Origin of the sequence: Pseudomonas sp. S04, assembly GCF_009834545.1 — a bacterium.
Taxonomy (GTDB): Bacteria; Pseudomonadota; Gammaproteobacteria; order Pseudomonadales; family Pseudomonadaceae; genus Aquipseudomonas.
Genome location: NZ_CP019427.1, coordinates 3,076,609 through 3,134,083 on the forward strand (window position 1 = coordinate 3,076,609; position 57,475 = coordinate 3,134,083).

The window sequence follows — 57,475 nt, forward strand, 5'->3', positions numbered from 1 at the left end:
TTGTTCATCTGTTGCCCACCTGGGTGATCGAGCGCTTCCGTTAGCTCATGGCAGGAGAGAGCGCCCTCTGTGGCGCCACCGGTTGAGTGAATAAAAATAGCACTCGTTCAGCCTGCAGTTACTGGGTTTTTCAGGCCATTTGGCGATTGAACGCGGTTTTTATGCGCTGGATCACGTTCCGGCGTTGCCCATTGCCATTGAAGCCCGCGGGCAAGTTCGGCAAGCTCGGTGCTTTATGTCGTCGAGTGCCCTATGCCTGCCCCAGAAGATGGCCCGTTGTTGACCCAGGCTACCGGCGAAACCGTGCTGCGTTATCACCTGTGCTGGAAGCACCGCGACCTCGACGGCGTGATGGCGCTGTATCACCCGGACATCCAGTACCACGACTTTTTCCAGAACCGGGTCCTGGGCTTGAGTGAGCTGCGTGAATACGTGCGCAGTAGCATGCCCCGTGATCCCGAGGAGGCGCTGGAGCATTCGGACCGCATCCGCCTGGATGGCGATACCGCGTTCATCCAATACCGCATGACCCTGCGCGGTGGCGAAGGGCTGGTGTCGTTTCGCTCAAGCGAGGCCATCACCGTGCGTGACGGGCTGATCTGGCGCGTCAATGAGTACGCGTCCCTGGTCCACGAACCGCGTGACAGCCAGACACCAGGTGCGCCGCGTCCGGCAGCCAGCCGGCTGGGGCTGTCACCCCGGCAGCTGAGTTTCATGGCCCAGGACCTGCAGCAGTACTTCGAGCGCCAGCAAGCCTATCTCGATCCGCAACTGGATCTGCAACGGGTCGCCGAGGAGTGCGGTTACAGCCGTAACCAGATTTCCTACCTGCTCAACCAGGTCCTGGGGCAAAGCTTCTACCGCTACGTCAACCAGGCGCGCTTGCAGCATCTGCTGGCGGCACTGGACCGCGCCACGCCCCCGGTGCGCATCGACGAACTGGCCTTCGCCGCCGGGTTCAATTCGTTGTCGGCGTTCTATAGCTGTTTTCGCCAGCACACCGGGCTGTCGCCCAAGGCCTACGTCAAACAGATTTCTTTGCGTGCACGCGCGCAAGACAAGCCCTGAGCCAACCCACTAGGATCGACGCCATCGAAACTTGAATGGCGGAGACTTGCATGCCGGCGTGGCGCACGATCAGTTTGTGGATGGACCAGCTCGAGGAGCCGCTGTTGCCGAGGCCTGCCCTTGAGCACGACCTGGATGTCGATGTGGTGATCATCGGCGCCGGGTACACCGGTCTCTGGACCGCGTACTACCTCAAGCGCCAGGCCCCGGAGCTGAACATTGCCATTGTCGAGGCGCAAACTGCCGGTTTTGGCGCGTCGGGCCGCAATGGCGGCTGGCTGATGGGTAACCTGCTGGGCGAAGACCGCCTGCTGGCCGGCTTGTCCGTCGAACAACGGCGGGCCTCCTTCGACTTGCTGCACAGCATTCCCGATGAAGTGGCGATCGTCATCGAACGGGAAGGCATCGACTGCGATTACCGCAAAGGCGGGGTGCTGTATTGCGCCGCTCGTTACCCCGAACAGGAGCACAGCCTGCGCCAGTACCTGGACGGGCTGTATGCCCAGGGCCTGAATCAGTCCGACTATCGTTGGCTGACCCCCGAGCAGCTCAACCAGCAGATCCGGGTTGCCAAGCCCTATGGCGGCATCTATGCGCCGCACTGCGCGACGATCCAGCCGGCCAAGCTGGTGCGGGGCCTGGCACGAACCGTGGAGCGCATGGGGGTGAAGATCTTCGAAAACAGCCCAGTGACTGCCTGGCAATCGGGCAGCGTGCGCACCGCCAAGGCCAGCGTGCGTGCGCGTTGGGTGGTGCCGGCGGTGGAGGGTTATGCCGTGACGCTGGCCCCGCTGGGTCGTTATCAATTGCCGGTGCAGAGCCTGCTGGTCGCCACCGAGCCGTTGTCCGCAGCGACCTGGGACGAAATCGGCCTGAGCCGCGGCCAAGCCTTCAGCGAAAGCAGCCGCCAAGTCACCTATGGCCAGCGTACAGCCGACAATCGCCTGGTGTTCGGCGCCCGTGGCGGTTACCAGTTCGCCGGTCAACTGCGGCACAACTTCGACCTGACCAGCGGCGAGGTGGAGCTGCGGCGCTACCTGTTCGGTGAATTGTTCCCGCAGCTCAAGAACGTACCGATCACCCATTCCTGGGGCGGCAACCTCGGCATGTCGCGCAACTTCAAGCCGCACATGCTGTGCGACGTGCGCAGCGGCATTGCCCTGGCGGGTGGTTATGGCGGTGAAGGCGTCGGCGCCAGCAACCTCGGCGGCCGGACCCTGGCCGACCTGATCCTGCAACGCGACAGCCAGTTGGTGCGCCAGCCCTGGGTCGTCCCCCAAGGCGGCCTCGACGCGTTGCGCACCTGGGAGCCGGAGCCGCTGCGCTGGCTGGGCTACAACGCGATCATCCGCAGCTTCATCCACGAAGACCGCACCCTGGCTGACCTGCACAGCGCGCCCTGGCGCCGCAAGCTTGCCACGCAGGTGGCGGGGTTCATGGAAGGCTTGATGCACTAAACGCGCTTCACTCACCCACAGGTATCGACATGAGCATTACCCAGTTCAAGAACACCCATCATGTGCCGCTGCAGGAATCCGCCCCGGTCGCCGTTCCGCTCGGTACGCCGGTAGCGGTCACCTCGACCACCAGCGTGGAGCGTAGCGACGGCGTCGAAACCGGGATCTGGGAGTGCACCCCAGGTCGCTGGCGGCGGCAGATCGTCGCGCAAGAGTTCTGTCACTTCGTCCAGGGCCGCTGCACCTTCACCCCGGATAACGGCGAGCCCCTGCAGATAGAAGCCGGCGATGCCCTGATGCTGCCCGCCAACAGCACCGGGATCTGGGACATCGAGGAAACGGTGCGCAAGACCTACGTATTGATTTTTTGATCCTCTGATCAACCGAAGACCTGCCAATAAAAACGCCAAACAGGAATCGAATCATGATCCGCTTACCCCGTGCACCCCTGATGCTGGCCCCGCTGATGTTGGCTGCGTCCCTCAGCCAGGCCGGCGAGACCGTGAAGGTCTACAACTGGTCGGACTACATCGCGCCGGACACGATGAAAAACTTCCAGAAAGAAACCGCTATCGGTTTCAGCTATGACGTCTACGACAGCAACGAAACCCTCGACGGCAAGTTGATGACCGGCCAATCGGGGTATGACGTGGTGTTCCCCTCCAACCACTTCATGGCGCGGCAGATCGCTGGCGGGGCGCTGAAGAAGCTCGACAAGAGCCAACTGCCGAACTGGCAGAACCTCAACCCGGTGTTGCTCAAGGCCCTGCAAGACAACGACCCGGGCAACGAGCACGGCTTTCCCTACCTGTGGGGCAGTACCGGGATCGGCTATAACATCGCCAAGGTCAAGGCGGTGCTGGGGGACAACGCCCCCGTGGATTCCTGGGACCTGATCTTCAAACCCGAATACATGGAGAAGCTGCAGAAGTGCGGCGTGGCAATCCTCGATAACGGCCCGGAACTGCTGCCCGCGGCCTTGAACTACCTGGGTTTGCCCCACCACAGCAAGGACCCGGCGGACTACAAGAAGGCCGAAGCCCTGCTGATGAAAGTACGGCCCTACGTCAGCTATTTCCATTCCTCCAAGTACACCAGTGACCTGGCCAACGGTGATATCTGCGTTGCGGTGGGTTTCTCCGGTGACATCCTGCAGGCCGAAAGCCGGGCCAGGGAAGCCAACAACGGCGTCGACATCGGCTACGCGATTCCCAAGGAAGGCGCGGCGATCTGGTTCGACATGGTGGCCATGCCCGTCGACGCTCCCGACGAAAAACCGGGCTACGCGTTCATGAACTACCTGCTGCGCCCCGACGTCATGGCCAGCATCAGTAACCATGTGCACTACGCCAACGGTAACCAGCAGGCCGATAGCCTGATCGACCCGGCTATCAGGAACGACACCAAGGTCTACCCGAGCCCGGAAATGATGGGCAAATTGTTCGCCCTGCAAGCCATGCCCCTGAACATCGACCGGATTCGGACCCGGCTGTGGAACAAGATTCGTACCGGGAGTTGATCGGCAATATCCGGTAGGGGATTGCGTCCCTGTGCTTGGGGGGGGGCATACCCCAACGGGGTAATGGGCGCGACAGTCGGGGTTCTCTAGAGTAGCGGTCCTTCGCCGGCGTGATCCGGTGCTTGAATATTGCTGAGGAGAGGACATGCGTGCACGTGAATTGGGCATCACCCTGGGCTTGGGCGTACCGGGACCGTTGAATGCCATTACCGATGTCCCGGGAGTTCGGGTCGGACACAGTACGCTGCGCGAGCAAGTCAACGGCAAGCAGGTCAGGACCGGCGTCACGCTGATCCAGCCGCGGGCCGGTCATGCGCGGCAGCAGCCGTGTTTCGCCGGTTGCCATGTGCTCAACGGCAATGGTGATGCCACGGGACTGGAATGGATTCGTGAAGCCGGCTTGCTGGCAACCCCGATTGCCATCACCAACACCCACAGCGTCGGCGTGGTGCGTGATGCCCTGGTGGCGCTGGAGCGCGACAGCCTGGCGGACCCCGCGACCTACTGGTGCATGCCCGTGGTGATGGAGACCTACGACGGCGTGCTCAACGACATCTGGGGCCAACACGTAGCCCCGCAACACGTGGCAGAAGCGGCCGCCAATGCCAGTGCCGGCCCCGTGGCGGAGGGCGCGGTCGGCGGTGGCACCGGGATGATCTGCCATGAGTTCAAAGGTGGAATCGGCACCGCGTCGCGCCAGGTAGCAGCCGGGCAGGGTGGCTATACCGTCGGCGCGCTGGTCCAGGCCAACCATGGCAAACGCCGCGAACTGCGGATCGACGGCTACCCAGTCGGCCGCCAACTGGTGCCAAGCCCATCGCCCTTCGAACACCAGGGCACGCCTGGCATGGGCTCGATCGTGGTGATCCTCGCTACCGACGCGCCCCTGCTGCCGCACCAGTGCCAACGCCTGGCCCAGCGCGCCTCGATCGGCATCGCCCGCACCGGCGGCGGCACCGAAGACTCCAGCGGGGACATCTTCCTGGCGTTCGCTACCGGCAACCAGGACCTGCCGCCTGCGGACTACGGGCGCAAGGACCTGCCATTGAGCACGCCACTGGCGATGCTCAACAACGATTACCTCTCGGCCCTGTTCAGCGCAGCGGCCGAAGCGGTGGAGGAGGCGATCATTAATGCGTTGCTCGCAGGCGAGGATATGTGCAGCGACGATGGCCGCCGCGTGGATGGGCTCAAGCCCGAGTTGCTGTTGCCGGCGTTGCGTGCCTCAGGCTGGTCCAGCCCCGACCTCTAGGCGGCTACTTTTCCTTGCGGATGGTGGCGACATCATCCGCCTTGACCTTGACCGTCGCGCCAGAAATGTCCTTGAACTCGACAAAACCGTCTTCAGCGGTGGTGTCCGGCATATCTTCGGTCAGGTATTGGGTGCCGTTCTGCAGGGTCACCACCGTTGGGGTCGAGCAACCTGCCAGCGCCAGCAAGGTGACCACGGCCAGGGGCATGCACAGAGTACGGATGTTCATACTAAAACCTCTCAATCCAGAATCACTCGATCGGCCTGATGCAAGGAGCAGCGGCGCGATATCACTAGGCCCTTGGTCCCGCTTATCCCGGGAAAGTTCGCTTAGGCCCTGAAAAAGCTGGAAAAATACCACATCAGGGTAGATGGAATGGACAAAACCCGGCCATTTATCTTTTTCCATTTGCCAGCGGCGCGGCTGAACTGCTATCTGTATGCATAACCAGTATCCGCTCGCCATGGCCCTTTCTATCTGTGACCGTCAATCCGCTCGAAGATCCGTTCTACTACCTGAATAACTTTCAGCAGGTACTCGCCTGGCTGCAGCAGCGTTATGCCGATGTGCTCAGCCCGCAGGAGCAGGCGTTCATTGAGTCTTTCGGCCAATTGCCGCGAGCTTCCCAGGCGCTACTGGTGCGCATGGTGATGCGCAAGGGCGAACACTTTCGCCCGGGCAAGTTGCAGTACCCGGAAATTGGCGCGACGGCGCTGGCGGTGCAGCCGTTACTGGCGCTGGGCTGGGTCGACGATCAGGCGCCATTGCCTCTGGATGCGTTGTTCGAGGTGCTGCTCAAGGCCGAGATCCTGGCCTGTTTCGGCACGGCCATCGACCAGCCCAAAGCGAAAAAAACCGCCTGGCTCGATGCCTTGCGTGAGGCATTCCCCCACCCGCAAACCCTGCGACAGTGGTACCCGGCCCTGGATGATCGGGTCCTGAGCCTGACCATCATGGGCCTGTGCGATCGCCTGCGCTTGATGTTCTTCGGCAACCTTTACCAGGACTGGTCGGAGTTCGTGCTGGCGGACCTGGGCATCTACACCTACGAGAAGGTCGAGTTCTGCGCAGAGTCCCGGGGCTTGCGCAGCCGTGAGGACGTCGAGGCGTTTCTTTACCTGCATGGCTGCCAGCAAGCCTTCGAAGGCGCTGAGGACGTGAGCCAGGTGGTGGCTCGGATTCACGCCCTGGACAGCGCCAACCCCTGGCTGCAGAGACGCCGCGACAAACTGCTGTTCCTGCTCGGGCAACACTGCGAACGCCTGGCCGACTGGCCGGCAGCGCTGGACATCTATCGCCAGTGCCACTATCCGGGTGCCAGGGCGCGCCTGATCCGTGTGCTGGAGCGCTGCGCCGAGTATGCCCTGGCGCTGGAGTTGGCGACCCAGGCCGAGCTCGCGCCGCAAAGTGCCGCCGAGCAGCAGCAAGTGCTGCGGATGCTGCCGCGCTTGCGGCGCAAACTTGGCGGGCCGCCGGCGCCACGCCTGAAGCCGCGGGAAGTCGAGCGCCTGGACCTCAACCTGCTGCGTGTCGACCCGGCGTTGTCGGTGGAGTTTCATGTCCAGGCCCACCTGGATGACCCGGCGGCACCGGTGCATTACGTTGAAAACAGCCTGATCAACTCATTGTTCGGCTTGCTCTGCTGGCCGGCGATCTTTGCGCCACTGCCCGGGGCGTTCTTCCACCCGTTCCAGCGCGGGCCGGTGGACCTGCTGAGCGAGGATTTCCATACCCGCCGCGCCGAGTTGTTCCAGGCTTGCCTGGGCGAACTGGACGATGGCCGTTATGCCGCGACCATTCGCCAGCGTTTTCACGCCAAGGCGGGTGTGCAATCGCCCTTCGTGTTCTGGGGAGTGTTGACCGAGGAACTGCTGGAACTGGCATTGCTCTGCCTGCCGCCGGAACACCTCAAGCACTGGTTCGATCGCCTGTTGCAGGACATCAAGGCCAACCGCTCCGGCATGCCCGACCTGATCCAGTTCTGGCCGCAGCAAAAGACCTACCGGATGATCGAGGTCAAGGGCCCCGGCGATCGCTTGCAGGATAACCAGGTGCGCTGGCTGGAGTTCTGCCATGCCCATCAGATGCCCATCGCCGTGTGCTACGTGCAGTGGGCGTTACCTTGCGAGTGAGCTACAGCATCGCGGTGCGTGCCCTGTGTGAGTTCACCGCCAAGTGCGGCGACCTCGACCTGCGCTTCACCCCATCGCCCACGGCGCTGGAGGGCATCGTCGGGCATCGCACCGTGGCATCGCGGCGCAGTCCGGGCTACCAGAACGAAGTGGCGGTGCAAGGCCAATACCGGCAGTTGACCGTGCGGGGGCGGGCAGACGGTTATGACCCGGCGCAGAACCGCCTGGAAGAAATCAAGACCTACCGCGGCGACCTCGAGCGTATGCCGGCCAACCACCGGCAACTGCATTGGGCCCAGGCGAAAATCTACGGCTGGTTACTGTGCCAGCAACTGCACCTGGCCGAGATCAACCTGGCGCTGGTGTATTTCGACATCGTCAGTGAGCAGGAGACCAGCCTGGTGTCAGCCTGCAGCGCGCTTGAGCTGGAGACCTTTTTCAACCAGCAGTGCGGGTTGTTCCTGGCCTGGGCCGAGCAGGAACTGGCTCATCGCGAGGCGCGCAATCAGGCCGCACAGGCCCTGCGGTTTCCCCACCCGGACTTTCGTCCCGGCCAGCGTCACCTGGCGGAATCGGTGTTCAAGGCGGTCAGCACCGGCCGCTGCCTGATGGCCCAGGCTACCACCGGCATCGGCAAGACCCTCGGCACGCTGTTCCCGATGCTCAAGGCCCTGGCGCCGCAGAAGCTCGACAAGGTGCTGTTTCTCACCGCCAAGACTCCAGGCCGCAAACTGGCGCTGGATGCCGCACAGGTACTGGTCGACAGCGCACCGGGGTTGCCCTTGCGAGTGCTGGAAATGGTCGCCCGGGACAAGGCCTGCGAGCACCTGGACAAGGCCTGCCACGGCGAGTCCTGCCCGTTGGCCAAGGGTTTTTATGATCGCTTGCCGGCAGCGCGCCAGGCAGCCAGCCAATTGACCCTGCTTGATCAGGCGGCGCTGCGCCAGATCGCCCGGGAGCACCAGGTGTGTCCCTACTACCTGAGCCAGGAAATGGCGCGCTGGGCCGACCTGGTGGTCGCCGACTACAACTACTACTTTGATTTCAGCGCGCTGCTGTTCGGTCTGGCCCAGGCCAACCAGTGGCAACTGGCGGTATTGGTGGACGAGGCCCACAATCTGGTGGAGCGCGGGCGCCAGATGTACAGCGCCAGCCTGGACCAGTTCAGCTTCAACAGCATGCGCAAGATCGCCCCCCAGGTCCTGAAGAAAAGCCTGCAGCGGGTCAACCGTGAATGGAACGCGCTGCACAAGGAGCAGGCCAGCCCTTACCAGGCCTATGCCAACGCGCCGGACAAACTGTTGCAGGCGCTGGCGCTGTGCACCGCGGCCATCGGCGACTACCTCAACGACCACCCGCAAGGGCTGGACGCCGAGGTGCAGCGTTTCTATTTCGATGCGTTGCAGTTCTGCCGGGTCGCGGAGCTGTTCGACCAGCACTTCGTGTTCGACATCAGCAAGCGCCAGTCCAGCGGCCAGCGCAGCCTGGCGCTGCTGTGCCTGCGCAACGTGGTGCCGGCCGGCTTTATTCGCCCCAGGCTGACCGCGGCGCGCAGTGTGGTGATGTTCTCCGCGACCCTCAGCCCGCAGCGCTATTACCGCGACCTGCTGGGGCTGCCGCCGGCGACGGTGTGGATCGACGTCGAGTCGCCATTTCATGCCGACCAGCTCCAGGTGCAGATCGTCAGCCAGATCTCCACTCGTTTTGTCCATCGCCAGGCCTCCCTGGCCCCCATCGTCGAGTTGATGGCGCGCCAGTTCAGCGCACGCCCCGGCAACTACCTGGCGTTTTTCAGCAGCTTCGATTACCTGCAACAGGTGGCCCAACTGTTTGCCCACAGTCACCCGCACATCCAGCAATGGTCGCAGTCCCGGGGCATGGACGAAAGCAGCCGCCAGGCGTTTCTCGAACAGTTCACTGCGCAGAGCCAGGGCGTTGGTTTTGCGGTACTCGGCGGGGCATTTGGCGAGGGCATCGACTTGCCCGGGGCACGGCTGATTGGCGCCTTCATCGCCACCCTCGGGCTGGCGCAACTGAACCCGGTCAACGAGCAGTTGAAGCAGCGGATGGCGGCGATTTTCGGCGATGGTTATGACTACACCTACCTGTTTCCCGGCGTGCAAAAAGTCGTACAGGCCGCCGGCCGGGTGATTCGCACCCAGCAGGATCAAGGGTTGGTGATGTTGATCGACGATCGATTCGCCGAGCCCAAGGTCCAGCAGTTGCTGCCACGCTGGTGGTCCGTCAGCAGCCGTGCGTAAGCTCGATGCCGTCAGGGGATGCGGAACTTGAACAAGGTGCAGGGGTAACCGTCCACCGGCAACCGGTGTTGGCTCAGTTCGCTTGCACCCAGCGCTGGGATGACCTTGGCCCAGAACGCCTTGGCCGCGAGGTTGGCGTCCAGGTGGAAAACCTGCCAGCAGCCGGGAAACTGCTGCAGCAGGGCGTCTACCACATGGCGGCCAACGCCCTGGCCACGGTATCGACGGCTGACGAATAGATAGCTGATATTGAACGTCACCCCGGCCAGGTGTGCCGTATCGTCCACCGTGACAAAACCGGCCAATGCGCCATCCACCCGGATCAGGAAGGGCTGGGTGGCGGGCTTGCGCCAATAGTCGGGCGGCAGTTGCACAGTGAACAGGCCGCGCTCGGCGAGGCTCAGCGGCAGCCATTCACTGAAGTCATAGAGGTAGAACTGCATCAGGTTCTCGATGCAGTCCAGCTCATCGCGCTGAGCGCGCAGCAGTTCGATGCCGGGCATGGGGTAGGGTCCTCAAACAAACCACACTGTAGGAGCGAGCTTGCTCGCGATGGACGTCAACGATGACGCGTTTCTCCTGATTAAACACGGCGCTCTCGGGTTTTTCGCGAGCAAGCCGCAAGCGGGCGCTCGCTCCTACAAATTTTGCTGGCAGGACAAAAGGTTCATTGCCCAGCCCATCACCCGACCATCTCTTTCAACCGATACCACGCCATGCCCAATGCCAGCAGCGGGGTGCGCAATGCGCGGCCACCGGGGAAGGTCAGGTGCGGCACTGCGCTGAACACGTCGAAGCCCTGGCTGTGTCCGGCGTGGATCGCTTCGCCCAGCAGGCGTGCGCACCAGTGGGTGACGTTCAAGCCGTGGCCGGAATAACCCTGGGCGTAATACACGTTCGGGTGCGCCGATAGACGGCCGATCTGCGGAAAACGGTTGGCGGAAATCCCGATGCGCCCACCCCATTGATAGTCGATGCGCACATCGGCCAATTGCGGGAACACCTTGAGCATCTGTGGGCGCATGTAGGCGCTGATGTCCGCCGGGTCCCGCCCGGAATAATGGCAGGCACCGCCAAACAACAAGCGCCGGTCGGCCGATAGCCGGTAATAGTCCAGGCCAACTTTCTGGTCACACAGCGCCAGGTTCTGCGGGATCAACTGATCCGCCGCCTGCTGCGACAGCGGTTCGGTGGCGATGATGTAGCTGCCGGCGGGCAGGACCTTGCCGCTGAGCTTGGGCTCCAGCTCCTCTAGGTGAGCGTTGCAGGCCAGCACCAGTGTGCCGGCGCGTACCGAGCCGCTGGCACAGCGGACTTTGACCGTACTGCCGTGAACGATCTCCAGCACCGGGCTGTGTTCGAAGATCCGCACCCCCAGGGACTCAGCCACCTGTGCCTCACCGAGGACCAGGTTCAGCGGGTGCAGATGCCCGGACCCCATGTCCACCAGCCCCCCGGCGTAGACCTTGGAATTGACCACCTGGTCGATGTCCTGCGCCGCCACGAGCCGGGTCTCGTGGGCATAACCCTGGGCCTGGAGGCTCTGTTGCTCAGCCTTGAACGCGGCAAACTGCGCCGCGGTGTTGGCCAGTTCGCAAAAGCCCCAGCGCAGATCACAGTCGATGCCGTGCTGGCGGATACGCTCGGCCACCACCTGCACCGACTCGATCCCCGCGCGCTCCAGGTAACGCACGCCGTCCTCGCCGACGTAGCGGGCAAATCCCGAGACGTCATGACCGACGCCGCGGATCAGTTGTCCGCCGTTGCGCCCGCTGGCGCCCCAGCCGATCCGCCGAGCCTCCAGCAGGATCACCGAGAGCCCGCGCTGGGACAGTTCGATGGCGGTATTGACCCCGGTAAAACCGCCGCCGATCACACAGACGTCGGCCTCCAGGTCCGCGCTCAGCGCCGGGCGTTGGCGCATGCCCTTGGCGCTGGCCGCGTAGTAGGAGCGGGCGTGCTCGGTGTCTGGGTTGAATTGAGTGGCCTGGTTCATTTGTTGGACTTCACTTTGCTCCAGGAGCGAGTCATCAGGCGCATGATTTCTGGCGTCGGGGTGGTGGAAATGTAGAGTTTGTCGAGCACCGCCTGGGGCGGGTAGACCTCAGGGTTGTTTACCAGCTCGGCATCCATGAACGGCTTGGCGGCCGGGTTCGGGTTAGCGTAGCCGACGGTGGCGCTGACCTTGGCAATGACCTCGGGGTCCAGCAGGTAGTTGATGAACTCGTAGGCTTGCTTGGGGTTGCCGGCATCGGCGGGTACCGCGAGCAGGTCGAACCACAGGTTGCTGCCTTCCTTGGGGATGGCGTAGGCGATGTTCACCCCGTTCTTCGCTTCCTTGGCCCGGTTGGCGGCCTGGAACACGTCGCCGGAGTAGCCGAAAGCGATGCAGATATCACCGTTGGCCAGGTCCGAGACGTACTTGGAGGAGTGGAAGTAGGTGATGTAGGGCCGAATGGTCAGCAGCTTGGCTTCGGCCTTTTTGTAGTCTTCGACTTTTTCGCTGCGCGGGTCCATGCCCATGTAGTTGAGGATGGCCGGGTACACTTCATCGGCCGAATCCATCATCGACACGCCGCACTGGCTGAGCTTTTTCAGGTTCTCGGGTTCGAACATCACTGCCCACGAGTCGATATGGTCAACTCCCAGTACCTGCTTGATCTTGTCGACGTTGTAACCGATGCCGTTGGTGCCCCACAGGTAGGGCACCGAGTGCGCGTTGCCGGGGTCGTTCTTTTCCAGCAGGGTCAAGAGTTTCGGGTCGAGATTCTTCCAGTTCGGCAATTGCTCGCGATCGAGCTTGAGGAAGGCCCCGGCCTTCACCTGGCGAGCCAGGAAGTGGTTGGACGGCACCACTACGTCGTAGCCGGTACGCCCGGCGAGCAGCTTGCCTTCCAGGGTTTCATTGGAGTCGAACACGTCATAGATGACCTTGACCGAGGTCTTGGCGGTGAAGTCGGCGAGGGTGGTTTCGCCGATGTAGTCGGTCCAGTTGTACACGCTGACGCTGGGCTGCGCATGGGCAACGGCACTGCACAACAGCGCCAGGGCAACGGGAACCACGGATTTCATAAGACGCATTCGACACCTCTTGGAATAATTGTTTTCGATGTACAGGACCCAATGTAGGAGCGAGCTTGCTCGCGATGACGTCGGATCAGTCGACATCAGCTCAAGGATCAGCTCCCCATCGCGAGCAAGCGGAGCGCCGCCCGGCCCGCTCCCACAGTCCCGGTATCAGACGCTCAGCAGCAGGAACTCGCGTTCCCAGGAGCTGATCACGCGCTTGAAGTTTTCATGTTCGGCGCGTTTCACCGCGACGTAGCCGCGCACGAACTTGCTGCCCAGGTAGCTTTCAATGGTCGGGCAGTTCTCCATGTGCGCCAGGGCGTCTTCGATGGTGATCGGCAGGCGCAGGTTGCGTCGTTCGTAGGCCCGGCCCTCGACGCCGGCGCTCGGTTCGACTCGTTCGACCATGCCCAGGTAACCGCACAACAGGCTGGCCGCGATCGCCAGGTAGGGGTTGGCATCGGCGCCGGGCAAGCGGTTTTCCACGCGCATCGCGTCCGGGCTCGAGGTCGGCACCCGCAGGCCGACGGTGCGGTTTTCCACGCCCCATTCGACGTTCACCGGCGCCGAGGTGTCCGGCAGGAAGCGCCGGAACGAGTTGACGTTGGGGGCGAACATCGGCAACAGCTTGGGAATGTACTTCTGCAGGCCGCCGATATGGTGCAGGAACAGTTCGCTCATGCTCCCGTCTTCATTGGCGAAGATTGGCTTGCCGGTGGCGATCTCGACCACGCTCTGGTGCAGGTGCATGGCGCTGCCTGGCTCATCGCCGATCGGCTTGGCCATGAAGGTGGCGGTGACGTTGTGCTTGAGCGCCGCTTCGCGCAGGGTGCGCTTGAACACGGTGATCTGGTCGGCCAGGTCCAGTGCGTCGCCATGCCGGAAGTTGATTTCCATCTGCGCCGGGCCGTCTTCATGGATCAGCGTGTCGAGGTCCAGGCCCTGGGCTTCGCACCAGTCGTAGACATCTTCGAACAGTGGATCAAATTCGTTGGCGGCATCGATGGAAAACGACTGCCGACCGCTTTCGGCACGGCCCGAACGGCCCAGTGGCGCCTTGAGTGGCAAGTCTGGGTCTTCGCAGCGTTGGGTCAGGTAGAACTCCATTTCCGGGGCCACGATCGGCTTCCAGCCTTTGTCGGTGTACAGCTGCAGGACTTTCTTGAGCACGTTGCGCGGCGACAGTTCGATCGGGTTGCCGAACTTGTCGAAGGTGTCGTGGATCACGATCGCAGTGGGCTCGATGGCCCATGGAATCACGTACACCGCGTCGGACACCGGCTTGCACACCATGTCGATGTCGGCCGGGTCGAGCAGGTCGTAGTAGATGTCGTCGTCGACAAAGTCCCCGGTTACCGTTTGCAACAGCACACTTTCCGGCAGGCGCATGCCTCGCTCATGCAGGAACTTGTTGGTGGGCGCTATCTTGCCGCGAGCGATACCGGTCAGGTCAGTGACCACGCATTCGACTTCGGTAATCTTGTGATCTTTCAGCCAGGTGGAGAGCTGATCGAAAGGGGCGTTCATAAAGACCTCGTTATTGGTTTTATCCGCGCCAGAGTCAGGCTTGCTGTGCACAGAGACTTCCCCTGTAGCGCGTTGACGACTATCTTGGGCCAGCGTTACGGTTCCATCTATCCACTTTCAGCAGCCATCAAGCGCACCAAAAGAGTGCGCGCGGATCTCCCCCATGACAGCGCCAAATCCCTTGCATGTGCAGGCTTTCAACACCGCAGACGTCGCCGACCAGATACGCGCGACCCCTGGGTGGGTGCAGCACTACCAGCAGATGTCGCCCGGGCACTTCGCCGGCCTGGTGCGCTATCTGGACTTGCAGGGGGTAGAGATTTACGAGGAATGCATGAACACCCGGGTCGAGCAGAATTTCAGCGCGCCACCGGGGGCCTTGGCGTTCTGTTTCGACCGCAGCGACAACGCGCTCTACGTGCTCAACGGCGAAAGCCGCAATATCTGGATCACCCCGGAGAATTACCAGGAAGTGGCCGTGGTCTTCGGTCCGCAGTTCCTGCAGCGCCATGGCGTTAGCATCGAACGCCTGGAAGGCCTGTTCATGGCGCCGCTCAACTCGCAGCAGAACGCGCTGTTCAGCCGCTGGCTCAGCGGCACGCTGACCCGGCTGTCCGAAGCCATCGACCCGCCAAGCCGGGAAGCCCTGACCCAGCAACTGCTGGACGACTGCCTGTTCATCCTCGACAACGCCTGCGTCTGCCTCGACCAGGGTGCATTGCAGCGCCGGGCAGGGGAGCGGGTGCTCATGAAACGAGTGGGCGAGTGGGCAGCCGATACCCCGGAAGAACAGCTCAATCTGCTGCAGTTGTCCCAGGTCGCCGGGGTTTCCCTGCGCCAGTTGCAACACGCCTTCAAGACCTACACCGGCATGGCTCCAACCCAATGGCTGCGCCTGCGCCGCCTCAACAGCGCCCGCCGCGAACTGCTCGGCAGCCACCCCGGCCAGACCACCGTGGCCGAAGTGGCAATGCACTGGTCATTCTGGCACCTGGGACGTTTTTCCAGCAGCTACCGGGCACTGTTCAAGGAACTGCCGAGCGACACCCTCAAGCGTGCGGGGGCTACAGCAACCAGTGGGCGCGTGCGGCGTTAAAACGTCGGCGGAGTAATCACCCAGATCACCACCGCATCCACTTCGCCAGGGTTGCCGTAGCGGTGTGGTTCCTGGCTGGAGAAGCTGAAGCTGTCGCCTTCGCTGAGCTGGAAATGCCGATCGCCGACCCACAGCTCGAAGCTGCCGCACAGCAGGTAGCCAGCTTCTTCGCCGTCGTGGCTGTAGCTTTGCTGGCTGTAGGTGCCGGGAGGGAAGCGCGAGTGGAGCATTTCCAGTTGGCGGTTGGGTTGGGGGGTGAGCAGGTGGTCGACGATGCCGTCTTCGTAGTGCACGCTCAGGCGGCTGTTCTTGCGCACCACCACGCCCTGGTCTTCGGGGGCCGTGGGCACTTCGCTGGCGAAGAACCACTGGATGGTCACGCCCAGGCTACGGGCGATGTTGAACAGCGCCGGGATCGACGGGTAGGCGAGGTTGCGTTCCAGTTGGCTGATGTAACCGGCGGTCAACTCACTCAACTGCGCCAGCTGCGCCAGGGTCATGCCCCGGCGTTTGCGCAGGCCGCGAATCCGCGTGCCGAGGAAATGCGGCGCAGCGCTGCCGATGTCGGGCGCAGGCGTGTTGCTGTTGCTCATGGCGAATTCCAGACCGGGAGGGGCTTGAGCGCGGGCCGTGTAGGAGCGAGCAAGCCGCAAGCGGGCACTCGCTCCTACAGTTAAAAGCGGGAATTTGCGCCCAAGCCAAAACCTAAAGTCCCGGAGTATAAACAGGCTTAAAGCTCCCAGGCGACTTTCAGGCCTTCGTAGATGGCTTCTTCGGCGGTGCGCGGTGCCAGGCAGTCGCCGATCCGGCGAAACTCCACTAGCCCTTGCAGTTCGGCACCTAGGGTATCCACCGGTTGGTGGCCTTGGCACAACACCAGGGTGTCGATGTTCTCCAGCAGCATTGGCTCGCCACTGGCGGTGTGTTGCAGGTACACCGTGTTGTCGTCGCAGCCATAGAGCCGGGCATACGGAGTGATCGGGATGCCGAGCTTATGCAGTTCGCCGGCCAGTTGGTCACGCACGTACAGCGGCAGGTTTTCCCCGCAATGAGTGCCATTGACCGCCAACTGGACCTGATGCCCAGCCCGCACCAGGCGCTCGGCGATACCTGGGCCGATCCAGTCGCAGCGCCAGTCCACCACTACCACTGAACGGCCGATCGGCACCTCGTCCTTGAGCACCTGCCAGGCGTCGACCACCTGCAATTCACCGCCACGCTCGAAGTTTGGCCAGTAAGGTTCGGCCCCGGTCGCAACGATCACCAGGTCCGGCTGTTCGCGCTCCACCAGTGCCCGGTCGACCCGGGTGTTGCGCACTACGCGCACCCCGGCCAATTGCATCTCGCGCTGCAGGTTGGTGCTGGCTCCACCGAACTCGGCGCGGCGCGGCAGCAGTTGGGCCAACAGCACCTGGCCGCCGAGTTGCGAGCTGGCTTCGTACAGGGTCACCTCGTGCCCGCGCTGGGCGGCCACCGCTGCGGCCTTCATTCCGGCCGGGCCACCGCCGGCGATCATGATGCGCTTGCGCCGAGTCGCTGGCGCGCGTTGGCGGTAGATCAGTTCGCGCCCGGTTTCCGGGTGCTGGATGCAGGAAATCGGCAATCCCTTGTGGAAGTGCCCGATGCACGCCTGGTTGCAGGCGATGCACGCGCGCACGTCTTCGGCACGCCCGGCGTCGGTCTTGTTGGGCATTTGCGGGTCGCAGATCAGCGCCCGGGTCATGCCGCAGACATCGGCCTGGCCCCGGGCCAGGATCAGTTCGGCCTCCTGGGGCTGGTTGATCCGGCCGGTAACGAACAGTGGAATCTTCAGGCCAGCTTTGAAGGTCCCGGCTTCTTTGGCCAGGTACGCCGCTTCGATGGCCATCGGCGGCACGATGTGCACTGCACCGCCCAGCGAGGCCGAGGTGCCGGCGACGATGTGCACGTAGTCCAGCTGGGCTTGCAGCGCTTGCACACTGGCCAGGGACTCATCTTCGCTCAAGCCTTCGGGGTCACGCTCGTCCGCGGAAATCCGCAGGCCGATGATGAACTGCTCATCGGTGCTGGCGCGCACTGCAGCGATCACTTCCCGCAGGAAGCGCAGGCGTTGTTCGAGGTCTCCGTTGTAGTGATCGGTGCGTCGGTTGACCCGGGGGTTGATGAACTGCGCGGGCAGGTAACCATGGCTGGCGACCACCTCGACCCCGTCGATCCCAGCCTGATGCAGGCGGCGAGCGGCCGCCGCATAACCGGCGACGATCTCATCGATCATCGCCTGGTCCAGCGCCCGTGGCATCACCCGGAAGCGCTCGTTAGGCACTGCAGAGGCGGAGTAGGCCACGGCCAGCAGACCGTCGCTGGACTCCATGATTTCCCGCCCCGGGTGGAAAATCTGCGACAGCACCAGGGTGCCATGCTCGTGGCATGTCCGCGCCAGCTCACGGTAACCCTCGATGCAGGCGTCGTCCGTGGCCATCAGCACATGGGAGGTGTAGCGCGCACTGTCGTGGACCCCGGCCACCTGCAGCACGATCAGCCCGACACCGCCTTCGGCGCGTGCCCGGTGATAGGCGATCAGTTGCGCGTTGACCAGGTTGTCGGTCGGCATCGAGGTGTCGTGCCCGCTGGACATGATGCGGTTTTTCAGGCGTTTGCCGCGGATCTGCAAGGGCTCGAACAGATGGGCAAAGGCGGGGGACGAGGTCGGCATGGTGCGCTTACTCCAGGCAGGCTGAAGCCGAAAGGCCGTGCTTCGGCGTTGTTATTATTGCCCTATAGAAATTTACCGGCAGTAAAAAATCAACTTGTTTTTTTACTAAGGCTTGCAGTACTTTCATTTGGCGCCCGCTCCTGGGGCGAACCTCACAACAATAAAAATGGGTCACGCCGGTCCTGCTCCGGGTGGCACCTGCACGAGGACTGCTAGATGAAAGCCAATAGACTCAAGCTCGCTCGTTATCCCTTGCTGTTGTCCCTGGCCATGGCCATGGGCAGCGTTCAGGCGGCGCCGGACATGGTGGTGGTCGGATACGGCGGCGCCGGACAGAAAGCCCAGGACGTGGCGTTTTTCCAGCCCTTCAGCGCGCTGGACCAGAGCAAATTGATCCAGAGCGAATACAACGGCGAAATGGCCCGGATCAAGGTGATGGTCGACACCGGCAACGTCGATTGGGACGTGGTGCAGATCGAAGGCCCGGACCTGATGCGCGGCTGCGAAGAGGGCATGTACGAGCGCCTGGACTGGACGCAACTGGGGCATGCCGCACAATTAATTCCCGAGGCCGCGCAGGAGTGCGGTTCCGCCGCGTTGGTGTGGAGCGTGGCGATTGCCTATGACACCGACAAGCTGGCCCAGGCCCCGGCCTCATGGGCGGATTTCTGGAACGTGGAGAAAATCCCCGGCAAGCGCGGCCTGCGCAAACGCGCGGTGTACAACCTGGAGTTCGCCTTGCTGGCCGACGGGGTCAAGGTCGAGGACGTCTACCAGGTCCTGGGCACTCCTGAAGGGGTCAACCGCGCCTTCGCCAAGCTGACCGAACTCAAGCCCCATATCCAGTGGTGGGAAGCCGGCGCACAACCGGCACAATGGCTGGCCGCCGGCGACGTGGTCATGACCTCGACCTACAGCGGGCGGATTGCCGCCGCCGCCCAGGGCGGCAGTCACCTGGGCCTGGTCTGGCCGGGCAGCCTGTACGGCATGGACTACTGGGCGATCATCAAGGGCTCCCGGCATGTCGATCAGGCCAAGCGGTTTATCGCCTTCACCAATCAGCCCGATGCCCAGGTCAAGTACGTGCAGCAGATTCCCTACGGTCCGACCAATACCGAGGCCGCGGCACGCCTGGATCAGTCGCTCGCGCGCTGGGTGCCGACCGCGCCGCAGAACCTCAAGGGTGCGCTGTCGATGGACGTCGGCTTCTGGGTCGATCACGGCGAAGAACTGGAAGAGCGTTTCAACGCCTGGGCCAGCAAATAAGCCGCGCGGCTGGACGCTTGCCCCGTCCAGCCTTACTGTCTGCCCAGCCATCTGCCTGGAGAACCTCGCCAATGAAGCAATTTGTCAGCCCCCCTGATGCGCCGGTCGAGCGCAGCGCCACCGAGCAGCGCCTGCGTGAAGAGTTGGCGGCGTGCTATCGCTTGATCGCGCACTTTCGCATGACCGACCTGATCTTCACCCATATCTCGGTGCGCCTGCCTGGGCCGGAGCACCACTTCCTGATCAACCCCTACGGCTTGATGTTCGATGAAATCAGCGCCTCCAACCTGGTGAAAATCGACCTTCACGGACATGCCGTAGAGCCGTCGCAATACCCGGTCAACCCGGCGGGTTTTGTCATCCACAGTGCGATCCACGGCGCCCGTGACGACGCCCAGTGCGTGCTGCACACCCACACCCGCGCCGGTTGTGCGGTGGCGGCCTTGAAGTGCGGGCTGTTGCCGGTCAATCAGATTTCCATGGAGTTCTACGGCCGGGTTGCCTACCACGACTACGAAGGTGTGGCGCTGGACCTCAGCGAGCAGCAGCGCCTGGTGCACGACCTGGCGGACAAGCCGGTGTTGATGTTGCGCAACCATGGCCTGTTGACCGTGGGCGCCACCGTGGGCCAGGCGTTCTTGCGCATGTATTACCTGGAAAAGGCCTGCGAGATCCAACTGGCGGCCCAGGCCTGTGGCGAATTGCTGCTGCCGCCCCACGAGGTCTGCGCGCACACCGAGCGCCAGTTCAACGACCCCGGCCGGCCCCTGGAAGAGGGCCAGTTGAGCGATCCGGATGCCATGCAACTGGCCTGGGCGGCGATGTTGCGCCTGCTCGAGCGCATTGCCCCAGGCTATCGTGACTGAACGCGGTTGAGGCTGGAGACTGGGCGCACTCTTGCTGTACAGTCGTTCAACGCAGGGGCGGTGCAGGGCCCCAATGATCGATCCAAGGAGAGAGTCGCCCATGAGTCAGGAAGCCCGTTTTTCACGCATGGAACCGGAGCTGCGCAAGGCCAATCTGATCGAGGCGACCCTGGTGTGCCTCAAGCGCCATGGCTTCCAGGGCGCATCGATTCGCAAGATCTGCGCTGAGGCCGGGGTCTCGGTGGGGCTGATCAGCCACCACTATTCGGGCAAGGACGAACTGGTGGCCGAAGCCTACATGGCGATCACCGGGAGGGTCATGACTTTGCTGCGCGAGGCCATGGAGCAGGCCGCGCCGACTGCGCGGGAGCGATTGTCGGCGTTCTTTCGTGGCTCGTTTTCCGCCGAACTGCTGGACCCGCAACTGATCGATGCCTGGCTGGCGTTCTGGGGCGCGGTGAAAACCGCCGAGGCAATCAACCTGGCCCACGAACACTCCTATGGCGAGTACCGCGGTATCTTGCGCAAGGTGCTGGCCGAACTGGCCCAGGAGGAGGGCTGGGAACACTTCGATGCCGACCTCGCGGCTATTGGCCTGAGCGCCTTGCTCGATGGCCTGTGGTTGGAGTCCGGACTCAACCCCGGGACCTTCAGCCCGGAGCAGGGCATGCAGATCTGTGAAGCCTGGGTCGATGGGCTCCTGGCCGGCGGGCGCCAGCGTTTCTGCGTACCGACCGGCAGCTGTTGATCGATCGTTCAGCAGAGGCTAGGATCAGCCGCTGAAACGCAAAACCACTCTAATAAGAAACACGCCTTCGGGCACACGCAGGACTTCAAGCGATGACTCCTCGGGTACTGATCGTCGACGACGATCCGCTGATTCGCGAACTGCTGCACGCCTACCTGTCCCAGGAAGGGTACGCGGTCCACTGCGCCGAAACGGCGGAGGCCGCGGATACCTTCCTCGCCAGCCAGGCGGTCGACCTGGTGATGCTCGACATCCGCCTGCCAGGCAAGGACGGCCTGACCCTGACCCGCGAACTGCGGGTGCGCTCGGAGGTCGGGATCATCCTGATCACCGGGCGCAACGACGAAATCGACCGTATCGTCGGCCTGGAGTGCGGCGCCGATGACTATGTGATCAAGCCGCTGAACCCCCGGGAACTGGTGTCCCGGGCGAAAAACCTGATTCGCCGGGTGCGTCATGCCCAAGCCCCCCAGCCACTCGCCGCCGCGGCCAAGCCGGTCAAGCAATTCGCTGCCTGGGCCCTGGATACCGATCGCCGGCGCCTGATCGATGACGCCGGCAACGAGACCCTGCTGACCCACGGCGAATACCAGTTGCTCAGCGTGTTCCTGCGCAACAGCGGCCACACCCTGAGCCGCGACCAGTTGATGGACCAGATCCGCAACCGCGAGTGGGTGCCCAACGACCGCTCGATCGACGTGCTGGTGGGGCGCTTGCGGCGCAAGTTGCATGACGACCCGGCCGAGCCGCAGTTGATCATTACCATTCACGGCGCCGGTTACCTGTTTACCGCCAGTGTGGCGGCCTGAGGCGATGGTGCGCGCCCTCGGGCTGTTACTGATGCTCGGCGCCGGTACCGCCATGGCTGCCGAGAAGGTCCGCTATTGCGATTACCCGGTGTACCCACCGATCTCCTGGAGTGACGGCAAGCAGGTGCGCGGCCTGGCCCCGAGCGTGGTCAAGCACCTGTTCGGCGCGCTGGGCTATGAGGTCGAGACCGTGGTGCTGGGCAACTGGAAACGCTGCCTGCTGGACGCCGCCGAGGGTCGGGTCGACGTGGTGCTGGCCTACAGCACTGCGCAGCGCGAGCAAAGCCTGGTGTTTTCCCGGGTGCCGGTGCTGCGCGAGGACGTCGCGGTGTTCATCAATCGGCAACACCCGGTGCGCTTCGAACGCCTCGAAGACCTCGCCCAGTACCGCGGCGGCCTGCTGTTCGGGGAAAGCTACGGGGTGGATTTCGACCGGTTGGTGGCTCGCAGCAACAATATCGAATGGGTCTCCAACAGTGAGCAGAACTTCGGCAAGCTGATTCGCGGGCGCATCGACTTCATCACCCAGGAGCGGCGCACCGGCGAGTTGTACGTCGAACACCTGAAAGGCGCCCAGGACATCGTCGCCTTGCCCCAGCCCCTGAGCGTCGACTACCTGCGGATCGCAGTGTCGCGGCGCTCGGCGCTGGCCAGCCAGATGCCGCAGATCGATGCCCAGTTGCAGCGCATGGTCGAGGCCGGCGACATCGAACGCTGGCTCAACGAAAGCGAAGTCACCTACCGCGACATGGTCAGCCTGCCGGCGGACGCGCAATGATCCGCGCCCGGCCCGGTGGGTTGTTGCGACGCCTGCTGCTGTTCATCCTGTTGTTCAGCCTGTGTTTTACCGTGCTCGCCAGCACCGTGCAGCTGTACTTCGAGTACCGCCGCGAGATGCGTGACATCGACTCGCGCATGGAGCTGATTCGCGCCGGTTACCTGGCCAGTCTGGAACGCAGCCTGTGGGACCTCAACCAGGAGCAGTTGAACGTCCAGCTACGGGGCCTGGTGGATTTCTCCGACGTGGCGCGGGTGCGCCTGAGCAGCCCGGACTTCGAGTTGTTGCAGGGCAATCCGCAGCCGCTCGGGCCTTTGCGCATCGAGCGCTTCGAACTGGATTACCAGCCGCCTTCCGGGGAAAAACGTCACCTGGGGCAACTCGAAGTCAGCACTGACCTGGGGGCCGTGCACCAGCGGCTGTACGCCACTGGCTTGACCAGCCTGCTGTGGATGAGTGTGTTTCTCTGTGGCCTGGCGGTGGCGCTGTCCGGATTGTTCTACCGTCTGGTGACCCGCCACCTGCAAGTGATGGCCGGGTTCGCCCGGCGCATCGCTGCCGGCGAGTGGCAGGAACCCTTGCGCCTGGACAAGAGCCGCAGTGGCATCCCGGATGAAATCGACACCGTGGCCCACGCCCTGGACGACATGCGCCGGGCGATCCTCAGTGACATCGACCGCCGCGAATCCGACCGCCTGGCCCTGCAGCACAACCGCGATGACCTGCTGCGCATGGTCGAACGGCGTACCGCCAGCCTGATGCGCGCCAAGGACGAAGCCGAGGCGGCCAACCTCGCCAAGTCACGGTTCCTGGCGACCATGAGCCATGAATTGCGCACGCCGCTCAATGGCATTCTCGGCATGGCGCAACTGCTGCGCAGCCCGCGCCTGGACGAACTCGACGGCAAACGCCTGGATGCCCTGCACAAGGCCGGTGAAGGTTTGCTGAGCATTCTTAACGAGGTGTTGTACTTCGCGCGCCTGGAGGAGGGCGAAACCCACCTGGAGCCGGTGAACTTTTCCTTGCGCCAACTACTGGATGAGGTACTGACCCTGCTTGAGCCTCGGGCGCTGGGCAACCGCACGCGCCTGCATTGCCTGATCGACCCGCAGCTGGCGCCACGCCAGTTGGCGGCCGAACAGTTCCTGCGCCAGGTGCTGAGCAACCTGCTGGCCAACGCCATCAAGTTCACCGAGGGCGGTGAGGTCAGTGTGCTGGTGATGCTGCTGGCGCCGACACCGGGGCTCGACGGGCAACGCGTGCGGGTCAGCATTACCGACAACGGCATCGGCATTGACCCGGCCATGCAGGAAAAGATCTTCGAGCGTTTCACCCAGGCCAGTGAGGAAGTGGCGCAACGTTTTGGCGGCACCGGGCTGGGCCTGGCCATCTGCAAACACCTGGTGCAGAAAATGGGCGGCAGCATCGGGGTCGACAGCCAGCCGGGACGTGGCAGTTGCTTCTGGTTCGAGCTGACACTGGCGCCGGCGGGCGAGTTGGTCGATGAACCCGTCGAGCAGGCCAGCGGCCCGACGCTGAAGATCCTGGTGGTCGAAGATGTGGCGCTCAACCGTGAGGTGGTCAGCGGCCTGCTGCAACAGGACGGGCACCAGGTCTGGCTCGCGGAGGAGGGCCAGCAGGGATTGGCCGAGTGCGCCGCCCAGGCGTTTGATTTGATCCTGCTGGACGTGCACTTGCCGGGGATCAGCGGCGTCGAACTGTGCCGGCAGATCCGTGGCGGTGCCGGGCCGAACCGCGCCACGCGGATTTTCGCCCTGACCGCCAGCGTACAACCGGCACTCGTGCGCGGCTATCTGGATGCCGGGATGGACGGCATCCTCGCCAAGCCGCTGAAACTGGCCGAACTGCGCGCGGTCCTGGCGGGGCAGACGCCGTCAGCCGAACCCACAACGCAGGACGGGGCCATGGACTGGCCGCTGTTGGATACCCATCGCACATTGCTCGGCGAACAGAAGGTGCTGGGTCTGCTGACGGTGCTGCGCACTTCGATCATCCAGCACCGTGGGGCCCTGGCGGAAGCCATCGCGGCCGAAGACTGCACCGAGGTCGCACACCTGGCCCATCGCCTGGCCGGCAGCAGTGACTCCCTGGGTTTCCGCGCCCTGGCCCAGGTCTTGCGGGCGCTGGAGGACGCGGCGCTGGGCAACGCCGAATCCGCCCTGCGTGACCTCGCACCCCAGGTCGATGCCCAGTTCCACGAAGCCCTGCAGACCCTCAAAGGTCTGTTGCAGAGCTGACGTACAAATCTGTTACGACTTTCTACAACTTCGATCTTTACCGTCAACGCGAACTTACATGGCCTTCCAATAATCGAGGCAACCGCCACAGCGCGGTCTTCGAAGCTTATTGGAGATAATAATAATGAATGGCCGTAAAGCTGATCCCGTCCACCTCACTCGCCTGGGGTGCTGACATGACGCAAACCACTGAACGTACAGGCATCCACCTGACCCGCGCCCTTAAAAGCCGGCACATTTTCATGTTGTCGCTGGGCGGCGTGATCGGCACCGGGCTGTTCATGGGCTCCGGCGTGACCATCAATCAGGGCGGTCCGGTGGGCGCGATCCTGGCGTACCTGGTAGCAGGTTTCCTGATGTACCTGGTGATGGTCTGCCTGGGCGAATTGTCGGTGCAGATGCCGGTGTCGGGGTCGTTCCAGACCCACGCCACCAAGTTCATCGGCCCGGCCACCGGCTTCATGATCGGCTGGGTGTACTGGATGAGCTGGGCCACCACCGTAGGCCTGGAATTTACTGCCGCCGGCATGCTGATGGTGCGCTGGTTCCCTGAAGTACCGATCTGGTACTGGTCGGCGCTGTTCGTGGTGGTGCTGTTCGGCCTCAACGCCCTGGCCACCCGAGCCTTCGGCGAAGCCGAGTACTGGTTCTCGGGGATCAAGGTCGCGGCGATCCTGGGTTTTATCGTGGTCGGCGTGCTGGTGATCTTCGGCGCGATCCCGCTGAGCAGCGGTGCACCGGCACCGGGCATGAGCAACCTGATCGGCGATTCAGTGTTTCCCAACGGCCTGTCAGCGGTGTTCGCCGTGATGATGACCGTGGTCTACGCCTTCCAGGGCTGCGAAATCATGGGGGTGGCAGCGGGTGAGACCGACCAGCCGGAAAAGAGCATTCCGCGGGCCGTGCGCAACGTAGTGTTCCGCGTGCTGATTTTCTACGTGCTGGCGATCATTGTGCTGTCCGCCATCGTTCCGTGGCAGCAGGCGGGCCTGATGGAGAGCCCGTTCGTGCAGGTGTTCGACATGGTCGGTATCCCCTACGCCGCGGACCTGATGAACTTCGTGATCCTCACCGCGATCCTCTCGGTGGGCAACTCCGGCCTCTACGCCTCGACCCGGATCCTCTGGGCCATGTCCAAGACCGGCATGGCACCGAAAAGCCTGTCGCCCCTGAGCAAACGCGGCGTGCCACTGCGTGCCCTGAGCATCACCCTGTGTTTTGCCCTGGTGTCGCTGATGACCAGCTTCGTCGCCGCCGACACCCTGTTCATGGTGCTGATGGCCGTCAGCGGGATGTCCGGTACCGTGACCTGGATCGTCATCGCCCTGGCCCAATACAAATTCCGCAAGGCCTACCTGCGTGATGGCGGCAAGCTTGAAGACCTGAAATACCGCGCCCCGTGGTTCCCGGTGCTGCCGCTGGTGTGCATCGCCCTGTGCTGCTCGTTGTTCGTCTTCCTGGCCCTAGACCCAACCCAACGCCCGTCGCTGTACTGGGGCTTCGGCTTCATTGCCCTGTGCTACGGCGCCTACTTCCTGATCCACCGCAAACGCCAGGGCGCACTGGCCCCGCAACTGCCCACCGCATAACCCCGCACTCACCCCCTATAGCGAGCCTGCTCGCGATGGTCGCCAACGATGACGCACACTGCCTGATGCACCACGTCGTCCTTGCAACCATCGCTGGCAAGCCAGCTCCCACAGGTCCCTGCATACACCAGACCCTGTAGGAGCGAGCTTGCTCGCGATGGTCGTCAACGTTGACGCGCACAACCTGATGCCCCGCACCGTCCTTGCAACCATCGCTGGCAAGCCAGCTCCCACAGGTCCCTGCATACACCAGACCCTGTGGGAGCGAGCGCCCGCTTGCGGCCTGCTCGCGATGGTCGCCAACGATGACGCACACTGCCTGATGCACCACGTCGTCCTTGCAACCATCGCTGGCAAGCCAGCTCCCACAGGTCCCTGCATACACCAGACCCTGTAGGAGCGAGCGCCCGCTGCGGCCTGCTCGCGATGGTCGCCAACGATAACGCGCACAACCTGATGCACCGCGCCGTCCTTGCGCTGGCAGGCCAGCCCCCACAGATGCTGTCATCAGTTGTGCAAAGTTGTAACAGCGCGATCTCCAGCTAACCGCCACCAACAAACAAATCCTTTAAATACAACAAGATATTCACGATCAACCGCTGTTACAGCAGATTTTCCCAACGATTGCCGCCTTGTTGAACACTCGTTTAGTATGGCCTCAAGTCGCAGCACCTCAGGCCAAACACAATAATTCGAGGATTCCCATGACTACTGATTCTGCCGTGCTCAGCCAGGTTGAAGCCGGCGTTGCCTGGATCACCCTCAATCGCACCGCCCAGCGCAACGCGCTCGACATTCCGACCCTGAAATACCTGCACGCTTTGCTCGATGGCTACAACGCCGACCCGCAGGTGCGGGTGGTGGTGTTGACCGGCAGTGGCCGCAGTTTCTGCGCCGGTGCCGACCTCGATGAATGGGCGGCCGCCGAGGCCCGGGGGGCCCTGGAAAGCTACGGCTGGACCGAAACCGCCCATGCCTTGATGAACCGCCTGCACAGCCTGGGAAAACCCACCATCGCCGCCATCAACGGTACCGCCGTGGGTGCCGGGATGGACCTGACCCTGTGCTGCGACCTGCGCATCGCCGGGCAATCGGCGCGCTTCAAGGCCGGCTACACCAGCATGGCTTACTCGCCAGATGCCGGTGCCAGCTGGCACTTACCGCGCCTGATTGGCAGTGAGCAGGCCAAGCGCCTGTTGTTCCTCGACGAGCTGTGGGGCAGCGAACGAGCCCTGGCCGCAGGGCTGGTGGGCGAAGTCTGCGCCGACGAGCAACTGCACAGCGTCACCGCGCAACTGGCGACGCGTCTGGCCAATGGACCGACCTTTGCCTTCGCCCAGGCCAAGCAGCTCATGCGTGAAGGCGCTGACCGTTGCCTGGCGCAACAACTCCAGGCCGAACTGGCCGCCGGCCTGCTGTGCGGGCGCAGTGAAGACGCCAGCGAAGCCCTGCGCGCCGTCGCCGAGAAACGCCCGGCGCGGTTTATCGGACGCTAACGCCCCCACCTCATTCAGCACACGAACAACAGGTAGCAGCATGAATTTCCAACTGACCCAAGAACAAGAAATGTTGGTGGACGCCGTACGCAGCTTTGTCACCAAGGAACTGCTGCCCTATGAAGAGGCGGTGGACCGCGCCGACGACGTCTCGCCCGAGCTGGCGGCGCAGATTCGCGGCAAGGCGATCGCCGCCGGCTTCTATGCGTTCAACATGCCGGAAGAGGTGGGCGGTGGCGGCCTGGACTACCTGTCCCAGGCGCTGATCGAGCGGGAGCTGTCCAAGGTCTCCTGGGCGCTGCACGTGTTCGTCGCACGTCCCTCGAAGATCCTCATGGCGTGCACCGGCCAGCAGATCAACGACTATCTGTTGCCGTGCATCCAGGGCGAAAAAATCGACTGTTTCGCCCTCACCGAACCGGGTGCCGGCTCCGATGCCAACTCGATCAAGACCCGCGCGGTACGGGACGGCGACGACTTCGTGCTGAACGGCAGCAAGCACTTCATCAGCCACGCCGGGCACGCCGACTTCGCCATCGTGTTTGCCGTGACCGACACCTACGAGCATAACGGCCGTCCGCGCAACGCCGTGACTTCGTTCCTGGTCGACCGCAATACCCCGGGCATGACCATCCGCCGCGGCCCGAAATGCGTGAGCAACCGCGGCTACCACACCTACGAAATGTTCTTCGACGACTGCCGCGTGCCAGCCTCCAAGGTGCTGGGTGAAGTCGGCAAGGGCTGGGACGTGGCCAATGCCTGGCTGACCGCCGGGCGGGTGATGGTTGCCGCCAACTGTGTCGGCCAGGCGCAGCGGGCGCTGGACGTCTCGCTGCAATGGGCGGCGGACCGCAAGCAGTTTGGCCAGCCGATCGGCACCTACCAGGGTATCTCGTTCAAGTTGGCGGACATGGCCACGCAGATCCGTGCGGCCGAGTTGTTGACCCTGCACACCGCCTGGAAGATGGACCAGGGCAGCATGACCGATGGCGAAGCCGGCATGGCCAAGCTGTTCGCCAGCGAAACCCTGGGCAAGGTCGCCGACGAGGCGGTGCAGATCTTCGGTGGCATGGGCTTGATGGATGAGTGTGTGGTCGAGCGCATCTGGCGCAACGCACGGATCGAGCGGGTCTGGGAAGGCACCTCGGAAATCCAGCGGCACATCATTTCCCGCGAGCTGCTGCGGCCGCTGCTGCGCTGATCGGTCTCGGAGAACCCCCATGTCCCTGACGATTCGAGACAACCTCAAACGCCTGCTCGCCCCACGCCACGTCGCGTTTGTCGGCGGGCGCAGCATGGCCCGCGCCCTCAAGCGCTGCGCCGAAGGCGGATATGCCGGCCAGATGTGGCTGGTCAACCCGCAACACGACGAACTGGAAGGCGTGCCGTGCGTCCGCCAGATCAGCGATCTGCCCTGCGGGCCGGACGCGGTGTTCATTGCCACCAACCGTGAACTGACCCTGACCTGCGTCCGCGAACTGGCCGCCAAGGGCGCGGGCGGGGCGATCTGCTACGCCTCCGGTTTTGCCGAGACCGGCGCCGAGGGCCAGGCCCTGCAACAGCAACTGCTCGAGGCTGCCGGTGACATGGCCTTGCTCGGCCCCAACTGCTACGGCTTGCTCGACTACCTGCACAGCTGCGCGCTGTGGCCGGTGGCCCATGGCGGCAAGGCGGTGGAGCGGGGCGTGGCCGTGCTGACCCAGAGCGGCAATTTCGCCTACAACCTGTCGATGAGCGACCGCTCGCTGCCGGTGGCCTACATGGCATCGGTGGGCAACCAGGCGCAACTGGGCGTGGCGGAGTTGATGGACGTGTTGCTCGACGAACCGCGAGTCACCGCCATCGGCCTGCACCTGGAAGGTCTGAAGAACGTCCCGGCCTTTGCCCGTGCCGCGCACAAGGCGCTGGAGCAGGGCATCCCGGTGATCGTCCTGAAAACCGGAGTGTCGCAGATCGGCGCCGAGCTGGCGCTCAGTCACACCAGCTCGCTGTCCGGCTCAGATGCCCTGTACGACGCGCTGTTTGCGCGCCTGGGGGTGATTCGGGTGAGTGGCCCGGTGAGCTTCGTCGAGACCCTGAAGGCGGCGGCCTGCGGTCGCTTGCCAACGGGCAACAGCCTGATTGCGCTGGCCTGTTCCGGCGGCGATGCCGGGCTGATTGCCGACTACGCCGAACGTAACGAGCTGCGCCTGCCCAAACTCGACGCGGGGCAAACCGCCGAGCTGGCGCAGGTCCTGCCCAGCTACGCCAACCTGGTCAATCCGCTGGACTTCACCACCGCCATCTGGGGCGATGGCGAGGCCCTCAACCGGATGCTCGACAGTGCCCTGCGCACCGAAGCCGACGCGGCCATGCTGGTGCTCGATTACCCCGCCCAGTTCACCGGCGAGCGCAAGGAGTGCGACCTGTTGCTGGAGCTGTACTGCCAGGCACTGGTGCGCCACGGCAAGACTGGCTTCGTCACCTCGGCTTTTCCCGAGCTGCTGCCGGCCCATGCCCGCGAGCGCTTGCATGCCCAGGGCGTAGCTGCTTTGCAAGGAGTGGAAGACGGCCTGGCCGCCTGGGGCCGGATCGCCGGTTACCAGGCTAACCGCCAGGCGTTGCTGGCCCTGGGTGAATCAGCGTTGCTGCCGCTCTGTCCGCAGCCGCTGGCGGGGACGGGCCGGCTGCTCAATGAATGGGACTCCAAGCAGGCGCTGCGGGCCTTTGGCCTGCCGGTGCCGAATGGCGTGCGCAGCACCGTAGCGCAGGCCCTCGAGGAGGCCCAACGCCTGGGTTACCCCTTGGTGCTCAAGGCGCTCAGCGCCGAGTTGCCGCACAAGACCGAGGCCGGGGCCGTGGCGCTCAACCTCAAGGACGCCGCCGCCTTGACGGCCGCCCTGAGCAACATGGCGACCAGCATTGGCGCCTACGCCCCTGGCGTGGTCTTCGATCAGGTGCTGCTGGAACCCATGGCCAGCGCGCCGCTGGCGGAGTTGATTGTCGGCATCAAGCGCGAAAACGACTTTTGCCTGGCGCTGGTGATCGGTGCCGGTGGGGTCCTGGTGGAATTGCTCAAGGACAGTCGCAGCCTGCTGCTACCGACCACCGAGGGGGCGATTCGCAATGCCCTGCTGAGTTTGCGCAGTGCAGCCTTGCTCCAGGGCTTTCGTGGCCGTGCGCCGGCGGACCTCGAGGCACTGGTGGCCGCGATCCGCGCGGTGGCCGACTACGCCTGCGAAAACGCCGGGCAGTTGCTGGAACTCGATGTAAACCCATTGTTGGTCGGTGCCCACGGCACGACCGCGGTCGATGCGTTGATTCGCCTCGGCCATGCGTGAGGATAAACACATGCACACCACACCATTGACCGGTGGCCAGGCCCTGGTTCGCCTGCTGGCCAACTACGGGGTCGACACCGTGTTCGGCATTCCCGGGGTACACACCCTGGAGCTCTATCGCGGCTTGCGCGGCAGCGGCATCCGCCACGTCCTGACCCGGCATGAGCAAGGCGCCAGCTTCATGGCCGACGGCTACGCGCGGGTCAGCGGCAAACCGGGAGTCTGCTTCATCATCACCGGCCCCGGGGTAACCAATGCCGCCACCGGTATCGGCCAGGCCTATGCCGACTCGATCCCGATGCTGGTGATCTCCAGCGTCAACCACACCGCCAGCCTCGGCAAGGGCTGGGGCTGCCTGCACGAAACCCAGGATCAGCGCGCCATGACAGCGCCAATTACCGCGTTCTCGGCCGTAGCCTTGAGCACGGACGACCTGCCGCAATTGATTGCCCGCGCCTACGCGGTGTTCGACAGCGAGCGGCCGCGCCCGGTGCACATTTCCGTGCCGCTGGACGTCTTGTCGGCACCGGTGTCCCGCGACTGGAGCCAGGACGTGGTGGTGCGGCCCGGACGTGGCGCCGCGTGCGCCAGCGCCCTGGACCAGGCGGTGAGCAAATTGAACGCTGCCAAACGGCCGATGATCATCGCCGGAGGCGGCGCCCTGGACGCAAGCGCGCAACTGCAGCAACTCAGCACCAGGCTGGCCGCGCCGCTGTTCACCAGTGTCGCCGGCAAGGGTCTGTTGCCGCCGCAGGCAGCACTCAACGCCGGCTCGTCGTTGTGCGTGGAGCCGGGCTGGCAGTTGATCGCCGAGGCGGACGTGGTGCTGGCAGTGGGCACGGAAATGGCCGACACAGACTTCTGGCGCGAGCGCTTGCCGTTGAATGCCGAGCTGCTGCGAGTCGATATCGACCCCCGCAAGTTCAGCGACTTCTACCCCTGTGCCGTGGCTTTGCACGGCGATGCCCGGCAAACCCTGGACGGCTTGCTCGAACGCCTGCCGTCCGGCCCGCGCGACGCCAGCGCGGCGATTGCCGCCGTCGCCGCCTTGCGCGAAGCGGTGCAGGCCGGTCACGGCCCATTGCAGTCGATCCACCAGGCGATTTTGCAGCGCATTGGCGCCGAACTGCCGGACAACGCCTTTATCAGCACCGACATGACCCAACTGGCCTACACCGGCAACTACGCCTTCGCCAGCCTGGCCCCGCGCAGTTGGTTGCACCCCACAGGCTACGGCACCCTGGGGTATGGCTTGCCCGCCGGGATCGGCGCCAAGTTCGGCGCACCGCAGCGTCCGGGCCTGGTGCTGGTGGGCGACGGTGGATTCCTCTACACCGCCCAGGAACTGGCGACCGCCGTCGAGGAACTGGACAGCCCGCTGGTGGTGCTGCTGTGGAACAACGACGCCCTGGGCCAGATCCGCGACGACATGCTGAGCCTGGACATCGAGCCGATCGGCGTGCTGCCGCGCAATCCGGACTTTGCCGCCCTCGGCCGAGCATTCGGCTGCACCGTCAGCCAGCCGCAGAGCCTGGCCGAGTTGCAGACCGATTTGCGCCACGGCTTCAAACGCAACGGCGTCACCCTGATCGAGCTCAAGCATGCCTGCGCTCATTGACTTGATGGTTTGTTTGACGGAGGCAGGACCATGCGTTTTTCCGATCTGACCCAACGTATCGCCGGCGACGGCGCCGCCGCCTGGGATATTCACTACCGTGCACTGGCCTTGCGCGAGCAAGGTGCAGACATTCTGCTGCTGTCGGTGGGCGACCCGGATTTCGACACCCCGGCACCCATCGTCCAGGCCGCCATCGACAGCCTGCTGGCGGGCAACACCCACTACGCCGACGTGCGCGGCAAACGCACTCTGCGTGACGCCATCGCCCGTCGGCACCAGGCGCGCAGTGGCCAGGCAGTCACCACTGAACAGGTGATCGTCCTGGCTGGCGCCCAATGTGCGCTGTTCAGCGTGGCCCAGTGTGTGCTCAACCCGGGCGATGAAGTACTGGTCGCCGAGCCCATGTACGTCACCTATGAAGCGGTATTCGGTGCCTGCGGCGCGGTGGTGATCCCGGTGCCGGTGCGCTCCGAGAGCGGCTTTCGAGTGATGCCCGAAGACGTCGCCGCGCGCATCACCCCGCGCACCCGGGCCTTGGCGCTCAACAGCCCGCACAACCCTTCAGGGGCCAGCCTGCCGAGAAGCACCTGGCAAGCCTTGGCCGAACTGTGCATCGGCCATGACCTGTGGCTGATTTCCGACGAGGTCTACAGCGAGCTGCTGTTTGACGGCGAACACGTGAGTCCGGCCAGTCTGCCGGGCATGGCAGAGCGCACGGCGACCCTCAACAGCCTGTCGAAATCCCACGCCATGACCGGCTGGCGGATCGGCTGGGTGGTGGCGCCACCGGCGCTGGCTGCGCACTTGGAAAACCTTGCGCTGTGCATGCTCTATGGCCTGCCGGATTTCGTCCAGGATGCCGCCGTGGTCGCCCTCGACAACCACTTGCCAGAACTGGCGGCGATGCGCGAGGCCTATCGCCAGCGCCGTGACCTGGTCTGCGCAGTGTTGGCCGATTGTCCCGGGGTGCGGGCGTTGAAACCCGATGGCGGGATGTTCGTGATGCTCGATATCCGCGCCACTGGGCTCAGCGCCCAGGCGTTTGCCGACCGTCTGCTGGATCGCCACGGCGTTTCGGTGCTGGCCGGCGAAGCCTTTGGCCCCAGTGCGGCCGGGCATATTCGCCTGGGCCTGGTGGTCGACAGCGAACAACTGCGCGAGGCCTGCCAGCGCATCGCCCGTTGTGCCCATGAATTGATGGAGGCCCAGGCCCATGCTTGAACACCGTTCGCTGTACATCGATGGCCGCTGGCTGACCCCGTCGGGGCAGGGCGTGGCCGAGGTGATCAACCCGGCCACCGAAGAACTCGCCGGCCGCGTGCCGCTGGGCGATGAGCGTGACGTCGAACTGGCCGTGGCTGCGGCGCGGCGGGCGTTTGGTCCCTGGTCACGTACCGCCTCCAGTGTGCGTGCCGGCTACATCCGCGCGCTGGCCGAGCAACTGCGGCTGCGGGCGGACGAGATGGCGGCAGTGATCACCAGCGAACTGGGGATGCCGGTGCAATGGTGCCGCTCGGTACAAGTCGACGGGCCGATCATTGGCCTGGAGCAATACGCGGAGCTGGCGGGCCTGATGGATCAGGTCCGTGAGGTCGGCAACTCCCTGGTGATCCGTGAAGCAGTGGGTGTCTGTGCCTTCATCAATCCGTGGAATTACCCGCTGCATCAACTGCTGGGCAAACTGGCGCCGGCCCTGGCCGCCGGGTGCACGGTGGTGGTCAAGCCGAGCCAGGAAACTCCGCTGCACGCGTTCCTGCTGGCGCAGATGATCGAGGCCATCGGCCTGCCTGCCGGGGTGTTCAACCTGGTCAGCGGGCCGGGTTCGAAAGTCGGCGAAGCCCTGGCCAAGCACCCGGATGTCGACATGCTGTCGTTCACCGGCTCCACTGGCGCCGGAGTGCGCGTGGCCCAGGCTGCCGCACCGTCGGTCAAGCGGGTGTGCCTGGAGCTGGGCGGCAAGTCGCCGCTGCTGATCGCCGAGGACGCCGACCTGGCCGCTGCCGTGCAGTACGGCGTACAGGACGTGATGATCAACTCCGGCCAAACCTGCACCGCCCTGACGCGCATGCTCTTGCCCGCCCGTCGTTACGCCGAGGCGGTGGAACTGGCACGCGAGCAAACCCTTGGCCTGGCCATGGGTGATCCGCTGGATCCACAGAGCTTTCTCGGACCGATGTGCTCGGCGGCGCAACGGCGCACCGTGCAGGACTACATCCGGCTCGGCCAGGAGGAAGGTGCGCGGCTGGTGTGCGGCGGTGACCACGCGCCGGCGTTCGAGCGGGGCTACTACGTCACGCCGACCCTGTTCGCCGATGTCGACAACCGCATGCGCATCGCCCAGGAAGAGATCTTCGGCCCGGTGCTGTGCCTGATCCCCTACACCGATGAAGCGCACGCGTTGCAGATCGCCAATGACTCGCCGTTCGGCCTGTCCAGCGCGGTCTGGGCCGGCAGTGCTGAGCGCGCGTTGCACCTGGGCCGGCAACTGCGCGCGGGCCAGTGCTTTATCAATGGCGCGGCGTTCAATTACCAGGCGCCGTTCGGTGGCTATAAACAATCCGGTAATGGCCGGGAGTGGGGTGAAGAGGGGCTCAATGAATTCGTCGAAGTGAAGGCGATCCAGGTGTGACGGTTGACGCCCCACAGGGTGTTTGCACCGGGCCATGGCCCGGTGCCTTGCGTGGAGTTGGACCGGTAATCGATTAACAACGCAGCTTTTGATCAGAGGCCATGCAATGAGCGATAACAACAACAAAATTACTCAAGCGATCCATGCACATAGCTTCCCGCGCCGGGACTTCCTCAAGTACAGCGCGGCTGCGGCCGCCATGGCCGGTGCCTGCTCCATGGGTTTGCCGTTTGGCGCATTTGCCGAGGAGGCGATCCCCAAGCCCGGTGGCGTGCTGCGCCTGGGCCTGGCCGGTGGCAGCACCACCGACTCGCGCGATCCCGGCTCCTGGAGCGACACCTTCACCTTTGTCGGGTTCTCGGCGGTGTACAACACCTTGAGTGAAATCGCCGTCGACGGCAGCGCCATTCCGGAACTGGCGCTGAGCTGGGAGTCGAGCCCGGACGCGCGGGTCTGGACCTTCAAGTTGCGCCCGGGCGTGACCTTCCATAATGGCAAGAGCCTGAACAGCGACGATGTGGTGGCCTCGATCCAGCACCACCTGGGCGAGAAGTCGACATCGGCGGCCAAGACCGTGCTCGGCGATGTCGCCAAGGTCAGCGCCCAGGGCCCGGACAGCGTGGTGTTCGAACTGCACTCGGGCAACGCCGATTTCGCCTATGTGGTTGCCGATTACCACCTGGTGATCATGCCCAGCAAGGACGGTCTGCCGGACTGGCAGTCTGCGGTCGGTACTGGCGGCTATCGACTCAAGGACTTCGAACCGGGCGTGCGCATGACCCTGGAGCGCAGCCCCGACTACTGGAAACCCGGCCGGGCGCACTTCGCCAGCGCCGAACTGATCGCCATTGCCGATGGCGCCGCGCGGGTCAACGCCCTGGTGACCGGCCAGGTGGACGTGATCAACAAAGTCGACCTCAAGACTGTGGCGCTGCTCAAACGCAACCCCAACCTGGTGATCGAGGAAACCAAGGGCGCCCAGCACTACACCTTTCCCATGTTGACCGACAGCCCGGTGTTCCAGAACAACGACGTGCGCCTGGCGATGAAGCACGCGATCAACCGCGAAACCCTGCTGGCCTCGGTGCTCTACGGCTATGGCCTGGTGGGCAACGACCACCCGATCCAGCCCGGCAGCCGGTTCATCAACAGCGCGCTGGAGCAACGCACCTACGACCCGGACAAGGCGCGTTTCCACCTGAAGAAGGCCGGCATGGATTCGCTCAAGGTACGCCTGCAAGCGTCCGATGCAGCCTACACCGGGGCCGTGGACGCGTCGGTGCTGTTCAAGGAGCAGGCCCGAGCCGCCGGGATCGACATCGACGTGGTGCGCGAGCCAGCCGACGGTTTTTTCTCCAACGTGTGGATGAAGCAACCCTTCACCACCTCGTTCTGGTACAGCAGCCTGACCGCCGACCGGATGTTCAGCATCGGGTACGCCAAGGGTGCGGCCTGGAACGAAACCCACTGGGATAACCCGCGCTTCAACCAGTTGCTCAATGCCGCCCGGGGCGAGATGAACGAGCCGCTGCGCCGCGAGATGTACAACGAAATGCAGGCGCTGTGCCGCGACGACGGCGGGGCGATCGTGCCGTTGTTCGCCAGCTCCGTGGCGGCCCGTTCCAAGCGAGTCAGCCACGGCGGCCAGACCGCGCCGTATGGCGAGTTGGACGGGCTGCGGGTGATCGAGCGCTGGTGGCAGGCGTAAGAAATTCTCGAAGCGATGAAAATCCCTGTGGGAGCGAGCGCCCGCTTGCGGCTTGCTCGCGATAGCAATTGGTCAGGCAACATTGATTTTGAATGGACCGCCGCCATCGCGAGCAAGCCGCAAGCGGGCGCTCGCTCCCACAGTAGAAGAATAAGGAACCGCACGATGAGAAGTATTTTCAAGCTGTTGGGTCAGCGCCTGGCGCTGGGCCTGCTGTCCCTGTTCGCCGTATCGGTGATCATCTTCCTCGCCGTCGGCATGCTCCCCGGTGACATCGCCGAGGCCATGCTCGGCCAGTCAGCGACCCCGGAAACCGTGGCGGCCTACCGCGCGCAACTGGGCCTGGACCTGCCGCCATTGACCCGCTTCGGCCACTGGATCTGGCAGTTGCTGCAGGGCAACCTGGGGGTTTCGCTGGCCAACCAGCGGCCGATCGCCGAGCTGGTCGGCAGCCGCCTGGGCAACACCTTCAGCCTGGCGCTGCTGGCGGCGCTGGTCTCGGTGCCGCTGGCCTTGTTGCTGGGCATGCTCGCGGCGTTGTATCGCAACAGTTGGTTCGACCGTTTGCTCAACACCTCGGCCTTGAGTGCGGTGTCGTTTCCCGAGTTCTTCGTGGCCTACCTGTTGATCCTGGTGTTCGCAGTCAAACTCAACTGGTTCCCGAGCATTTCCAACCTGGCTCCAGACGCCTCGCTGGGCACCATCCTCGAGCGCTCGGTGCTGCCGGTGGCGACCCTGAGCCTGGTGGTGATCGCGCAGATGATGCGCATGACCCGCGCCTCGCTGATCAACCTGCTGGCCAGCCCCTACATCGAAATGGCCCGGCTCAAGGGCATCAGCCCGTCGCGGATCATCTTTCGCCACGCCCTGCCCAACGCGCTGGCGCCGATCGTCAACGTGGTGGCGCTGAACCTGGCCTACCTGGTGGTGGGGGTAGTCGTGGTCGAGGTGGTGTTTGTCTATCCCGGTCTTGGCCAGTTGCTGGTGGACTCGGTGGCCAAGCGCGACATTCCGGTGGTGCAGGCCTGCAGCCTGATCTTCGCGGCCACCTACATCCTGCTCAATACCAGCGCCGACGTGCTGTCGATTGCCAGTAACCCACGCCTGATGCATCCGAAGGAGTAGACCATGAGCCTGCTTAAACAATTGCTCCGGGCACTGTTCCGCGCGCCGCTTAGCGCCCAGTTCGGCCTGCTGGTGATCGTGCTGTATGTCCTGGTGGCGCTGTTCGCCCCGCTGTTGGCGCCGTTCGGTGAAACCCAGGTGGTGGGCGAGGGCTTCGCGCCCTGGGGCGGCGAGTTCCTGCTGGGCACCGATAACCTGGGCCGCGACATGTTCAGCCGCCTGGTCTACGGTGCCCGCAATACCCTGGGGATTGCCTTCCTGACTACGCTGCTGGCGTTCCTGCTCGGCGGCTTGAGCGGGTTGGTGGCGGCGATCAAGGGCGGCTGGGTTGACCAGGGCCTGTCGCGGGTGGTCGACATCCTGATGGCCATCCCGCAACTGATCTTTGCCTTGCTGATCCTCAGCGTGGTGGGCACCACGGCCACCTCGCTGGTGCTGGTGATCGCGCTGCTGGATGCAACCCGGGTATTTCGCTTGTCCCGCGCGGTGGCGATGAACGTGGTGGTCCAGGACTTCGTCGAGGCCGCGCGGCTGCGGGGTGAGGGCCTGTGGTGGCTGGTGACCCGCGAGGTGCTGCCCAATGCCGCGGCGCCGCTGATTGCCGAGTTCGGCCTGAGGTTCTGCTTTGTGTTCCTGTTCATCAGCGCGCTGTCGTTCCTCGGCCTGGGGATTCAACCGCCCACGGCCGACTGGGGCAGCATGGTGCGCGACAACGCGGTGCTGATCACCTTCGGTGACATCAGCCCATTGCTGCCGGCCCTGGCCGTGGCGTTGATCACGGTGAGCGTCAACTTCGTCGTCGACTGGATGCTGCACAAATCCAGCGGTCTCAAGGAATGCTGATGATGAATACTGCCAAACCGCTGCTGGAAATCCGCAACCTGCACATCGAAGGTCACTACGAGGACGCCTGGCACCCGTTGATCAAGGGCATCGACCTGACCCTGCAACGGGGCGAGGTGCTGGGCCTGATCGGCGAGTCGGGGGCCGGCAAGTCGACGCTCGGCCTGGCCGCCATGGGCTACACCCGCGATGGCTGCCGGGTCACTGGCGGATCGCTGCAGTTCGATGGCATCGACCTGTTGGCCGCCAAGCCCGAGACCTTGCGCAAACTGCGGGGGCTGCGCATCGCCTATGTCGCGCAGAGCGCAGCGGCGTCGTTCAACCCGGCCCATCGCTTGATTGACCAACACGTCGAAACCGCCGTGCAGAACGCCGGCATCAGCCGCGCGCAAGCCATGGCCGAAGCCGTCGAACTGTATCGGGTGCTGCGCCTGCCCAACCCCGAGCAGATCGGCCAGCGGTATCCGCACCAGGTCTCCGGTGGCCAGTTGCAGCGGGTCATGACCGCGATGGCGATGGCTTGCCATCCGGACCTGATCATCTTCGACGAACCGACCACGGCCCTGGACGTCACCACCCAGATTGAGGTGCTGGCGGCGATCCGCGATGCCGTGGCAACGTACGGCAGCGCTGCGATCTACATCAGCCACGACCTGGCGGTGGTGGCGCAGATGGCCGACCGGATCATGGTGCTGCGCCACGGCAAGCTGGTGGAAGAGGCCCAGACCCGGCAAATGCTCGACGCCCCGCAGCAGGACTACACCAAGTCGCTGTGGGCGGTGCGCAGTTTTCGCACCGAACCCAAGCCCTTGCCGCAGCAGGAACAGCCGTTGCTGGAATTGCGCAACAGCTGCGCCAGCTACGGCCAGCACCCGGTACTGCACGACGTATCCCTGAGCCTGTACCGTGGCCAGACGCTGGCGGTGATCGGTGAGTCCGGCAGCGGCAAAAGCTCCACTGCGCGCTTGATCACCGGCCTGCTGCCACCGACGGCCGGGCAGGTGCTTTACGACGGTCAGCCGCTGCCGGCGGATTTTCGCCAGCGCAGCAAGGAGCAACTGCGCAAGATCCAGATGATCTACCAGATCCCCGACACGGCGCTCAACCCGCGCCAGCGCATCGTCGACATCATCGGCCGGCCGCTGACGTTTTACCTCGGGCTCAAGGGCCAGGCCATGCGCGCCCGCGTGGCCGAGTTGCTGGAGATGATCGAACTCGATCCGGCGACCTTCATGGAGCGCCAGCCCCGGGAACTGTCCGGTGGGCAGAAACAACGGATCTGCATCGCCCGGGCGCTGGCGGCCGATCCGCAACTGATCATTTGCGACGAAGTGACCTCGGCCCTCGACCAACTGGTGGCCGAGGGTGTACTGAAACTGCTCAACCGTATTCAACAACAGCTCGGCGTCGCCTACCTGTTCATCACCCACGACGTGGCCACGGTGCGGGCGATTGCCGACGAGGTGCTGGTGATGCAAAGGGGCAGGGTGGTCGACCACGGCTCACGTGATGCCATCTTTACCCCGCCGCACCAGGACTACACCGGGCTGCTGTTTTCATCCGAACCGCAAATGGACCCCGACTGGCTCGACCGGTTGCTGGCCACGCGCGCTGCACACCCTTCAACGCCGACGCTTGCAGACGTCTAAGGAATCATCATGAAAGTATTGATCGTCCACGCTCACCCCGAACCGAACTCCTTCACCGCGGCCCTGCGTGACCAGGCCGTGACCACCCTCAAGGCCCAGGGCCACGAGGTGCAGGTCAGCGACCTGTACGCGATGAACTGGAATCCGGTCGCCAGCAGCCAGGACTTTTCCTCGCGGGAAAACCCCGATTACCTGGTCTACGCCCTGGAACAACGCCTGGGGGTCAAGAGCCAATCCCTGGCCGCGGACATCCAGGGCGAGCTGGACAAGCTGTTGTGGGCCGACTTGCTGATCCTCAACTTCCCGATCTTCTGGTTCTCCGCCCCGGCCATGCTCAAGGGCTGGATCGATCGGGTGCTGGTGTCGGGCATTTGCTATGGCGGCAAGCGTTTTTACGATCAGGGTGGGTTGGCCGGGAAGAAGGCGCTGGTGACGGTGACCTTGGGGGGGCGTGAGCACATGTTCGGCGACGGTGCGATTCACGGCCCGCTGGAAGACATGCTGCGGCCGATCCTGCGCGGGACCTTGGCCTACGTTGGGTTTGATGTGCTGGAGCCGTTTGTCGCCTGGCACGTGCCTTATATCAGCGATGAGGCGCGCCAGACGTTTCTGGTGGAGTACGACCAGCGCCTGCAGCACCTGGCGGATGAACAGCCCCTGGTGTTCCCGCGACTGGCCCAGTTTGACGAGCAGTTGTATCCGCGGCCCCCAACCATGGCCTGACCAGCCACCGGCCTTGATCGGGATCAATACGCTAAACCCCCACGGGTGCAGTCTTGGGTCAATACTGAACATAACTTCATCCGAGAATCCGACCATGAGCCAGTACCAACGCCTGCTGCTGATCATCAACCCGGCCCTGCGCCAGTCGCCGGCCATCCAGCAGGCGGGTGCGCTGGCCGGGGCCAGCGGTGCGAGCCTGCACATCGTCGGGCTGATCAAGTCCCTGGGCATCCTTTCCCTGCTGGAGGGCGATGACTGGGCCAGCGCACGGGCCAGCTATCTGCAGGAACAGGACCTCTGGCTCCAGGCGCAAGCCCATCAATTGCGAGTCAGCGGGGTTGAGGTCACGGCCTACACCACGTGGTCCGAAGACGTCAGGAGCGACATCCTGCAGCACGTCAGCGAACTGCAACCGGACCTGCTGATCAAGCAAGTGCAGCAGGAACCGTTGCTCAAGCGCACCTTCTTCACCCCGATGGACTGGCACCTGCTGCGCTATTGCCCGGTGCCGACCTACCTGGTGGGCGACCAGGCCCAGGCCTTGCCGCGCAAGATCGTTGCGGCCATCGACAGCGCCAATGATCAGCCACAGAATCAAAAGCTCAACGAGCGGATCCTCAAGCAGGCCGAACGCCTGGCGTTGCAATGCGATGCCGAACTGCACCTGGTCACAGCCTGTGACATAACCGCCGATTTTCTGGGTGACCTGGGCGCCGCCGGGTTGGCGTTGAGCGACTTGACCCGGCAATTGCGCCAGGACCTGGAAAACGCCTTCCTCAATACCGCCGAGCATTTTGGCGTAGCGCCGGAGCACCGGCACTTCATCAAGGGTGATCCAGTCCAGGTGCTGGCCGAATTCGCCCATCAGAACCAGGTCGATGTACTGGTGCTGGGGCGCAATCAGTCGCGAGGCCTGGAAAAACTCATCGGCAGCACCACCGAGCATCTGCTGTACCAGGCGTCCTGCAGCGTGCTGGCAGTCTGACGGATATCCCTGTAGCCGCTGTCGAAGGCTGCGTTGGGTTGCGCAGCGACCCCCGGCGGATGTATTGCCGAGTTGAATGAACGTCGTGCGGCCGTTGACGCAGCCTCGCGCTGCTCGACAGCTGCTACGGTTCTGCGTTTGGGGGGCGGGCGTCCACCCCCATTCGGGGTATGGTGCCGTTGCGTTAATCCGCCAATAGTAAGCACGTCCGCTCATCCAGAGCCGAGTCTGCTTATAAGGTGGAATGTGCAATGCGCAAGGCACTACACGTGTTTTCCAGTCTGTTGCTAGCTCCCTTGTCCTGGGCGGTGCATGCCGCCGAGGTGAACGATGCCCACACGCTGCGGCTGTACAACTGGGCGGACTACATCGGTGAAAGGACCCTGGCCGACTTTGAACAGGCCACGGGGATCAAGGTCATCTACGACACCTTCGATGCCTACGAGACGGTGCAGGCCAAGCTGCTCACCGGCCACTCCGGTTACGACCTGGTGGTGCTCAATGCCTCCCTGGTGCCGCCGCTGATCAAGGCCAAGGTGTTCCAACCCCTGGACAAGCAGCAACTGCCGGGTTGGAGCAACCTGGACCCCAAGGTGCTGCAGGACCTGCAGGGCTACGATCCCGGTGTGGCCTATTCGGCGCCCTACACCTGGGGCAGCAATGGCGTGACCTACAACGTCGACATGATCAAGGCCCGCATGCCCGATGCCCCTATCGGTTCGCTGGCGATGATCTTCGATCCCAAGATTGTCTCGCGCTTCGCCGACTGCGGCGTGACCCTGATCGATGCGCCCACCGAAGTCATCCCCCTGGCATTGACCTACCTGGGCCGTGACCCCCGCAGCGCCGCGCCGGCCGACCTCAAGGCCGCCCAGGACCTGTTGCTGTCGGTGCGACCCTACATCAAGAAATTCGACTCGGTGAACTACCTCACCAGCCTGCCCAATGGCGATGTCTGCATGGCGATGACCTGGTCCGGCGATTACGCCACCGCCCAGGCCCGGGCGGAGGAGGCCAAGCTGAAGATCAACCTGGCGTACTTCGTGCCCAAGGAAGGCTCGCTGATCTGGTTCGACAATATGTACATCCCCAGTGACGCGCCCCACGTGGCCAACGCCCACAAGTTCCTCCAGTACCTGTTGCAACCCCAGGTAATGGCCGACGTCAGCAACTACATCCACTACGCCAACAGCAACCAGGCCGCCACCGCGTTGCTGCAGCCCGAGGTGCGTGACAACCAGGCGATCTACCCCGACGCGGCCACGCGTGCGCGGCTGTTTGCGCAGAAGACCCAGGATGCCAAGGACATGCGCGCCATCACTCGGGTCTGGAGCACGGTAAAGACCGGGCTCTGAGTCAGTGTCGGCTCGCTCCCACCTTGATTATCCCAGCTGATTGATCATCACCTTCGAGACCTTTGCCATGACCACACCCAACACCGAGTTCTTCAACCAGTTCGATAACGCCCAACTGGTCAAGGCCGACAAGGCCCACCACATGCACGGCTACCACGTGTTCGATGAGCACCGGCAAAACGGCGCGCTGAACATCGTCGCCGGCGACGGCGCGTATATCTACGACAGTGAAGGCCAGCGCTTTCTCGATGCGGTGGGCGGCATGTGGTGCACCAACATCGGCCTGGGCCGCGAGGAAATGGCCCTGGCGATTGCCGATCAGGTCCGGCAACTGGCGTACGCCAATCCGTTCTCCGACATGGCCAATGCGGTGGCAATCGAGCTTTGCGAAAAACTTGCCAGCCTGGCTCCCGGCGATCTCGACCACGTGTTCCTCACCACCGGTGGTTCGACTGCGGTCGACACCGCCTATCGACTGATCCAGTACTACCAGAACTGCCGTGGCAAACCGCAGAAGAAACACATCATTGCCCGCTACAACGCCTATCACGGCTCGACCTGCCTGACGATGTCGATCGGCAACAAGGCTGCTGACCGGGTGCCGGAATTCGATTACGCCCATGAGTTGATCCACCACGTCTCCAACCCCAACCCGTACCGCGCCCCGGATGGCATGGACGAGGCGCAGTTCCTCGAATTCCTGGTCCAGGAGTTCGAAGACAAGATCCACAGCATCGGTGCCGACCGGGTCGCGGCGTTTTTTGCCGAGCCGATCATGGGCTCCGGCGGGGTGATCATTCCCCCTGAAGGTTATCTGCAGCGCATGTGGCAGGTGTGCCAGGCCCACGACATCCTGTTTGTCGCCGATGAAGTGGTGACCTCGTTCGGCCGCCTGGGCAAGTGGTTCGCCTCCAGCGAGCTGTTCGGCGTGCAGCCGGACATCATCACCACCGCCAAAGGCCTGACCTCGGCCTACCTGCCGCTGGGGGCGTGCATTTTCTCGACGCGGATCTGGGACGTGATCGCCGAGCCCGGCCAAGGGCGCTGCTTCACCCACGGTTTCACCTACAGTGGCCATCCGGTGTGCTGCACCGCGGCGCTGAAGAACATCGAGATCATCGAGCGCGAGAACCTGCTGGCCCACGTGCAGGAGGTGGGCAGCTACCTGGAACAACGCCTGGCAACCCTGCGTGGTTTGCCGCTGGTGGGCGATGTGCGCTGCGAGAAACTCATGGCCTGCGTCGAGTTCGTGGCCGACAAGGCCAGCAAGGCGCTGTTTGCCGACGAGGTCAACATCGGCGAGCGGATTCATCTGCGGGCCCAGGCCAAGGGGTTGCTGGTGCGGCCGATCATGCACCTGAATGTAATGTCGCCGCCGCTGATCATCACCCATGCCCAGGTCGACGAAATCGTCGAGACCCTGCGCGCGTGCATCCTCGAGGTCGCCGCCGAACTCCAGGCCCTGGACCTGTACGCCGGGCGATGAGCAGCCGCGGCCTGCCTATGCGCGGTCCTGGCTCACCGGCTAGACTGCGCGGCATGAGCAAAGCCCAGGACCACACACTGATCGCCATGCCCTGGCGTGCCCTGCATCAATGGCACGCCGGGCTGGCGCACGCCTTTACCCGGATCGATACGGCGGATGCGTTGCGCTGCCTGGCGCAGGCCTTGGGACACCTGGTGTCGGTGGAATCGGTGATGATCAGCCTGGAGCGCAAGGACCAGCCACCCCAATCCTTGTACCTGCAAGGCATTCCCGAGCAGTACCGGGAGTCGGTGATCGAACGCTATTTCTCCGGCGGTTACCTGCTCGACCCGTTCTGCCTGGCGGTGGAGCAGGGCCTGGCGGAAGGCTTCTATCACCTGGAAGAAATCGCCCCGGACGACTTTTTCGACAGCGACTACTACAAGGCCTACTACCTCAAGGGCGGTTGTTCGGAAGACAGTTATTTCATTGTCGATGTCGGCAATCAGAGCAAGGTGTCCCTGAGCCTGTTCCAGGGCTTTGGCGGCCAGGCCTTGAGCACCGGGCAACTGGACCTGCTGCGCGCAGTCGAGCCTATGGTCCGCCAGTTCATCCGCCAGTTTGCCCAGTGCAACCGGCTGATCACCCAACAGGAGGCGGTAGCTGCACCTGCGACGGTCGATCTCAAACCGAGTATCCAGCACGCCTTCGAGCATTTCGGTTGTGAGGTGCTGACCGAGCGTGAGCGTGAAGTGGCGCACATGGTGCTGCGCGGCCACTCGGTCAAGTCGACGGCCAACGAACTGCGGATCGCCGCAGAAACCGTGCGCATGCACCGCAAGAACCTGTACCTGAAGTTGGCGATCAACTCCCAGTCCGAGTTGTTTGCGCTGTTCATCGAGTGGCTGCGCCAAGACCGCATCTGACCAGGTGGTTTAACTTTTAATCAGTACTCTGACTTCACCGTGCTTATCCACGACGCCGGTTATTTTTTTGGTTAGCGTGTAGCTACCACCATCGTCATTGCTGTTTTTATCATCGAGCTCAACGGTGATTTGTTCTCCCGGCGCGTAGCCCTCTGTTTTTATAAGAAGCCCTGATACATCTCCACTGGGCAGGTTTTGGATTTCGGCAGAAAAATCGCTGTTCATCCACTGCGCTGAAATGATTTTTTTAGCATCCGTGTCAGGTGCTGTTTTCACCGTTTCAGCGGTGGCCGGGATCAGGTCGGGATAAATGACACTGCTACAGCCTGCTGTTAGCACGCTGAGTAAGAAAATCATTGTGGGCCACTGCAATGTGTTCATTTTTCTACGCTGGCCTCACAGGGGCATCGGTCATGCGGACCAAGGTATCGATTATCTTGCGCATGTTTTCAAACACCTCATCCTGGGCGTCAGCAGCGGCTTTGAATTTCCCAGGTTCGGGAAATTTCCCCCCAAGTGAGTGTGGCGCGGCCCAGCTCTGTATTGCCCGGTACTCGGAACCGATGCTGAAATAGAAATAGAGTTGGTAGAAGAGCCAACCGCGATCGTTGGGGTAACGCTGTGCGAACTTGGCCATTTGTCGTTGCGCCTCGATGTAGGAGGCCAGGGTTTTTTCGTCCAACCCTCGGTCATCGTAAAACCTGGCCATAGTTTCGTGGCTGGCGACCAAGTCCATCTGCCACTGCGCATTGCTCGGCTCCACTTGAATCAGCCGGGTTCGTATTGCCAAGGCTTGGGCATAATGAGCCAGCACTTCTGCCTCTAGTTTTGCGCCTGGCCCATTGTTGTCGTTTTTAATCGCTGCAAAATCCATGTGCGCCACTGCAAGTTCGCGTTGCCATTGGTTGTTGCCAGGGTCCAAGGCAGCCAAATCCTGGTACAAGCCAAATTGATCGGTCACGGCGTCACGTGCTGCTGCCCATTTCCCCCGCATTACCAGGGCTTCGCCGATCTTGCCGAAGGTCACTGCCAACTCGCGGACGAACAGTGGATTGGTTTCATTGCTCCTGAGCACTTTTATACGTATTGCCAAGGCCTCATGGTATTCAGCGGGCAAGGTGCCGGTCATTGAATTCACCCGGTCCGCAATTTCCTCGTAGGTTGCCGCGAGATCGCGTTGCAACTGCTGGTTACCAGGCGCTGACTTTGCCAGGCGCAGCAGAATATCCAGGGCCGGCTGATAGTAGGCCCTGACTTCTTCGACCCCCATATGGCCCGGGTTGGTTCTTGTGTAGTTCACCGCGAGTGCTTGTTGCCACTTGCTGTTGTTGGGCTGCAAGGCGACCAGTTGTTGGTAAACGATACGGGCCCTGGTGAAGTAACGTCGGGCAGCGTCACGGTAGCTCCAGAGTATTTGCTCCGAGTCTGCTGCCGCGCCAGGTTCCAGGCGTTGCACCTTGGGCATGAGCTTACTGGTGTATGGGTGGGCCTTCAGGTTGTTCCGGGCCAGCTCCAGAGCGGCCCGGTAACCGGCGTTGTAAGGGAATGGTTGCCTCGCCCTCAGGGTTTGCAGGTCACCCATGCGATCCAGCGCCACGGCCAGCGCATACTGTGCATCGGTATCACGCGGATGTTGTTCGGCGTAGGTGGATGCCGCAATCACCTGCGTATTAGCGCGCTGCAATTCGGTGTTTGTCTGAAAAACCTGTTCATCCCCAAGATTGCTCGGTTGAGCGCTGGCAAACGCTGCCGTCGTCAACAAGCCAAGTAGCATTGTTGCCATGAAAAGAGACTGCTGCCATTTGCGCAAAGCGCAGGCTGATTGACCAATAGGCAGGCGAAATGGGCCTTCTAGTGCGGGCAAAAGATACGGGTTATTCGCTTTTGTCTTGAAATTCATCTTGATGCTTCCGTGCAAATAACTCGCAATCCTATGGGTCACACTAAATTAGCTCATTTCCCACGCACATTGGGGAAGGGGCAGCCCAACCTGATCTCAAGGCTTGACGATTCGAGGTTATTAACTATGATTAATCTTTGATCGCAATGATGCATTACGATTCATGATGTGGCCCGGCACGACAAAGGCGAGGACAAGCAATTGATGACTCGCTTCAACCAGGCATGACGCTGCGCCGCGCCACTGGCGGCCAAGTGCCCAAAAAATAGCATTTCGCTGCATTGGAGTAATGATCATGGTTACTACCGCCAAGACCCGATCCGTCACGGCTCATGTCCCTGTGCAACTGGCTGAGAAGGTCGATTTGATGGCTGAGCGCCTTGAGCGCTCCAAGAACTGGATCGTCAAACAGGCCCTTTCTGCCTGGATTGACCAAGAAGAAGAACGCAGTCGCCTGACCCGAGAGGCCTTGGCTGATGTGGACGCCGGCCGGGTAATTGACCACCAGGCTGTCCAGGCTTGGGCCGACAGCCTGAGTACAGAATCCCCGCTGCCAGTGCCGCGCTGATGGAGTTGAAGTGGACCAGCAAGGGGCTTTCCGACATTGCCCGGCTGTATGAGTTTCTGGCCGCGGTGAACCAGCCCGCCGCCGCGCATACGATTCAACAGCTCACGGCTGCTCCTCGTACGTTGCTGACAAATCCACGCATTGGCGAACGGCTTGAAGAGTTCCAGCCACGGGATGTGCGCCGAATTATTATCGGCCACTACGAGATGCGGTACGAGATTCAGGGTTCCACCCTCTATCTGCTACGCCTGTGGCACACACGCGAGGATCGATAATGCGTGGATCGGACACATAAAAAACACCGATGGGGTGACAGCGTACCGGGGCAACCCGCCACCCGATACGCTGCAAGTTGAGGGTTTGCGTGGCTCACGCGCCTTGCGGCGTTTCACCCCGTGCCAGGCGGGCGTTGATCTGCTCGATCACTGCCGGCAACTCGGCAATGGTGTCGATCAGATAGTGCGGGCGGGCGCCTTCGAAGGTTTGGCTGATGCGGGCGTGTGCTTCGGCCAGTTGCTCGGGGCTCAGTGCCTGGAACTGTTCGTAGGTCAAGCCCAGGGCGTTGCCGGAGCAGGTCAGGGCGACTGTCCACATGCCGGCGCTGCGGCCTTCGAGGATACCCGGCCAGGTGTCGTCGACCTTGACGCATGCGGCGACGTCGCTGATTCCCAGGGCGATCACGTTAGCCAGGGCCTGTGCCGGATACGGACGGCCGTTGGGCACTTCGTCGGTGGCTACCACATGATCGGCGACGTAGCCGTTGGCCCGGGCCAGCTCTACCACCTTGGCCATCACCACCGCCGGATAGCCGGAGCAGGATCCGATTTTCAGACCCTGCTCGCGGAGCGCGGCGATGGCCTCCAGGGCGCCTGGGATCAGGGCTGAGTGCAGGGCGATTTTGTCGATCTGCAGCGGCATAAACCGTTCATAGAGTGCAGTGACGTCTGCATCGGTCGGCAGGCGGTCGAACACGGCACGGTAACGTTCGGCAATCTGCGGTTGATTGCACAGCGTGCGGATGTGGTCCCACTTGCCCATGCCCATCGGGCCACGGGCCTCTTCCAGGGACACGGCAACGCCGAACTCGGCAAAGGCTTCGACGAAAATCTGCGTGGGGGCAAAGGAGCCGAAGTCGACGACGGTGCCGGCCCAGTCCAGGACCACGGCTTGCAGGTGGCGCGGTTGTTGATAGTGCATGGTAGATCTCCAGTGTGTGGGTAGGGGGCGGCCGTCCTTCGTGCAAGGAAGTAGGGCGCAAAGGTCAATGGGTACGGTGTTGTCAGGTGGTCGGTATCGGGCTTGAGTCGAACAGCTCGGCGATCATTGGCCGGTTGCGGCGGATGCCCAGGCAGCACAGGTGGTAATCGATGGCGAACGGGTGATCGACGAAGGTGATGGGTTTGGTGCCCGGGGTCTGGGCGTACTCGACAGCCGAGACAAAACCAATGCCGATGCCCTTGGCGATGGCGTGGACAATGGCTTCGCGGCTGTTCAATTGCATCACGCAGTTGAGTTCGACGTTCAACCGCGTGCAGCTTTCCTCCACCAGTTGCCGGGTCCGCGAACTCTTCTCGCGCAGCACCCATTTCTCGGCACTGATCTGCTCGACATGCACCTGTTCTTGCTGTGCCCAGGGATGGTCGTCACGGACCACCGCGATGATCGGGTAGCGCCGGTACAGCTGGGTGTCGAAGCGCTGGTCGAACTCGGACAGGGCGAGGATCGCCACGTCGATGTCGAAGTTGAACAGTCGCGCCAGGGTCTCCTTTTCCGGGCTGAATGAGGTTTCCAGCTCGATGTCCGGATGCTGCTGCATCAGTTCATAGGTCAGGTTCATCGCGATAGGCGGCGAAACCGCCCCCAGGCGCAACATGCCAGTCTTGCGTTGCTTGAAACTGTGCAGCAGCTGCACGGCTTCGTCCTCCTGGCCGAACAGGCCCTGGGTAATCCCGTAGAGCTGGTGCCCGGCCGAACTCATGTCGATAAAGCGACCACGGCGGTGGAACAGTTCCACCGAGAACTTCTTCTCCAGGGCGTTGACCTGCTCGCTGACCGTTGGCTGGCCGATGCACAGGTATTCGGCCGCCAGGGTGAAGCTGCCGGTTTTGGCCACGGCGTGAAAGGAACGGAGCCACTTGTGGTACTGGTACATGAGTGCGCCTGCCTGTGAGTCGAAACGGGGTGCCGAGCCATCAACGCCTGATGAACAGCGCGACCAGCGCACTGCACAGGCAGGCCGAGGTCACCACGATGAAGATCAGCGAGGTATTGCCGGTACTGTCGAGCATACTGCCGATCAGGGGTTCCGCCAGGCCAGCGAACAGATAGGAGGAGAAGTTCATCACCCCAGTGGCCGTGCCCGCCCGCTTGGCGCCGACCAGATCCGGGCACAGCGCCCAGAAGCTGGAGGCCGGGCCATAGACGAAGAACCCGCAGAGGAACAGCGCCACCAGGCCGATCATGCTGTGGGGCGGCAGGCTCCACATCCACAGGCTGGTCGCCGCGCCGAGGAACATGTAGAGCATGATCGCCAGGTAACGCTTGGAGCCGAACAGCTTGTCCGACACCCAGCCATTGGTCAGCGCGCCGATCGCCATGCCCACGGGCAGGGCCACGGTGATCCACTTCGGATCCACCAGGCTGTCGCCACTTTTCCAGTCGGCACCGAGAAAATGCACCGGCACCCAGACGATCAGGCCGTAGCGGGCGGCGTTCTGGAAGCCCAGGGATACCGCGGCGATGATCAGCCGGGCATTTTTCAGGACTGCCTTGTAGCGCTGCGCGGAAGTTTCGACCTCGCCTTGCGCCACCTCATGCTGTTTGTCGGCGGCATTGGCCACACCGGTGTCGGCCAGCGGTTCGAAGCCCAGGTCTTGCGGGCGTTCACGGGCAATCAGGTAGAACAGGATACCGCCGGCCAGCATCAGCAACACCGGCAGACGGAAGATCCAGCGCCACTCCAGTTGCAGCACCTCCAGCACCACGATCGAGGTCACGTAGGACAGCACCGAGGCGCACCCGGCGGCAAACACATAAAAGCCGTAGACCTTGCCGCGCTCGCCGGCGCTCCACCAGTTGGAGATCAGCCGGCTGCCCGGCGCCCAGCCCAATGCCTGGAAGTAACCGTTGATGCCCCAGGGCAGGATCAGGCTGGCAAACCCGGCAGAGAAGCTGGTCACCCAGTTGGCGCCGCAGGACAGCACGGCGCCCAGGGTCATGATCCGCCGGCCACCGAACTTGTCGGCAAGGTTGCCATTGATGGCCTGGCCGATGGCGTAGGCCCAGAGCATGGCGGCCGACACCCAGCCCAGGGTTTCCTTGCTCAGGCCAAACTCGGCCTGGATCCCTGGAATGGCAAAACCGAAGGTTTGCCGGCCGGTGTAGAAAAACAGGTAACAGAACATCGCCGCCAGCAACATGCGCCACTGGGCGACGCGGAACGAGGCCGTGTGGGTAGCGATACCAGGCAGGGTTTGGGCACGATTCATGATCTTTTCCTTATTATTGTTCGCCCCTCGAGCCATCGCCCGAGGGTGACACCGATTTACCGGTGCCGCAGGAAATCGCCGCGGCCGGTGGCGCCGCAGGCAGTGCGTGTTGAGGTAAAAGCTGGATCTAGGCCGCTTGGCAACCGATGAAGTTCTTGCCGCGCGCGCCCTGCAGGGCGAACTGGATGATGGCCTCGGCGTCCTGGGCGGTGACGCCGTAGTCGGCAAACTCGGTCTTCACGCCCACGCTGTGCAACAGGTCGCGCAACTGGGCCTGGGCCTTGGCCAAGTCGGTGCCGAAAACCCGTTGCAGGGTCTGGTCGCGCTCCTGGTCGTGACCCCAGGCCAGGCCCAGCACCAGGGGCAGGGTGAAGGAGCAGGCGATGCCATGGGACAGGCCGTGGCGCAGGGTCATTTCATAGGAAATGGAGTGGGCCAGTGCGGTCTTGGTGTTGGAGAACGCCATGCCCGCCTTGAGGGCGGCCAGGGCCATGCGCGAGCGCAGTTCCTGGCTGGACAGGTCGCGCAGCAACCGAGGCAGGCATTCGAGGATGTCCTCGATGGCCGCCACGGCGAAGGTGTCGGAAATCGGGTTGGCGTTGACGTTCCAGATTGCCTCCAGGGCATGGGACAAGGCGTCCAGGCCGGTGGAGACGGTGACGCTGGCTGGCACCGTCAACATCAGTTGCGGGTCGATGATCGCCACTTTGGGCCAGGTGCAGTCCAGGTGCAGCGAGTATTTCTTCAGGCTGGCGCTGTCCCAGATGGTCGCCCAGGGCGTGACTTCGCTGCCGGTGCCGGCGGTGGTAGGTGCGGCAATCAGCAATTTGCTGCGGGCCGGGACAAAGGGCTTGCCGGTTGCCAGCAGGGTCAGCAACTCGTCGAAGCTCCCCGATTCGGTACCGACAATCAGCGCCTTGGCGGTGTCGATGGCGCTGCCTCCGCCCACGGCGATGACCATGGCGCAGTCGCCGGCTTCGGCCCAGAAGCGTTCATAGGTGTCGCGCAGGTGCGCCACGTCGGGATTGGGCTGCACGTCTTCGATCACGTAGACCAGGCGATCACCCAGCAGCTCTTCGATCCGCGCCACCAGGCCCAGCCCGCGCGCTTCGGGGAATGTCACCAGGGCGACCTTGTGCTGTTCGGTAATCGCGGCCAACTGTTGCAGGCTGCCCCAGCCGAAACGAGTGTCTACCGGGTTGTGGAATCGGGCGGTCATCAGGGAGTTCCTTATTGTTGTTGGCGAAGTGGCCCCATACTCAGGGGCACTCGCCAACAGCTCAAATCGATAAATCGCAGGTTTGAATCGGCTGGACCGATAACAGCCGGCAGCCGAAGGTGCGGCTAGCGCGGTTTAATGGTTGGAACCGCGCTGGATCGCATTGCGCAGCCTGCCGGACACCGCGTCGGCGATGACCACCATCAAGGTGATGACGATGATGCAGGTGGCGGTTTGTTCGTACTTGAACAGCTTCAGGCTGCTTACCAGCTCGAACCCCAGGCCGCCGGCGCCGACCATGCCGAGCACGGTGGCCGAGCGCAGGTTGACTTCGAAGCGGTAGAGGATCACCGCGATCCAGGCGGTAATCACCTGCGGCAGGACGCCAAACACAATCACCTGCAACGGCCGTGCCCCGGTGGCCTGCAGGGCCTCGATGGGGCCCTGGTCGATTTCCTCGATGCTTTCGGCGAAGAACTTGCCGAGCATGCCCATGCCATGCAGCGCCAACGCCAGCACACCGGGAAAGGGCCCCAAACCCACCGCCGAGACAAAGATCAGGGCGAGGATCAGTTCGTTGATGCTGCGGGTGACGTTGAGAAACTGTCGCGTGGCGTGGAATACCAGGCGGTTGCGACTGAGGTTGCGCGCCGCCAGGAACGACAACGGAATCGCCAGCAGCACGCCGAGCAGGGTGCCCCAGATCGCGATCTGCAGGGTTTCGATGGCCGGTGCCAGCAAACGCGGGAGAATGCTCAGGTCGGGTGGCATGGTGCGGGCGAGGAAGTCGCCGATTTGCGGCAGGCCGCCGGCCAGTTCCGCAACGCTGAGCTGCGCGCCCTCGGCACTCCAATGCAGGGTCAGCACCACCGCCAGCACCAGCGCCGCGGTAGTCAGCCAGCTCCGCGCGCTGCGCGGCCGGTCGACGGTCCACAGGTAGTTGTTCGGTTGCATGCTCAAGCCCTCGATTCGCTGCACGGCACCAGCGCCAGCGCGCTGGTCGTCGGTGGCACTTCAAGTGCTGGTTCCTGGCCAGGGTAGATGCGTTGCAGGTCAGCCTCGCCCATGCTCGCCGGGTGGCCGTCGAACACCAGGCGGCCGTGGGCCAGGCCGACAATCCGGTCGCCAAACTCACGGGCGTAGTCGACCTGGTGCAGGTTGCACAGCACGGTGATCCCCAGTTCCCGCGATGCATCGCGCAGGTACTGCAACACCAGGCGTGCGGTCTTGGGGTCGAGGCTGGCCACCGGTTCGTCCGCCAGGATCACCTGGGGACACTGGGCCAGGGCGCGGGCGATGCCGACCCGTTGCATCTGCCCGCCGGAGAGAGCGTCGGTGCGTTCGTTGGCCTTGTGCTCCAGCTCCACCCGTTGCAGGCATTGCCTGGCCAGGGCGACATCCGCCCGGCGGAACAGCTGCAGCACCGAGCTGAAGGTGGACACGGCGCCCAGGCGTCCGGTCAGGACATTCTTCAGCACGCTCAGGCGCGGCACCACGTTGTGGTGCTGGAAGATCATCGCCACCTGGCGGCGCAGCGTCCGCGGATCGCGGCAGGAGCGGGCATCGATGCCGGCCACCTGCAGGGTGCCGGAGTCGGCCTGGACCAGGCGGTTGATGCAGCGCAGCAAGGTCGATTTGCCGGCGCCGGATTGCCCCAGGATCACCACGAACTCGCCTTGGCCGACGTCCAGGTCGATACCGCGCAGCACCGGGTTGCTCCCGTAGTGCTTGGTCAATTGGCGGATGCTGATCATTTCATGCTCCGCAAATCCAGATCGAGCACCTTGGCGGTGTCGCGAACCACGTCGTAGGCGGCGTCGCTGGTGGGCTGGAAGCCGTCGAGCACGCCCTGGTCACCCCACGGCACATCCTTGATCGAGGCCAGGGCACTGGCGACCTTCTGTTGCAGGGCCGGGTCCAGGTCCTTGCGCCAGACCATCGGCGACTCGGGAATCGGCCGCGAACTCCAGACCACCTGGAATTCGTCCTGCTTGACCAGGCCCTTGCTCACCGCGCTGGCAAAAATCCGGTCGGCTACCGCAGCGGCATCCACCTTGTGGTTTTCCACGGCGAGGATGCTGGCATCGTGGGAGCCGGAGAAAATCACCCGGGAAAACAGCTGCGCCGGGACGAACCCGGCTTGCTCCAGGCCGGCCTTGGGGAACAGGTGGCCGGACGCCGAGCTGGGGTCGACAAAGGCGAAGGTACGGCCCTTGAGGTCGGCCAGCTCGCGGATGCCGCTGTCCTTGCGCGCGACAATCACGCTCTTGTAGGCGCTTTGCCCGGTTTTGCGGGTGACGGCGACCGCGAAGGCTTCGACCTCGGCCACCGAGGTGGCGAGGACGTAGGAGAATGGCCCCAGGTACGCGACGTCGAGCTTGCCGGCGCGCAGCGCTTCGATGATGCCGTTGTAGTCGGTCGCGACAAAGGGCACCACCGGCATGCCCAACCGGGTTTGCAGGGTATCGAGCACCTGTTTGCTGGCTTCGATCATCGCCTGCGAGTCTTCGGAGGGGATCAGGCCAATGGTCAGTTGGTCTTTGGCACTGGCCAGGCCGGCGGCGGTCAGGGCGAGGGCGATGCTGGCAACACGCAGGAATGAGCGAAGAGGTTTCATGGCAATCCAGGGAGTGGTTTGGAGTTGCCTCAGGCTAGAAGTGTCACGTGACAGTCATTCGATCAATTCAATATGGCTTCAGGCAGTTAACTATTGATGGAGTCTATGGATGTCCAGCGCAAAGATGCGAGCGTTCCTCGCCGTGGCCCGTCACGGCAGTTTCAGTGCCGGGGCACGGGCGATCGGCCTCAGCCAGCCGACCCTGACCACCCAGGTGCAAGCCATGGAACGACAATACAACCTGGAGTTGTTTCACCGCCGTGGGCGGCGCATCGAGTTGTCGGATGTCGGCCGGCAACTGCTGCCGATCGCCCAGGCGATGGCGGCCCTGGACCTGGACGCGCACAACCTGCTGCGCGATTCCGGCCGGCTCGACAGCGGCGAGTTGCGGTTGGGGGCGGTGGGGCCGTTTCATGTGATCGAGATGGTCGACCACTATCTGCAGCGTCATCCACGGATCGATGTGTCGATCCGGGTCGGCAACTCGGCAGAGGTCCTGGCCGATCTCGAACGCTACGTGACCGACATCGCGGTGCTGGCCGGGCGGCACGACGATCCGGCGCTGTGTGCCGTGCATTACGCGCGCCACGCGATCATCCTGTTCGCCCACCATGCCCATCCCCTGGCTGCTCGCGGCTCGGTGCGTCTCGAAGAACTGGAGGGCCAGGCGCTGCTGCAACGCGAGCCCGGTTCCACCACCCGCGCGGTCCTCGACGCGGCGCTGCTGGCCGCGGGCGTGGTGCCGCGAATCGCCATGGAGATCGGCAGCCGTGAAGCCCTGCGCGAAGCCGTGGTCCGCGGAATTGGCCTGGGGGCGGTGTCCGAAGCCGAATTCATTGCCGACCCACGGATCCGCGCGATCCGCCTGGAAGGCGATCCGCTGTACACCGAGACGTACCTCTATTGCCTGGCGGAGCGACGCTCCAGCCGGCTGTTTTCATCGTTCTTCGAAGTCCTGCTGGCGGGGCAGGCCCAGGCTTCTTGAGCGTTAGGCCGGGCAGGGCGGCGGATCATTCTAGGGCGCGCGGAGTGATGCCCGGCACCAGTGGCTTTTCCGCTAAGCCACCAAAGCTGTGGGAAGCGTCGACATAACGCATCGCCGACTTGACGTCTTTCCAGCCGACATAGCTCATCAGTGACTTGATATCCCAGCCATTGGCGGTCGCCCAGGTGGCAAAGCCGCGGCGCAGGGAGTGGCTGGTGTACAGCTCGGCGGGCACCCCGGCTCGGCGAAACAGGCGGCGCAGCAAGGGGATCAGGCTGTTGGCGTGCAAACCGTCCGGCGCCAGGTTGCCCCAGCGGTCCAGGCGCCGGAACACCGGCCCATAGGCAATGCCGGCGGCCGTGATCCAATTGCCATAGGCCTGCACCGGGCAGAGCTTTTTCAGGGCCGGGGTCTGGAAGCGGGTCCCCAGGTGCTGGCGATCGCCTTTACTGTGGGGCAGGTAGAAGC

The 57,475-nt window shown here is 63.4% G+C and carries 51 protein-coding genes (2 of these 51 running past the window's edge); 33 read left to right on the top strand and 18 right to left on the bottom strand.

The genetic code is table 11. The features are described from left to right. Window positions 1-8, bottom strand: partial view of a DUF1652 domain-containing protein gene (locus tag PspS04_RS13625; RefSeq protein WP_095170238.1) — the start only. It extends 268 nt beyond the left edge of the window; the window shows 8 of its 276 coding nt (coding positions 1-8); the start codon lies at window positions 6-8; its stop codon lies beyond the left edge, outside the window. Between the two features lie 244 nt (window positions 9-252). On the opposite strand from PspS04_RS13625, the gene PspS04_RS13630 reads away from it, so the two are divergent. The 5 genes from PspS04_RS13630 to PspS04_RS13650 all read left to right on the top strand — a co-directional run bounded on the left by PspS04_RS13630 (window position 253) and on the right by PspS04_RS13650 (window position 5,296). Next, complete coding sequence (locus tag PspS04_RS13630) at window positions 253-1,068, top strand: helix-turn-helix domain-containing protein (protein ID WP_095170239.1); 816 nt, start codon at window positions 253-255, stop codon at window positions 1,066-1,068. Between the two features lie 50 nt (window positions 1,069-1,118). Further along, window positions 1,119-2,525 carry an NAD(P)/FAD-dependent oxidoreductase gene (locus PspS04_RS13635; protein ID WP_159995875.1) on the top strand — a complete coding sequence of 469 codons (1,407 nt, stop codon included), beginning with the start codon at window positions 1,119-1,121 and terminating at the stop codon, window positions 2,523-2,525. A gap of 29 nt (window positions 2,526-2,554) precedes the next feature. Next, entirely contained in the window at window positions 2,555-2,896 is a 342-nt protein-coding gene (locus PspS04_RS13640; protein WP_095170241.1) for a cupin domain-containing protein, read from the top strand. A gap of 80 nt (window positions 2,897-2,976) precedes the next feature. Beyond that, window positions 2,977-4,044 (top strand): polyamine ABC transporter substrate-binding protein, encoded by a 1,068-nt coding sequence (locus PspS04_RS13645; RefSeq protein ID WP_442966643.1) that lies wholly within the window; start codon window positions 2,977-2,979, stop codon window positions 4,042-4,044. Window positions 4,045-4,189: 145 nt separating this feature from the next. Further along, entirely contained in the window at window positions 4,190-5,296 is a 1,107-nt protein-coding gene (locus tag PspS04_RS13650; protein WP_159995879.1) for a DmpA family aminopeptidase, read from the top strand. 4 nt (window positions 5,297-5,300) lie between these two features. Here PspS04_RS13650 and PspS04_RS13655 read toward each other — a convergent pair whose 3' ends face one another. After that, window positions 5,301-5,525 carry a YgdI/YgdR family lipoprotein gene (locus tag PspS04_RS13655; RefSeq protein ID WP_159995881.1) on the bottom strand — a complete coding sequence of 75 codons (225 nt, stop codon included), beginning with the start codon at window positions 5,523-5,525 and terminating at the stop codon, window positions 5,301-5,303. Between the two features lie 251 nt (window positions 5,526-5,776). Here PspS04_RS13655 and PspS04_RS13660 point away from each other — a divergent pair, with 251 nt between their 5' ends. Beyond that, the gene (locus PspS04_RS13660) at window positions 5,777-7,429 is read left to right on the top strand and encodes a VRR-NUC domain-containing protein (protein WP_159995883.1); all 1,653 of its coding nucleotides are present in this window, start codon (window positions 5,777-5,779) and stop codon (window positions 7,427-7,429) included. Beyond that, a complete protein-coding gene (locus tag PspS04_RS13665; protein ID WP_159995885.1) occupies window positions 7,426-9,690 on the top strand; it encodes an ATP-dependent DNA helicase in 2,265 nt (754 codons plus the stop codon). Before PspS04_RS13660 ends, PspS04_RS13665 begins: the two co-directional genes overlap by 4 nt. Window positions 9,691-9,701: 11 nt before the next feature. On the opposite strand, the gene PspS04_RS13670 is transcribed toward PspS04_RS13665, so the two are convergent. The 4 genes from PspS04_RS13670 to PspS04_RS13685 all read right to left on the bottom strand — a co-directional run bounded on the left by PspS04_RS13670 (window position 9,702) and on the right by PspS04_RS13685 (window position 14,286). Beyond that, on the bottom strand, window positions 9,702-10,193 hold the full coding sequence (locus PspS04_RS13670) for a GNAT family N-acetyltransferase (protein WP_159995887.1): 492 nt from the start codon (window positions 10,191-10,193) through the stop codon (window positions 9,702-9,704). A gap of 179 nt (window positions 10,194-10,372) precedes the next feature. Continuing rightward, entirely contained in the window at window positions 10,373-11,686 is a 1,314-nt protein-coding gene (locus PspS04_RS13675; protein WP_159995889.1) for an NAD(P)/FAD-dependent oxidoreductase, read from the bottom strand. Further along, entirely contained in the window at window positions 11,683-12,771 is a 1,089-nt protein-coding gene (locus tag PspS04_RS13680) for a polyamine ABC transporter substrate-binding protein (RefSeq protein ID WP_159995891.1), read from the bottom strand. Before PspS04_RS13680 ends, PspS04_RS13675 begins: the two co-directional genes overlap by 4 nt. 156 nt (window positions 12,772-12,927) lie before the next feature. Next, a complete protein-coding gene (locus tag PspS04_RS13685) occupies window positions 12,928-14,286 on the bottom strand; it encodes a glutamine synthetase family protein (RefSeq protein ID WP_159995893.1) in 1,359 nt (452 codons plus the stop codon). A 163-nt stretch (window positions 14,287-14,449) separates the two neighbouring features. Between PspS04_RS13685 and PspS04_RS13690 the strand changes: the two genes are divergently transcribed. Further along, window positions 14,450-15,382, top strand: a complete 933-nt coding sequence (locus tag PspS04_RS13690; RefSeq protein ID WP_159995895.1) for a helix-turn-helix domain-containing protein — start codon at window positions 14,450-14,452, stop codon at window positions 15,380-15,382. Here PspS04_RS13690 and PspS04_RS13695 read toward each other — a convergent pair. After that, the gene (locus PspS04_RS13695) at window positions 15,379-15,975 is read right to left on the bottom strand and encodes a cupin domain-containing protein (protein ID WP_095170252.1); all 597 of its coding nucleotides are present in this window, start codon (window positions 15,973-15,975) and stop codon (window positions 15,379-15,381) included. The genes PspS04_RS13690 and PspS04_RS13695 overlap by 4 nt on opposite strands. A 137-nt stretch (window positions 15,976-16,112) precedes the next feature. Further along, window positions 16,113-18,074, bottom strand: coding sequence for an oxidoreductase (locus PspS04_RS13700; RefSeq protein ID WP_159995897.1), 1,962 nt, complete (start codon window positions 18,072-18,074; stop codon window positions 16,113-16,115). Between the two features lie 270 nt (window positions 18,075-18,344). Here PspS04_RS13700 and PspS04_RS13705 point away from each other — a divergent pair, with 270 nt between their 5' ends. The 22 genes from PspS04_RS13705 (at window position 18,345) to PspS04_RS13810 (ending at window position 46,230) form a co-directional block, all read left to right on the top strand. Next, window positions 18,345-19,340, top strand: coding sequence for an ABC transporter substrate-binding protein (locus tag PspS04_RS13705; protein WP_442966644.1), 996 nt, complete (start codon window positions 18,345-18,347; stop codon window positions 19,338-19,340). Window positions 19,341-19,411: 71 nt separating this feature from the next. Further along, window positions 19,412-20,206, top strand: coding sequence for a class II aldolase/adducin family protein (locus tag PspS04_RS13710; protein ID WP_159995901.1), 795 nt, complete (start codon window positions 19,412-19,414; stop codon window positions 20,204-20,206). Window positions 20,207-20,306: 100 nt separating this feature from the next. Next, window positions 20,307-20,954, top strand: coding sequence for a TetR family transcriptional regulator C-terminal domain-containing protein (locus tag PspS04_RS13715; protein ID WP_159995903.1), 648 nt, complete (start codon window positions 20,307-20,309; stop codon window positions 20,952-20,954). 92 nt (window positions 20,955-21,046) lie between these two features. Continuing rightward, the gene (locus PspS04_RS13720; protein ID WP_095170257.1) at window positions 21,047-21,763 is read left to right on the top strand and encodes a response regulator; all 717 of its coding nucleotides are present in this window, start codon (window positions 21,047-21,049) and stop codon (window positions 21,761-21,763) included. 4 nt (window positions 21,764-21,767) lie between these two features. After that, window positions 21,768-22,541, top strand: a complete 774-nt coding sequence (locus tag PspS04_RS13725; protein WP_159995905.1) for a substrate-binding periplasmic protein — start codon at window positions 21,768-21,770, stop codon at window positions 22,539-22,541. After that, window positions 22,538-24,799: an ATP-binding protein gene (locus PspS04_RS13730; protein ID WP_159995907.1), complete on the top strand. Its 2,262-nt coding sequence runs from the start codon at window positions 22,538-22,540 to the stop codon at window positions 24,797-24,799. Before PspS04_RS13725 ends, PspS04_RS13730 begins: the two co-directional genes overlap by 4 nt. 176 nt (window positions 24,800-24,975) lie before the next feature. Then, entirely contained in the window at window positions 24,976-26,388 is a 1,413-nt protein-coding gene (locus PspS04_RS13735) for an amino acid permease (RefSeq protein WP_159995909.1), read from the top strand. A 704-nt stretch (window positions 26,389-27,092) separates the two neighbouring features. After that, entirely contained in the window at window positions 27,093-27,884 is a 792-nt protein-coding gene (locus PspS04_RS13740; protein WP_159995911.1) for an enoyl-CoA hydratase/isomerase family protein, read from the top strand. A 40-nt stretch (window positions 27,885-27,924) separates the two neighbouring features. Then, window positions 27,925-29,085, top strand: coding sequence for an acyl-CoA dehydrogenase family protein (locus tag PspS04_RS13745; RefSeq protein WP_159995913.1), 1,161 nt, complete (start codon window positions 27,925-27,927; stop codon window positions 29,083-29,085). A gap of 19 nt (window positions 29,086-29,104) precedes the next feature. Then, entirely contained in the window at window positions 29,105-31,204 is a 2,100-nt protein-coding gene (locus tag PspS04_RS13750; protein ID WP_159995914.1) for an acetate--CoA ligase family protein, read from the top strand. 10 nt (window positions 31,205-31,214) lie between these two features. Then, window positions 31,215-32,822, top strand: a complete 1,608-nt coding sequence (locus tag PspS04_RS13755) for a 5-guanidino-2-oxopentanoate decarboxylase (protein ID WP_159995916.1) — start codon at window positions 31,215-31,217, stop codon at window positions 32,820-32,822. 30 nt (window positions 32,823-32,852) lie between these two features. Next, window positions 32,853-34,043, top strand: coding sequence for a pyridoxal phosphate-dependent aminotransferase (locus tag PspS04_RS13760; protein WP_159995918.1), 1,191 nt, complete (start codon window positions 32,853-32,855; stop codon window positions 34,041-34,043). Continuing rightward, window positions 34,036-35,451 (top strand): aldehyde dehydrogenase family protein, encoded by a 1,416-nt coding sequence (locus PspS04_RS13765; RefSeq protein ID WP_159995920.1) that lies wholly within the window; start codon window positions 34,036-34,038, stop codon window positions 35,449-35,451. Before PspS04_RS13760 ends, PspS04_RS13765 begins: the two co-directional genes overlap by 8 nt. 106 nt (window positions 35,452-35,557) lie before the next feature. Then, entirely contained in the window at window positions 35,558-37,159 is a 1,602-nt protein-coding gene (locus PspS04_RS13770; RefSeq protein ID WP_159995922.1) for an ABC transporter substrate-binding protein, read from the top strand. 165 nt (window positions 37,160-37,324) lie between these two features. After that, a complete protein-coding gene (locus tag PspS04_RS13775) occupies window positions 37,325-38,284 on the top strand; it encodes an ABC transporter permease (protein WP_159995924.1) in 960 nt (319 codons plus the stop codon). A 3-nt stretch (window positions 38,285-38,287) separates the two neighbouring features. After that, window positions 38,288-39,127 carry an ABC transporter permease gene (locus tag PspS04_RS13780; RefSeq protein WP_159995926.1) on the top strand — a complete coding sequence of 280 codons (840 nt, stop codon included), beginning with the start codon at window positions 38,288-38,290 and terminating at the stop codon, window positions 39,125-39,127. 2 nt (window positions 39,128-39,129) lie between these two features. Beyond that, window positions 39,130-40,776, top strand: a complete 1,647-nt coding sequence (locus PspS04_RS13785) for an ABC transporter ATP-binding protein (RefSeq protein ID WP_159995928.1) — start codon at window positions 39,130-39,132, stop codon at window positions 40,774-40,776. Between the two features lie 9 nt (window positions 40,777-40,785). Next, entirely contained in the window at window positions 40,786-41,499 is a 714-nt protein-coding gene (locus PspS04_RS13790) for an NAD(P)H-dependent oxidoreductase (protein ID WP_095170270.1), read from the top strand. 94 nt (window positions 41,500-41,593) lie between these two features. Continuing rightward, window positions 41,594-42,484 carry a universal stress protein gene (locus PspS04_RS13795; RefSeq protein ID WP_095170271.1) on the top strand — a complete coding sequence of 297 codons (891 nt, stop codon included), beginning with the start codon at window positions 41,594-41,596 and terminating at the stop codon, window positions 42,482-42,484. A gap of 251 nt (window positions 42,485-42,735) precedes the next feature. Beyond that, window positions 42,736-43,839, top strand: a complete 1,104-nt coding sequence (locus PspS04_RS13800; RefSeq protein ID WP_159995930.1) for a polyamine ABC transporter substrate-binding protein — start codon at window positions 42,736-42,738, stop codon at window positions 43,837-43,839. A gap of 67 nt (window positions 43,840-43,906) precedes the next feature. After that, window positions 43,907-45,325, top strand: a complete 1,419-nt coding sequence (locus PspS04_RS13805; RefSeq protein ID WP_159995932.1) for an aminotransferase — start codon at window positions 43,907-43,909, stop codon at window positions 45,323-45,325. Window positions 45,326-45,378: 53 nt separating this feature from the next. Continuing rightward, window positions 45,379-46,230, top strand: a complete 852-nt coding sequence (locus tag PspS04_RS13810) for a helix-turn-helix transcriptional regulator (RefSeq protein ID WP_159995934.1) — start codon at window positions 45,379-45,381, stop codon at window positions 46,228-46,230. Between the two features lie 9 nt (window positions 46,231-46,239). Here the strand turns inward: PspS04_RS13810 and PspS04_RS13815 are convergent, their stop codons facing one another. Next, complete coding sequence (locus PspS04_RS13815) at window positions 46,240-46,611, bottom strand: hypothetical protein (protein ID WP_159995936.1); 372 nt, start codon at window positions 46,609-46,611, stop codon at window positions 46,240-46,242. A 4-nt stretch (window positions 46,612-46,615) separates the two neighbouring features. Then, complete coding sequence (locus PspS04_RS13820) at window positions 46,616-48,130, bottom strand: tetratricopeptide repeat protein (RefSeq protein WP_159995938.1); 1,515 nt, start codon at window positions 48,128-48,130, stop codon at window positions 46,616-46,618. A gap of 295 nt (window positions 48,131-48,425) precedes the next feature. Here PspS04_RS13820 and PspS04_RS13825 point away from each other — a divergent pair, with 295 nt between their 5' ends. Together PspS04_RS13825 and PspS04_RS13830 are read left to right on the top strand one after the other, a co-directional pair. Then, a complete protein-coding gene (locus tag PspS04_RS13825) occupies window positions 48,426-48,698 on the top strand; it encodes a CopG family ribbon-helix-helix protein (RefSeq protein ID WP_095170298.1) in 273 nt (90 codons plus the stop codon). After that, window positions 48,698-48,973 (top strand): type II toxin-antitoxin system RelE/ParE family toxin, encoded by a 276-nt coding sequence (locus tag PspS04_RS13830; protein ID WP_159995940.1) that lies wholly within the window; start codon window positions 48,698-48,700, stop codon window positions 48,971-48,973. The genes PspS04_RS13825 and PspS04_RS13830 overlap by 1 nt, the downstream gene beginning before the upstream one ends. A gap of 94 nt (window positions 48,974-49,067) precedes the next feature. Here PspS04_RS13830 and phnX read toward each other — a convergent pair whose 3' ends face one another. The 7 genes from phnX to PspS04_RS13865 form a co-directional block, all read right to left on the bottom strand. Beyond that, a complete protein-coding gene (gene phnX / locus PspS04_RS13835; protein WP_159995942.1) occupies window positions 49,068-49,895 on the bottom strand; it encodes a phosphonoacetaldehyde hydrolase in 828 nt (275 codons plus the stop codon). Window positions 49,896-49,977: 82 nt separating this feature from the next. Then, complete coding sequence (locus PspS04_RS13840) at window positions 49,978-50,850, bottom strand: LysR substrate-binding domain-containing protein (protein WP_095170278.1); 873 nt, start codon at window positions 50,848-50,850, stop codon at window positions 49,978-49,980. Window positions 50,851-50,890: 40 nt separating this feature from the next. Beyond that, the gene (locus PspS04_RS13845; protein WP_095170279.1) at window positions 50,891-52,186 is read right to left on the bottom strand and encodes an MFS transporter; all 1,296 of its coding nucleotides are present in this window, start codon (window positions 52,184-52,186) and stop codon (window positions 50,891-50,893) included. Window positions 52,187-52,313: 127 nt separating this feature from the next. After that, window positions 52,314-53,405 carry an iron-containing alcohol dehydrogenase PsrA gene (gene psrA, locus PspS04_RS13850; protein ID WP_159995944.1) on the bottom strand — a complete coding sequence of 364 codons (1,092 nt, stop codon included), beginning with the start codon at window positions 53,403-53,405 and terminating at the stop codon, window positions 52,314-52,316. Window positions 53,406-53,540: 135 nt separating this feature from the next. Further along, window positions 53,541-54,359 (bottom strand): phosphonate ABC transporter, permease protein PhnE, encoded by an 819-nt coding sequence (phnE, locus tag PspS04_RS13855; RefSeq protein ID WP_159998822.1) that lies wholly within the window; start codon window positions 54,357-54,359, stop codon window positions 53,541-53,543. A 2-nt stretch (window positions 54,360-54,361) separates the two neighbouring features. Beyond that, window positions 54,362-55,159: a phosphonate ABC transporter ATP-binding protein gene (phnC, locus tag PspS04_RS13860; RefSeq protein WP_159995946.1), complete on the bottom strand. Its 798-nt coding sequence runs from the start codon at window positions 55,157-55,159 to the stop codon at window positions 54,362-54,364. Further along, window positions 55,156-56,022 (bottom strand): phosphate/phosphite/phosphonate ABC transporter substrate-binding protein, encoded by an 867-nt coding sequence (locus tag PspS04_RS13865; RefSeq protein WP_159995948.1) that lies wholly within the window; start codon window positions 56,020-56,022, stop codon window positions 55,156-55,158. Before PspS04_RS13865 ends, phnC begins: the two co-directional genes overlap by 4 nt. A 109-nt stretch (window positions 56,023-56,131) precedes the next feature. Between PspS04_RS13865 and PspS04_RS13870 the strand changes: the two genes are divergently transcribed. Further along, window positions 56,132-57,007 carry a LysR substrate-binding domain-containing protein gene (locus PspS04_RS13870; RefSeq protein WP_159995950.1) on the top strand — a complete coding sequence of 292 codons (876 nt, stop codon included), beginning with the start codon at window positions 56,132-56,134 and terminating at the stop codon, window positions 57,005-57,007. Window positions 57,008-57,032: 25 nt separating this feature from the next. Here the strand turns inward: PspS04_RS13870 and PspS04_RS13875 are convergent, their stop codons facing one another. After that, window positions 57,033-57,475 carry the 3' end of a site-specific integrase gene (locus PspS04_RS13875; protein ID WP_159995952.1) on the bottom strand. Its footprint extends 514 nt past the window's final position, so the window shows 443 of its 957 coding nt (coding positions 515-957); its start codon lies off the right edge, out of view; it ends in the stop codon at window positions 57,033-57,035.

Bases quoted from the DNA above. Each gene is read 5' to 3' on its own strand.
- PspS04_RS13630 (WP_095170239.1), top strand. From the start codon at position 253: ATGCCTGCCCCAGAAGATGGCCCGTTGTTGACCCAGGCTACCGGCGAA.
- PspS04_RS13635 (WP_159995875.1), top strand. From the start codon at position 1,119: ATGCCGGCGTGGCGCACGATCAGTTTGTGGATGGACCAGCTCGAGGAG.
- PspS04_RS13640 (WP_095170241.1), top strand. From the start codon at position 2,555: ATGAGCATTACCCAGTTCAAGAACACCCATCATGTGCCGCTGCAGGAA.
- PspS04_RS13645 (WP_442966643.1), top strand. From the start codon at position 2,977: ATGCTGGCCCCGCTGATGTTGGCTGCGTCCCTCAGCCAGGCCGGCGAG.
- PspS04_RS13650 (WP_159995879.1), top strand. From the start codon at position 4,190: ATGCGTGCACGTGAATTGGGCATCACCCTGGGCTTGGGCGTACCGGGA.
- PspS04_RS13655 (WP_159995881.1), bottom strand. From the start codon at position 5,525: ATGAACATCCGTACTCTGTGCATGCCCCTGGCCGTGGTCACCTTGCTG.
- PspS04_RS13670 (WP_159995887.1), bottom strand. From the start codon at position 10,193: ATGCCCGGCATCGAACTGCTGCGCGCTCAGCGCGATGAGCTGGACTGC.
- PspS04_RS13675 (WP_159995889.1), bottom strand. From the start codon at position 11,686: ATGAACCAGGCCACTCAATTCAACCCAGACACCGAGCACGCCCGCTCC.
- PspS04_RS13680 (WP_159995891.1), bottom strand. From the start codon at position 12,771: ATGCGTCTTATGAAATCCGTGGTTCCCGTTGCCCTGGCGCTGTTGTGC.
- PspS04_RS13685 (WP_159995893.1), bottom strand. From the start codon at position 14,286: ATGAACGCCCCTTTCGATCAGCTCTCCACCTGGCTGAAAGATCACAAG.
- PspS04_RS13690 (WP_159995895.1), top strand. From the start codon at position 14,450: ATGACAGCGCCAAATCCCTTGCATGTGCAGGCTTTCAACACCGCAGAC.
- PspS04_RS13695 (WP_095170252.1), bottom strand. From the start codon at position 15,975: ATGAGCAACAGCAACACGCCTGCGCCCGACATCGGCAGCGCTGCGCCG.
- PspS04_RS13700 (WP_159995897.1), bottom strand. From the start codon at position 18,074: ATGCCGACCTCGTCCCCCGCCTTTGCCCATCTGTTCGAGCCCTTGCAG.
- PspS04_RS13705 (WP_442966644.1), top strand. From the start codon at position 18,345: ATGGCCATGGGCAGCGTTCAGGCGGCGCCGGACATGGTGGTGGTCGGA.
- PspS04_RS13710 (WP_159995901.1), top strand. From the start codon at position 19,412: ATGAAGCAATTTGTCAGCCCCCCTGATGCGCCGGTCGAGCGCAGCGCC.
- PspS04_RS13715 (WP_159995903.1), top strand. From the start codon at position 20,307: ATGAGTCAGGAAGCCCGTTTTTCACGCATGGAACCGGAGCTGCGCAAG.
- PspS04_RS13720 (WP_095170257.1), top strand. From the start codon at position 21,047: ATGACTCCTCGGGTACTGATCGTCGACGACGATCCGCTGATTCGCGAA.
- PspS04_RS13725 (WP_159995905.1), top strand. From the start codon at position 21,768: ATGGTGCGCGCCCTCGGGCTGTTACTGATGCTCGGCGCCGGTACCGCC.
- PspS04_RS13730 (WP_159995907.1), top strand. From the start codon at position 22,538: ATGATCCGCGCCCGGCCCGGTGGGTTGTTGCGACGCCTGCTGCTGTTC.
- PspS04_RS13735 (WP_159995909.1), top strand. From the start codon at position 24,976: ATGACGCAAACCACTGAACGTACAGGCATCCACCTGACCCGCGCCCTT.
- PspS04_RS13740 (WP_159995911.1), top strand. From the start codon at position 27,093: ATGACTACTGATTCTGCCGTGCTCAGCCAGGTTGAAGCCGGCGTTGCC.
- PspS04_RS13745 (WP_159995913.1), top strand. From the start codon at position 27,925: ATGAATTTCCAACTGACCCAAGAACAAGAAATGTTGGTGGACGCCGTA.
- PspS04_RS13750 (WP_159995914.1), top strand. From the start codon at position 29,105: ATGTCCCTGACGATTCGAGACAACCTCAAACGCCTGCTCGCCCCACGC.
- PspS04_RS13755 (WP_159995916.1), top strand. From the start codon at position 31,215: ATGCACACCACACCATTGACCGGTGGCCAGGCCCTGGTTCGCCTGCTG.
- PspS04_RS13760 (WP_159995918.1), top strand. From the start codon at position 32,853: ATGCGTTTTTCCGATCTGACCCAACGTATCGCCGGCGACGGCGCCGCC.
- PspS04_RS13765 (WP_159995920.1), top strand. From the start codon at position 34,036: ATGCTTGAACACCGTTCGCTGTACATCGATGGCCGCTGGCTGACCCCG.
- PspS04_RS13770 (WP_159995922.1), top strand. From the start codon at position 35,558: ATGAGCGATAACAACAACAAAATTACTCAAGCGATCCATGCACATAGC.
- PspS04_RS13775 (WP_159995924.1), top strand. From the start codon at position 37,325: ATGAGAAGTATTTTCAAGCTGTTGGGTCAGCGCCTGGCGCTGGGCCTG.
- PspS04_RS13780 (WP_159995926.1), top strand. From the start codon at position 38,288: ATGAGCCTGCTTAAACAATTGCTCCGGGCACTGTTCCGCGCGCCGCTT.
- PspS04_RS13785 (WP_159995928.1), top strand. From the start codon at position 39,130: ATGAATACTGCCAAACCGCTGCTGGAAATCCGCAACCTGCACATCGAA.
- PspS04_RS13790 (WP_095170270.1), top strand. From the start codon at position 40,786: ATGAAAGTATTGATCGTCCACGCTCACCCCGAACCGAACTCCTTCACC.
- PspS04_RS13795 (WP_095170271.1), top strand. From the start codon at position 41,594: ATGAGCCAGTACCAACGCCTGCTGCTGATCATCAACCCGGCCCTGCGC.
- PspS04_RS13800 (WP_159995930.1), top strand. From the start codon at position 42,736: ATGCGCAAGGCACTACACGTGTTTTCCAGTCTGTTGCTAGCTCCCTTG.
- PspS04_RS13805 (WP_159995932.1), top strand. From the start codon at position 43,907: ATGACCACACCCAACACCGAGTTCTTCAACCAGTTCGATAACGCCCAA.
- PspS04_RS13810 (WP_159995934.1), top strand. From the start codon at position 45,379: ATGAGCAAAGCCCAGGACCACACACTGATCGCCATGCCCTGGCGTGCC.
- PspS04_RS13815 (WP_159995936.1), bottom strand. From the start codon at position 46,611: ATGAACACATTGCAGTGGCCCACAATGATTTTCTTACTCAGCGTGCTA.
- PspS04_RS13820 (WP_159995938.1), bottom strand. From the start codon at position 48,130: ATGAATTTCAAGACAAAAGCGAATAACCCGTATCTTTTGCCCGCACTA.
- PspS04_RS13825 (WP_095170298.1), top strand. From the start codon at position 48,426: ATGGTTACTACCGCCAAGACCCGATCCGTCACGGCTCATGTCCCTGTG.
- PspS04_RS13830 (WP_159995940.1), top strand. From the start codon at position 48,698: ATGGAGTTGAAGTGGACCAGCAAGGGGCTTTCCGACATTGCCCGGCTG.
- phnX (WP_159995942.1), bottom strand. From the start codon at position 49,895: ATGCACTATCAACAACCGCGCCACCTGCAAGCCGTGGTCCTGGACTGG.
- PspS04_RS13840 (WP_095170278.1), bottom strand. From the start codon at position 50,850: ATGTACCAGTACCACAAGTGGCTCCGTTCCTTTCACGCCGTGGCCAAA.
- PspS04_RS13845 (WP_095170279.1), bottom strand. From the start codon at position 52,186: ATGAATCGTGCCCAAACCCTGCCTGGTATCGCTACCCACACGGCCTCG.
- psrA (WP_159995944.1), bottom strand. From the start codon at position 53,405: ATGACCGCCCGATTCCACAACCCGGTAGACACTCGTTTCGGCTGGGGC.
- phnE (WP_159998822.1), bottom strand. From the start codon at position 54,359: ATGCAACCGAACAACTACCTGTGGACCGTCGACCGGCCGCGCAGCGCG.
- phnC (WP_159995946.1), bottom strand. From the start codon at position 55,159: ATGATCAGCATCCGCCAATTGACCAAGCACTACGGGAGCAACCCGGTG.
- PspS04_RS13865 (WP_159995948.1), bottom strand. From the start codon at position 56,022: ATGAAACCTCTTCGCTCATTCCTGCGTGTTGCCAGCATCGCCCTCGCC.
- PspS04_RS13870 (WP_159995950.1), top strand. From the start codon at position 56,132: ATGTCCAGCGCAAAGATGCGAGCGTTCCTCGCCGTGGCCCGTCACGGC.